62 protein-coding genes, 1 pseudogene, 1 CRISPR repeat array and 1 riboswitch (1 of these 65 only partly in view) are annotated in these 53,757 nt (G+C 52.4%); of the genes and pseudogenes, 34 read left to right on the top strand and 29 right to left on the bottom strand.

Annotated elements, in window-relative coordinates:
* The 5 genes in view from E3E23_RS00315 to eif1A are tightly spaced (at most 22 nt apart) and all read right to left on the bottom strand, a layout consistent with a single transcriptional unit that may run on beyond the window.
* Positions 1–123, bottom strand: partial view of a DNA topoisomerase IV subunit A gene (locus E3E23_RS00315; RefSeq protein WP_167905571.1) — the 5' portion only. The gene continues 1,038 nt to the left of window position 1, outside the view; 123 of the gene's 1,161 nt are visible here — the first part of the coding sequence; it begins with the start codon at positions 121–123; the stop codon falls past the left edge of the window.
* A complete protein-coding gene (top6B, locus tag E3E23_RS00310; RefSeq protein WP_167905570.1) occupies positions 116–1,822 on the bottom strand; it encodes a DNA topoisomerase VI subunit B in 1,707 nt (568 codons plus the stop codon). Before top6B ends, E3E23_RS00315 begins: the two co-directional genes overlap by 8 nt.
* 2 nt (positions 1,823–1,824) lie before the next feature.
* Entirely contained in the window at positions 1,825–2,517 is a 693-nt protein-coding gene (locus E3E23_RS00305) for a KH domain-containing protein (protein ID WP_167905569.1), read from the bottom strand.
* A gap of 5 nt (positions 2,518–2,522) precedes the next feature.
* Entirely contained in the window at positions 2,523–3,302 is a 780-nt protein-coding gene (locus E3E23_RS00300) for a serine protein kinase RIO (RefSeq protein WP_167905568.1), read from the bottom strand.
* A 22-nt stretch (positions 3,303–3,324) separates the two neighbouring features.
* Entirely contained in the window at positions 3,325–3,681 is a 357-nt protein-coding gene (gene eif1A, locus E3E23_RS00295; protein ID WP_167906473.1) for a translation initiation factor eIF-1A, read from the bottom strand.
* Positions 3,682–3,862: 181 nt separating this feature from the next.
* Between eif1A and E3E23_RS00290 the strand changes: the two genes are divergently transcribed.
* From E3E23_RS00290 to rnhB, 3 genes are read left to right on the top strand one after another with little or no spacing between them, the layout of a single operon-like run.
* Positions 3,863–4,651 (top strand): metal ABC transporter ATP-binding protein, encoded by a 789-nt coding sequence (locus E3E23_RS00290; protein WP_167906471.1) that lies wholly within the window; start codon positions 3,863–3,865, stop codon positions 4,649–4,651.
* Positions 4,648–5,469 carry a metal ABC transporter permease gene (locus E3E23_RS00285; RefSeq protein WP_167905567.1) on the top strand — a complete coding sequence of 274 codons (822 nt, stop codon included), beginning with the start codon at positions 4,648–4,650 and terminating at the stop codon, positions 5,467–5,469. The genes E3E23_RS00290 and E3E23_RS00285 overlap by 4 nt, the downstream gene beginning before the upstream one ends.
* A gap of 4 nt (positions 5,470–5,473) precedes the next feature.
* Positions 5,474–6,157: a ribonuclease HII gene (gene rnhB / locus E3E23_RS00280; protein WP_167905566.1), complete on the top strand. Its 684-nt coding sequence runs from the start codon at positions 5,474–5,476 to the stop codon at positions 6,155–6,157.
* A gap of 18 nt (positions 6,158–6,175) precedes the next feature.
* Here the strand turns inward: rnhB and E3E23_RS00275 are convergent, their stop codons facing one another.
* Positions 6,176–7,648 carry a dolichyl-phosphate-mannose--protein mannosyltransferase gene (locus E3E23_RS00275; RefSeq protein WP_240920726.1) on the bottom strand — a complete coding sequence of 491 codons (1,473 nt, stop codon included), beginning with the start codon at positions 7,646–7,648 and terminating at the stop codon, positions 6,176–6,178.
* 60 nt (positions 7,649–7,708) lie between these two features.
* On the opposite strand from E3E23_RS00275, the gene E3E23_RS00270 reads away from it, so the two are divergent.
* Positions 7,709–8,851, top strand: a complete 1,143-nt coding sequence (locus E3E23_RS00270; protein WP_167905564.1) for a methyltransferase domain-containing protein — start codon at positions 7,709–7,711, stop codon at positions 8,849–8,851.
* Here the strand turns inward: E3E23_RS00270 and E3E23_RS00265 are convergent.
* The gene (locus E3E23_RS00265; protein ID WP_167905563.1) at positions 8,846–9,040 is read right to left on the bottom strand and encodes a PCNA-inhibitor; all 195 of its coding nucleotides are present in this window, start codon (positions 9,038–9,040) and stop codon (positions 8,846–8,848) included. The genes E3E23_RS00270 and E3E23_RS00265 overlap by 6 nt on opposite strands.
* 171 nt (positions 9,041–9,211) lie before the next feature.
* Between E3E23_RS00265 and glmS the strand changes: the two genes are divergently transcribed.
* Positions 9,212–11,020 (top strand): glutamine--fructose-6-phosphate transaminase (isomerizing), encoded by a 1,809-nt coding sequence (gene glmS, locus E3E23_RS00260; RefSeq protein WP_167905561.1) that lies wholly within the window; start codon positions 9,212–9,214, stop codon positions 11,018–11,020.
* Positions 11,021–11,030: 10 nt separating this feature from the next.
* Positions 11,031–13,895, top strand: coding sequence for an STT3 domain-containing protein (locus E3E23_RS00255; protein ID WP_167905559.1), 2,865 nt, complete (start codon positions 11,031–11,033; stop codon positions 13,893–13,895).
* Here the strand turns inward: E3E23_RS00255 and E3E23_RS00250 are convergent.
* The 5 genes from E3E23_RS00250 to E3E23_RS00230 are packed head-to-tail and all read right to left on the bottom strand — an operon-like array spanning position 13,892 to position 16,249.
* The gene (locus tag E3E23_RS00250; RefSeq protein WP_240920701.1) at positions 13,892–14,296 is read right to left on the bottom strand and encodes a ParB/RepB/Spo0J family partition protein; all 405 of its coding nucleotides are present in this window, start codon (positions 14,294–14,296) and stop codon (positions 13,892–13,894) included. The genes E3E23_RS00255 and E3E23_RS00250 overlap by 4 nt on opposite strands.
* The gene (locus E3E23_RS00245; protein WP_167905551.1) at positions 14,293–14,964 is read right to left on the bottom strand and encodes a class I SAM-dependent methyltransferase; all 672 of its coding nucleotides are present in this window, start codon (positions 14,962–14,964) and stop codon (positions 14,293–14,295) included. Before E3E23_RS00245 ends, E3E23_RS00250 begins: the two co-directional genes overlap by 4 nt.
* A 1-nt stretch (position 14,965) precedes the next feature.
* Positions 14,966–15,247, bottom strand: a complete 282-nt coding sequence (locus tag E3E23_RS00240) for an MTH1187 family thiamine-binding protein (protein WP_167905549.1) — start codon at positions 15,245–15,247, stop codon at positions 14,966–14,968.
* Positions 15,247–15,531, bottom strand: coding sequence for a ubiquitin-like small modifier protein 1 (locus E3E23_RS00235; RefSeq protein WP_167905547.1), 285 nt, complete (start codon positions 15,529–15,531; stop codon positions 15,247–15,249). Before E3E23_RS00235 ends, E3E23_RS00240 begins: the two co-directional genes overlap by 1 nt.
* Before the next feature lie 43 nt (positions 15,532–15,574).
* Positions 15,575–16,249, bottom strand: a complete 675-nt coding sequence (locus tag E3E23_RS00230) for an adenylate kinase (RefSeq protein ID WP_167906469.1) — start codon at positions 16,247–16,249, stop codon at positions 15,575–15,577.
* Between the two features lie 56 nt (positions 16,250–16,305).
* Between E3E23_RS00230 and E3E23_RS00225 the strand changes: the two genes are divergently transcribed.
* Positions 16,306–16,752: a single- stranded DNA-binding family protein gene (locus tag E3E23_RS00225; protein ID WP_167906467.1), complete on the top strand. Its 447-nt coding sequence runs from the start codon at positions 16,306–16,308 to the stop codon at positions 16,750–16,752.
* Here E3E23_RS00225 and trmY read toward each other — a convergent pair.
* Together trmY and pyk are read right to left on the bottom strand one after the other, a co-directional pair.
* Positions 16,736–17,347 carry a tRNA (pseudouridine(54)-N(1))-methyltransferase TrmY gene (trmY, locus tag E3E23_RS00220; protein ID WP_167905545.1) on the bottom strand — a complete coding sequence of 204 codons (612 nt, stop codon included), beginning with the start codon at positions 17,345–17,347 and terminating at the stop codon, positions 16,736–16,738. The genes E3E23_RS00225 and trmY overlap by 17 nt on opposite strands.
* A gap of 517 nt (positions 17,348–17,864) precedes the next feature.
* Positions 17,865–19,735: a CRISPR direct-repeat array (repeat unit 30 nt; unit sequence GTTTCAATAAGACTCTAGGAGAATTGAAAG).
* Between the two features lie 32 nt (positions 19,736–19,767).
* Positions 19,768–21,207: a pyruvate kinase gene (gene pyk, locus E3E23_RS00215; RefSeq protein WP_167905543.1), complete on the bottom strand. Its 1,440-nt coding sequence runs from the start codon at positions 21,205–21,207 to the stop codon at positions 19,768–19,770.
* 95 nt (positions 21,208–21,302) lie between these two features.
* Here pyk and E3E23_RS00210 point away from each other — a divergent pair.
* Positions 21,303–21,752: pseudogene (locus tag E3E23_RS00210) on the top strand (peroxiredoxin); the annotation flags it as partial.
* Between the two features lie 172 nt (positions 21,753–21,924).
* On the opposite strand, the gene E3E23_RS00205 reads toward E3E23_RS00210, so the two are convergent.
* Complete coding sequence (locus tag E3E23_RS00205) at positions 21,925–22,374, bottom strand: hypothetical protein (RefSeq protein ID WP_167905541.1); 450 nt, start codon at positions 22,372–22,374, stop codon at positions 21,925–21,927.
* A 109-nt stretch (positions 22,375–22,483) separates the two neighbouring features.
* Between E3E23_RS00205 and E3E23_RS00200 the strand changes: the two genes are divergently transcribed.
* Entirely contained in the window at positions 22,484–22,684 is a 201-nt protein-coding gene (locus E3E23_RS00200) for a TIGR04140 family protein (RefSeq protein WP_167905539.1), read from the top strand.
* Here the strand turns inward: E3E23_RS00200 and E3E23_RS00195 are convergent.
* Complete coding sequence (locus E3E23_RS00195; protein ID WP_167905537.1) at positions 22,681–23,727, bottom strand: radical SAM protein; 1,047 nt, start codon at positions 23,725–23,727, stop codon at positions 22,681–22,683. The two genes, E3E23_RS00200 and E3E23_RS00195, sit on opposite strands and share 4 nt — an antisense overlap.
* Before the next feature lie 38 nt (positions 23,728–23,765).
* Entirely contained in the window at positions 23,766–24,410 is a 645-nt protein-coding gene (locus E3E23_RS00190) for a peptidase M54 (RefSeq protein ID WP_167905536.1), read from the bottom strand.
* 84 nt (positions 24,411–24,494) lie between these two features.
* Positions 24,495–24,569: riboswitch (Fluoride riboswitch) on the top strand.
* A gap of 24 nt (positions 24,570–24,593) precedes the next feature.
* Here E3E23_RS00190 and E3E23_RS00185 point away from each other — a divergent pair.
* From E3E23_RS00185 to E3E23_RS00120, 14 genes are all read left to right on the top strand, one after another.
* Positions 24,594–25,451: a prenyltransferase/squalene oxidase repeat-containing protein gene (locus E3E23_RS00185; protein ID WP_167905534.1), complete on the top strand. Its 858-nt coding sequence runs from the start codon at positions 24,594–24,596 to the stop codon at positions 25,449–25,451.
* Positions 25,451–26,143 (top strand): DUF6062 family protein, encoded by a 693-nt coding sequence (locus E3E23_RS00180; RefSeq protein ID WP_240920699.1) that lies wholly within the window; start codon positions 25,451–25,453, stop codon positions 26,141–26,143. The genes E3E23_RS00185 and E3E23_RS00180 overlap by 1 nt, the downstream gene beginning before the upstream one ends.
* The gene (locus tag E3E23_RS00175) at positions 26,134–26,448 is read left to right on the top strand and encodes a hypothetical protein (RefSeq protein WP_167905532.1); all 315 of its coding nucleotides are present in this window, start codon (positions 26,134–26,136) and stop codon (positions 26,446–26,448) included. Before E3E23_RS00180 ends, E3E23_RS00175 begins: the two co-directional genes overlap by 10 nt.
* Positions 26,432–26,857: a hypothetical protein gene (locus E3E23_RS00170; RefSeq protein WP_167905530.1), complete on the top strand. Its 426-nt coding sequence runs from the start codon at positions 26,432–26,434 to the stop codon at positions 26,855–26,857. Before E3E23_RS00175 ends, E3E23_RS00170 begins: the two co-directional genes overlap by 17 nt.
* A 33-nt stretch (positions 26,858–26,890) precedes the next feature.
* Positions 26,891–27,262, top strand: coding sequence for a fluoride efflux transporter CrcB (crcB, locus tag E3E23_RS00165; RefSeq protein WP_167905528.1), 372 nt, complete (start codon positions 26,891–26,893; stop codon positions 27,260–27,262).
* Positions 27,263–27,266: 4 nt separating this feature from the next.
* Positions 27,267–27,647: a DUF190 domain-containing protein gene (locus E3E23_RS00160; RefSeq protein WP_167905526.1), complete on the top strand. Its 381-nt coding sequence runs from the start codon at positions 27,267–27,269 to the stop codon at positions 27,645–27,647.
* A 38-nt stretch (positions 27,648–27,685) separates the two neighbouring features.
* Positions 27,686–28,069 (top strand): hypothetical protein, encoded by a 384-nt coding sequence (locus tag E3E23_RS00155; RefSeq protein ID WP_167905524.1) that lies wholly within the window; start codon positions 27,686–27,688, stop codon positions 28,067–28,069.
* Positions 28,070–28,101: 32 nt separating this feature from the next.
* Complete coding sequence (locus E3E23_RS00150; RefSeq protein WP_167905522.1) at positions 28,102–28,470, top strand: DUF835 domain-containing protein; 369 nt, start codon at positions 28,102–28,104, stop codon at positions 28,468–28,470.
* A gap of 79 nt (positions 28,471–28,549) precedes the next feature.
* Positions 28,550–29,761, top strand: coding sequence for a bifunctional phosphopantothenoylcysteine decarboxylase/phosphopantothenate--cysteine ligase CoaBC (gene coaBC / locus E3E23_RS00145; protein WP_167906461.1), 1,212 nt, complete (start codon positions 28,550–28,552; stop codon positions 29,759–29,761).
* 92 nt (positions 29,762–29,853) lie between these two features.
* The gene (locus E3E23_RS00140; RefSeq protein WP_167906459.1) at positions 29,854–30,534 is read left to right on the top strand and encodes an aspartate/glutamate racemase family protein; all 681 of its coding nucleotides are present in this window, start codon (positions 29,854–29,856) and stop codon (positions 30,532–30,534) included.
* A 40-nt stretch (positions 30,535–30,574) separates the two neighbouring features.
* Complete coding sequence (locus E3E23_RS00135; protein ID WP_167906457.1) at positions 30,575–30,865, top strand: MazG nucleotide pyrophosphohydrolase domain-containing protein; 291 nt, start codon at positions 30,575–30,577, stop codon at positions 30,863–30,865.
* Positions 30,866–30,998: 133 nt separating this feature from the next.
* Positions 30,999–32,420, top strand: a complete 1,422-nt coding sequence (locus E3E23_RS00130) for a TldD/PmbA family protein (RefSeq protein WP_167906455.1) — start codon at positions 30,999–31,001, stop codon at positions 32,418–32,420.
* A 10-nt stretch (positions 32,421–32,430) separates the two neighbouring features.
* Positions 32,431–33,753, top strand: coding sequence for a TldD/PmbA family protein (locus E3E23_RS00125; RefSeq protein ID WP_167905520.1), 1,323 nt, complete (start codon positions 32,431–32,433; stop codon positions 33,751–33,753).
* 349 nt (positions 33,754–34,102) lie between these two features.
* Positions 34,103–35,386 carry an MFS transporter gene (locus tag E3E23_RS00120; protein WP_167905518.1) on the top strand — a complete coding sequence of 428 codons (1,284 nt, stop codon included), beginning with the start codon at positions 34,103–34,105 and terminating at the stop codon, positions 35,384–35,386.
* A gap of 57 nt (positions 35,387–35,443) precedes the next feature.
* Here the strand turns inward: E3E23_RS00120 and E3E23_RS00115 are convergent, their stop codons facing one another.
* From E3E23_RS00115 to cobB, 6 genes are read right to left on the bottom strand one after another with little or no spacing between them, the layout of a single operon-like run.
* On the bottom strand, positions 35,444–35,950 hold the full coding sequence (locus E3E23_RS00115) for a COG2426 family protein (protein WP_371807506.1): 507 nt from the start codon (positions 35,948–35,950) through the stop codon (positions 35,444–35,446).
* Complete coding sequence (locus E3E23_RS00110) at positions 35,904–36,527, bottom strand: phosphatase PAP2 family protein (RefSeq protein ID WP_167905514.1); 624 nt, start codon at positions 36,525–36,527, stop codon at positions 35,904–35,906. The genes E3E23_RS00115 and E3E23_RS00110 overlap by 47 nt, the downstream gene beginning before the upstream one ends.
* Before the next feature lie 40 nt (positions 36,528–36,567).
* Complete coding sequence (locus tag E3E23_RS00105; RefSeq protein WP_082872007.1) at positions 36,568–37,149, bottom strand: ASCH domain-containing protein; 582 nt, start codon at positions 37,147–37,149, stop codon at positions 36,568–36,570.
* Positions 37,106–37,834, bottom strand: a complete 729-nt coding sequence (locus tag E3E23_RS00100; RefSeq protein WP_167905512.1) for a TIGR02253 family HAD-type hydrolase — start codon at positions 37,832–37,834, stop codon at positions 37,106–37,108. The genes E3E23_RS00105 and E3E23_RS00100 overlap by 44 nt, the downstream gene beginning before the upstream one ends.
* Positions 37,835–37,869: 35 nt before the next feature.
* Positions 37,870–38,286 carry a DUF3783 domain-containing protein gene (locus E3E23_RS00095; protein ID WP_371807505.1) on the bottom strand — a complete coding sequence of 139 codons (417 nt, stop codon included), beginning with the start codon at positions 38,284–38,286 and terminating at the stop codon, positions 37,870–37,872.
* On the bottom strand, positions 38,283–39,035 hold the full coding sequence (cobB, locus tag E3E23_RS00090; RefSeq protein ID WP_167905510.1) for an NAD-dependent protein deacetylase: 753 nt from the start codon (positions 39,033–39,035) through the stop codon (positions 38,283–38,285). The genes E3E23_RS00095 and cobB overlap by 4 nt, the downstream gene beginning before the upstream one ends.
* 217 nt (positions 39,036–39,252) lie before the next feature.
* On the opposite strand from cobB, the gene glyA reads away from it, so the two are divergent.
* The 10 genes from glyA to E3E23_RS00040 all read left to right on the top strand — a co-directional run bounded on the left by glyA (position 39,253) and on the right by E3E23_RS00040 (position 47,111).
* Positions 39,253–40,536: a serine hydroxymethyltransferase gene (glyA, locus tag E3E23_RS00085; RefSeq protein WP_167905508.1), complete on the top strand. Its 1,284-nt coding sequence runs from the start codon at positions 39,253–39,255 to the stop codon at positions 40,534–40,536.
* 141 nt (positions 40,537–40,677) lie between these two features.
* Positions 40,678–41,112 carry an immunoglobulin-like domain-containing protein gene (locus E3E23_RS00080; protein ID WP_167905506.1) on the top strand — a complete coding sequence of 145 codons (435 nt, stop codon included), beginning with the start codon at positions 40,678–40,680 and terminating at the stop codon, positions 41,110–41,112.
* 15 nt (positions 41,113–41,127) lie between these two features.
* The gene (locus E3E23_RS00075) at positions 41,128–41,547 is read left to right on the top strand and encodes an immunoglobulin-like domain-containing protein (RefSeq protein ID WP_167905504.1); all 420 of its coding nucleotides are present in this window, start codon (positions 41,128–41,130) and stop codon (positions 41,545–41,547) included.
* A 102-nt stretch (positions 41,548–41,649) separates the two neighbouring features.
* Complete coding sequence (locus E3E23_RS00070) at positions 41,650–41,979, top strand: transcription factor S (protein WP_167905502.1); 330 nt, start codon at positions 41,650–41,652, stop codon at positions 41,977–41,979.
* Positions 41,961–42,143 carry a hypothetical protein gene (locus tag E3E23_RS00065; RefSeq protein ID WP_068667227.1) on the top strand — a complete coding sequence of 61 codons (183 nt, stop codon included), beginning with the start codon at positions 41,961–41,963 and terminating at the stop codon, positions 42,141–42,143. Before E3E23_RS00070 ends, E3E23_RS00065 begins: the two co-directional genes overlap by 19 nt.
* A 2-nt stretch (positions 42,144–42,145) precedes the next feature.
* The gene (locus E3E23_RS00060) at positions 42,146–42,895 is read left to right on the top strand and encodes a DNA polymerase sliding clamp (protein ID WP_167905500.1); all 750 of its coding nucleotides are present in this window, start codon (positions 42,146–42,148) and stop codon (positions 42,893–42,895) included.
* A 35-nt stretch (positions 42,896–42,930) separates the two neighbouring features.
* Positions 42,931–43,500: a hypothetical protein gene (locus E3E23_RS00055; RefSeq protein WP_167905498.1), complete on the top strand. Its 570-nt coding sequence runs from the start codon at positions 42,931–42,933 to the stop codon at positions 43,498–43,500.
* Positions 43,501–43,506: 6 nt separating this feature from the next.
* The gene (locus E3E23_RS00050) at positions 43,507–45,417 is read left to right on the top strand and encodes a molybdopterin-dependent oxidoreductase (RefSeq protein WP_167905496.1); all 1,911 of its coding nucleotides are present in this window, start codon (positions 43,507–43,509) and stop codon (positions 45,415–45,417) included.
* A gap of 226 nt (positions 45,418–45,643) precedes the next feature.
* Complete coding sequence (locus E3E23_RS00045) at positions 45,644–46,294, top strand: peroxiredoxin (RefSeq protein ID WP_167905494.1); 651 nt, start codon at positions 45,644–45,646, stop codon at positions 46,292–46,294.
* Positions 46,295–46,493: 199 nt separating this feature from the next.
* Positions 46,494–47,111, top strand: a complete 618-nt coding sequence (locus E3E23_RS00040) for a ferritin family protein (RefSeq protein WP_240920697.1) — start codon at positions 46,494–46,496, stop codon at positions 47,109–47,111.
* Positions 47,112–47,275: 164 nt separating this feature from the next.
* On the opposite strand, the gene E3E23_RS00035 is transcribed toward E3E23_RS00040, so the two are convergent.
* The 6 genes from E3E23_RS00035 to E3E23_RS00010 form a co-directional block, all read right to left on the bottom strand.
* Positions 47,276–47,980 (bottom strand): ABC transporter permease, encoded by a 705-nt coding sequence (locus E3E23_RS00035; protein WP_167905492.1) that lies wholly within the window; start codon positions 47,978–47,980, stop codon positions 47,276–47,278.
* Entirely contained in the window at positions 47,977–48,681 is a 705-nt protein-coding gene (locus E3E23_RS00030; RefSeq protein WP_167905491.1) for an ABC transporter permease, read from the bottom strand. Before E3E23_RS00030 ends, E3E23_RS00035 begins: the two co-directional genes overlap by 4 nt.
* The gene (locus tag E3E23_RS00025) at positions 48,678–49,529 is read right to left on the bottom strand and encodes an ABC transporter ATP-binding protein (RefSeq protein ID WP_167905490.1); all 852 of its coding nucleotides are present in this window, start codon (positions 49,527–49,529) and stop codon (positions 48,678–48,680) included. Before E3E23_RS00025 ends, E3E23_RS00030 begins: the two co-directional genes overlap by 4 nt.
* 106 nt (positions 49,530–49,635) lie before the next feature.
* Entirely contained in the window at positions 49,636–50,379 is a 744-nt protein-coding gene (locus E3E23_RS00020) for a class I SAM-dependent methyltransferase (protein ID WP_167906452.1), read from the bottom strand.
* A gap of 266 nt (positions 50,380–50,645) precedes the next feature.
* Complete coding sequence (locus E3E23_RS00015; RefSeq protein WP_167905489.1) at positions 50,646–50,963, bottom strand: thioredoxin family protein; 318 nt, start codon at positions 50,961–50,963, stop codon at positions 50,646–50,648.
* A 10-nt stretch (positions 50,964–50,973) separates the two neighbouring features.
* Positions 50,974–53,376 (bottom strand): heavy metal translocating P-type ATPase, encoded by a 2,403-nt coding sequence (locus E3E23_RS00010; protein WP_167906451.1) that lies wholly within the window; start codon positions 53,374–53,376, stop codon positions 50,974–50,976.
* Positions 53,377–53,491: 115 nt separating this feature from the next.
* Here E3E23_RS00010 and E3E23_RS00005 point away from each other — a divergent pair.
* The coding region (locus tag E3E23_RS00005) for an Lrp/AsnC family transcriptional regulator (protein WP_167905488.1) at positions 53,492–53,757 on the top strand (266 nt) is incomplete at its 3' end.

Here is a 53,757-nt window from a genome sequence, read left to right as displayed (position 1 = left end):
GCCCGACTTTATGTCCTCGAGAACCCTCCTTCCGTACTCCTCGAGCTTGCTGAGGACCTTCTGGGGATCATAGGCAAAGTGCTCCCTCGGTTGGCTTCTCTTGACGGCTTTGGATTTAGGCATTCTCGGTCACCTCCTCAGGGACGGCTCTCTCTTCACTCTCGCTCTGGGCAAACTTCATCTCGATGAACCTCAGGAAGTAGTTTTTAATCTCCTCCTCGGGCTCGCCCGTCAGAATGCTTAGCGCCCTCGCTATCTCGGGCACGTACTTCTCAAAGGTCTTCTTCCTCTTCACCTGGTAGAGCCTGCGGTGCTTTCCGCTGAGGTATGTCTGAAGCCTCCTCGCGGCGTCCATTATTGCCAGCCTGATCTCGTTGTGTATCTCATCCACGTTGGCTATGCTCTGCTTTCCGGTTCCGGTATAGGGAACGTGGACGCTGATGACGTTTATCATGAGCACTATCGGGGCACGCTCGAGGTCGTCAACCTTGTAGCGCTTCCAGTCGATTGAGCGAGCCGCCAGGGTGGTTACACACGAGCCCGCATCGAAGAGGAGCGGGACGCGGTTGGCGTAGCGGAGAAGGTCAAAGCCGCTACTTATCTCCCCTCCATAGGCCAGGCCGACCTCAACCTGGAAGGGAATTCCACCGCTGTAGACCTTCGGCGGCCTCGTGACGGCCGTGACGAACTCGGGTTTGAGGATTCCTTTGAGACCCTTCTCGATGTTCTCCTCGCCTATCGGCCTGAGGCCGTGGGTCGGTGGAGCGAGGAACTTCATATACTTGAATGCCTCGACTATCTCCTCAGCCTCGTGCCAGCTGAGCTTCTCCGGCGGCTTCTCCATGAGCTTTGCCACCTGCTTGACGACCTTGGTGTAGCCCTTGAAGGAGCGCAGAACCTTGTCGACCTCGCCGTTCATCAGCCTCTCGTAGAGCTGGTCCTGAACCGCTTTGTCCTTCTCTGTCTTGATGAGCCTGAGGGCGGCGATGTACTTTATCAGCTCATCAACCTTCTTGTCGCTTATCCTCGAGAACTCGCCGATTAGGAAGCGCCTTACTGTGTTCCTCCTAGTCCTCTTCGCCATCCTGTAAACGTCGTCCGTTAGAACACCCCTCGGGTGAGGCTTCATCTCAACCGGCGGCTTTGGAACCTCCTCGCTCGAACGCGGGAAGACGATGAGCTTTCCATCGGGTTCAATCAGCTCGATGTGGGCGTGGGGGTTCGCTATAGCGGTGAGCTTGAGGTACCAGTAGACACCCTGCTTCGAGCGGACGTATTTAACGTTCTTGACCTCAAGCTCGATCCTCGTCCCGCGCCAGCCCTTGGGATTGGGGTGCTTCTCCTTCTTGACTATTTTACCCTCGTTCTTGTCTACGTCAATCTTAACCCACGCCTCGACTATCTTGTCGTCTCCGGTGGAGGTGATAACGCGAGTTGCCTTTCCGCTCGTTATCTGGGCAAACATCACTGCACCGCTTATACCAATACCCTGCTGACCGCGGCTCTGTATGTTCCTGTGGGCCTTCGTACCGGCCAGCATCTTACCGAAGACGTGGGTTATGAACTTCTCGGGAATGCCTGGGCCGTTGTCCTCAACTATGACCTTGTAGTGCTCCCTCCCAAGCTCCTCTATTTCAACACGGACGTAGGGGAGTATTCCAGCTTCCTCACATGCGTCGAGGGAGTTTGTAACAGCCTCGTGGACGACGGTGGTGAGGGAGCGTATCTTTCCGGTGTAGCCCAGCATTGCCGCGTTTCGCCTGAAAAACTCGCTGACGCTCTGAATCTTAAACTCCTTGAACAGCTCCTTAGCTTCGGCCATCTTCACTCCTCCTCGAAATTGTCAACGCCGCCAAGGGCCTCGTAGTAGGAGGAACTCTCCAGCTCAAGGTCTTTCTTCCTCCTCTCGAGGTACTTGTAAACGGTACCGTGCGGTGAGCCCTTGGCAAGCTTCTCGATGGCGGTCTTGGCTATCTCAACCTGGAGGGGATTTCCAATTATGGCAACGGTTTTGCCGTAGACGCTCACATCCGCACCGCTCATCTCCTCTATGATTTCCCTCGTCCTGCCCTTCCGACCGATTATCCTGCCCCTCACGCGGGGAAGGGCGTTCTTATCGTTTCCGATGATGATGTCGGTGAGGTTGATTACCTCCAGTATCTCACCCTCGTTGAAGAGCCTGAAGGCCCTCTCGGGCGAAAAGCCCCTACCTATAGCCGTGACGACATCGCGCGCCTTCCACACAGCCAGGGGGTCGTCGGTCTCCTTCGTGGAGGTTATGAAGACCTCACCCGTCTCGCTGTCGATTTCTATCTTTGTCTTCGTTCTCCTCTCTATCTCCCTCTTCGTTTGGCCCTTCTTCCCTATCAGAACGGCGACCCTGTCCTTGGGTATCTTGACGAACTCCTCCTGCTCCCCAAGGGCAGCGTAGGTTACCTCCTCTTCCTCGTCCCTGATCGGGTTGCCCTCCTTATCAACGCGCTCGTACTTCTTAAGCAGTCTCTCAAACTCGTCCATAACTCTCACCTGCTCTCAACGAGTTCCCTAAACTTCTCCTCGAAGTCGTCAACTGAGACACCTTTACGGGCGAAGTAGTTGATGACGTTCCTCAAATCTCTCCTGAGGAGCGAGATAGACATCTTGTTTCTCTTTACCGTTGCCTGAGACCAGTCTATTACAACGGGGGTATCGTGAATTAAGATGTTGTACTCGCTCAAATCCCCATGAACCATGTCTCCGCGCTTCCAGAGACGCTCAATAACGCCCATCGTGAAGGCGTAGAGCTCCTCGAAGTCGACCTTAGTCAACTCCCTCTCGACGTCTTTGAGCCTCGGGGCCGGCAGTTCGTCGCCTATGAACTCCATTACCAAAATGTTATTGCGGAAGATTATCGGCTCGGGAACGCGAACCGCGTATTTAATTGCCCTCTGGAGGTTTTTATATTCCCTCCTCGTCCAGACGAAGACGAGCTTGCGCATGTCCTTTGGCAGGTAGCCAACCCTCGGGTCGGCAGCTAAGTACTCCCATATTCTGCGGAACTCGGTGGTGTAGGTGCGGTAGATTTTGACTGCTATCCTGTTGCCCTCGCTGTCTATTCCAGCGAAGACGTTGGCCTCTTTGCCCGTGCTTATCACGCCGTAGAGGCTCTCTATCTTGCCCCTGCGGTGGAGATAGGCAAGGGTTTCCTTGGTCGTCCTGTCGAAGACCTCGTTGGCTATCTTGTAGAGCTCACTGTCCTTCTCGCGCCTCTCTGTTAAACCGAGCACCTCTTCGATTTCGCGTTCGATGAACTCCTCGCGCATCGTTATCACTGGTTAAAGTTGCTCAAAAGAGCAGCTCGCCGCCAGTGAGGAACTCCTGGCTTATCTTGCCCTTCCTGAGGAGCCAGTCCACCTGGGTCTTGGTGTAGCGGTAGACAATGTCGCCTCTCTGGTCGCTCTGCACCGGCCACGGCTGGACTATGACGACGTCGCCGACACGCATCCACATCCTCCTCTTGAGCTTGCCTGGAATCCTGCATCTTCTAACCTTTCCGTCGGAGCAGCGGACGTCCATCCATCCCGCTCCGAGGGCCTGCTCTATTACGCCGAAGAGCTGGCCCTCCTTTGGAAGGGGGACACGAATTACCTCGTCTCCCTCCACCTGCCTGTTGTTTTTCTTCTTACCCTTATGGTACACCATGAGCATCACCTCCCTCCCCTAGGCTTGAGCCCTTATAAGCTTAAGCCTTGCAAAAATTTTCCAACGGAAGTACAGCGCCCCACTTTTAAAATTTTTGCACTGAGATTACCCAAGACTGCCCAATGATGGCACATTAAAGTTTAAAAGCGCACCCTTCAAAGGCATCTTTTGGATGATGACTATGAAGGCAGTAAAGGCCGAGAACCTCACGATACTCTACGATGGGCAGAGGACTGTGGAAGACGTAACCTTCGAGCTGGATGAAGGGGAGACACTGCTCCTCCTTGGCCCCAACGGGGCAGGAAAGACCACACTTCTGAGAACCATAGCGGCGTTCCACAGGGAGTACACGGGAAAGCTCGAAGTATTCGGCAGAAAACCGGAAGAAGCCAAGGAACTTATCTCCTACGTCCCCCAGAGCCACGTCCTCAACGAGCGCGTCCCGCTTACTGCCATTGAGGTAGTTGCAATGGGCGGCATCTATAGGAAAGGCTTCGTCCATTTCAAGATCCCAAAGGAAATTCTCCAGAAAGCCGAGGAAGCTCTCGGTTTCGTTGGACTGGCTCACATTAAAGACAGGCTCTTTAGAGAGCTGAGCGGCGGCCAGAAGCAGAGGGTTCTCCTCGCGAGGGCCTTGATGTCTGACCCGAAGCTTCTCCTCCTTGATGAGCCCCTCTCAGCCCTCGACCCGAGCGCGAGGGTGGAGGTGGCAAACGTCCTCGGAAAGATAAAGCGCGAGAGCGGAATAACCATGATAATCACCACCCACGACGTCAATCCGCTCATAGACCTTGGGGACAAAGTCATGCTCCTCAACAGACGCCTCATAGCCTTTGGAACGCCAGATGAGGTCCTTCAGGACACCATTATAAAGTCCGTTTACGGCCCACTGGCAAAGGCGGTAAAGATCGAGGACAGGCTATACTGCATCATCGGCGACACCCACATCCACGGGGGTGGCGGGCGTTGATTCCGGAGTACCTCATCAGGGCAATCCTCGCGAGCGTTATGGTCAGTGTCCTCCTTGGGATGCTCAGCCCACTGATAAACACCAAGGGGCTGGCCTTCCTCACCCACGCGATATTCCACGCCCTCCTCTTTGGTGCGGTTCTGGGAATGATACTCGGACTGATCTTCGGAAATATGGGTCTGGTCATGCTTGTTGCGCTGATTGTAACCGTTGCAATAGTCCTCCTCATCGCCCAGCTTGAAAAGATCGGTTTTTCACCTGATTCTGCCGTCGGAATAGTGGCGAGCTTCGTGGCCGGCCTAACCGTCCTAGGCTTTGGAGTACTCTACAAGGTGATGGCCAGCAGACCCTACTTCCCCCTCAGCGAGAACATAGTTTCCTACTTGACGGGCGAGATTTTTCTCATAACGCTCAACGACTTGACGGTTCTCGTCCTCGGCGGCGCGGTTATGTTCTTCGTCATGCTGCTCCTTTACAGGGACTTCCTCTACCTAAGCTTCGACGCTGAAGGCCTGGAGAGCTACGGCGGCAAAGCTAGGGCCTACCTAATGATTCTCTACGTCCTGGTCGGGGCAATAGGCGCCCTCATAGTCCAGACGGTTGGGCTTATAACGCTCCAGGTGGTGGCGGTTCTGCCAGGCGCGATAGCGCTCATGGTGAGCGACAACATCAGGAAAATACTTGCCGTGAGCCTTTTCCTAACCCTTGGAATAGAGCTGTCCTCCGTTGTTTTAGCGTACTTCACGGACATCCCGCCGAGCGGCATAGCGACGATAATGCTCGGCGTCATTTACGGTGCGCTGCTCTTCAGGAGGTGAAACCTTGAAGCTCGCTGGAATAGACGAAGCCGGCAGGGGCCCGGTCCTCGGCCCGATGGTCATAGCTGCTGTGGTCGTTGATGAAAAGAACGTTCCAAAGCTGGAGGAGCTCGGCGTGAGGGACTCAAAGAAGCTCACTCCAAAAAGGCGCGAGAGGCTGTTCGACGAGATAATCAGGCTTCTCGACGACTACGTCATCGTCGAACTGTGGCCCGAGCAGATAGACTCCCGCGAGGGAACGCTCAACGAGTTCGAAGTGGATAACTTCGTGAAAGCCCTGAATTCCCTTAAAGTGAAGCCCGACGTGGTATACATAGACGCGGCTGACGTGAAGGAGGCCCGTTTTGGAGATGAAATCGGGAAGAGGCTCGATTTTAAAGCCGAAATCATAGCGGAGCATAAAGCCGACGACAAGTTCGTTCCCGTCTCCGCCGCCTCGATACTCGCTAAGGTAACACGCGACAGGGCAATTGAGAGGCTTAAAGAGGAGTACGGCGAGATAGGCTCTGGATATCCGAGCGATCCGAGGACGAGGAAGTTCCTTGAGGAATACTACAGGCAGCACGGCGACTTTCCGCCGATAGTCAGAAGGAGCTGGAAAACCCTTAGGAAGATCGAGGAGAAGCTCTCGGCGGAGAAAAAGAAGAGAGGACAGCTCACCCTCGGAGAGTTCCTCAGGAAGGGATAGGCTCCAAGTCGCGATTATTCATTTTCTTGAAGTTTCCAGTCCCGTGATCGGCTTCTCCTCAATGTTCTCCGAGGTGCCCTGGTCATCTCTACCGGTTGGTCTTTCGCCCCTTCCGAGGCGGCCTATAATCCTATTCTTTACCTTAATGCCCCACTCGATGTAGAATTCTCTCGACTCCCTGAAGGCATCCCAGTTGAGGAGCTCGTTGAGGGCGACGCCCATGGTTACCGCCGCTGGGGGAACGAGCACCGTCGCGTAAAAGCTGAACTGAGTGGTTCCGCCGAGGAGATACTGGAGGGCAAAGAAGCCTACCGTGCTCCAGAAGATGCCGAAGGGAACCAGGATTTTCGGCTTCCTCCGGTAAAGCCAGGGCATGGCAAAGATAAAGACCACCATGGCCAGGAGCAAGAAGGGGTCCGTCTGAACGAAGATGTTGGGGTCGTAGTGGAGCGCGAAGGCCTTCTTGTTTATGAACCACTGCCAGAACGGAGAAGCCGCTGGGTGGCCGCCCTTGGAGCTGAGGTGCCAGCGGAAGCTGCCGAGAAACTCCCTGAACCACTTCTCGATTCCGATGGCCATCATCGCAGGGACGTTGGGCAGGAGGAAGCCGATGGCAGGGAATGCCGCTATAGTGAAGAGGAAGCTCGGGAGATTGTTCTCCCGTTTGAATGCCCTGACCAAAAGCACCGGCCAGCCGAAGGCACCGCTGAGCTTTGCCGCCGCGGCTAAGCCCACTGCGAAGCCAGCCGAGTACCTCCTCTCAAAGACGAGCAGGGCCATGAAGAGCGCAACAAAGAACGCCACGTGGATGTCGAGCATGGCAGCTACGGCAGTCGCCTGAAGTGTCGGGTCTGCGGCGGAAAAGAGAAGCGCTATGAGAGCCGCGAGGTAGCTCCTGCTTATTTTATACGCGGTTAGGAGGACGAGGACGTTGAGGATGAAAAATGCTATCAGCCCGGGAAGGCGCCAGTTGATTGGTTTGTCCTCGATGAGCATGCCGAGCATTATGAGGTCTTTTCCGAGGAAGGGATGCTCTGTGTTCAGGTAGTTCTGGATGTTCTCCTTGTCGGGATACCAGTAGCCGGTAACAACGTAATAGGCATCGGAAGGAATCTCCCGCTCAAGCTCGTCCAGAAAAGCCCCGAGGTTCTCAACTGGAATCTCAAAGTAAACGCCCGGGAACTTGAGGTACTTCTTCTCGTAGGTGGCGTTGTAGCGGAGGGCTATCTTCTCGACGGAGTACTGGTACTTTATCCTCATGCTCGTGTTGGAGAATATCACATTGACCCCTTCGGCGTTCGTGGTTTCGTTGACGTAGTGCAGCTCGACGCCGAGCCTGTGGAGGATGTTCCTTGAGGCGGGGACGTACCAGACTTCATCCCCCACGTAGTCCCTAAGCTTTGGCTGGGAAGCTATACCGTAGAGATACCCAAAAGAACCGATTATTATGAGCTCAGAGATGATAATGAACGCAACCCTTTTCCAGTTCATTATTGCCACCACTCAAAGTAGTTCGGCAACGTTTTTAAGCTTCCCTCCGAGCTTGGGAACATGAGCGAGATAAAGGAGGAGCAAATCAACCTCGCCGTTGAGATGCTCAGAAGGGGCCTCGACGAGAAGAAGCTCCGCGCGAAGCTTGGTGAGAACTGGGAAGAGATAGTGGAAATAGCTCGGGCGAGAATCAGGGCCAGGGACAAGTTCTCCCGCGATGACCTCTGGATGGACTTGGAAGGGCTGCGCTACGCCACCCACGAGGTCGTCGCAAGATATAGGGCCGAGAGGGTAAAGCCAGAGAGCATAGCCGATGTCAGCTGTGGAATTGGAATTCAGCTCATCTTCTTCGCCAAGTACGCCAGAGAAGCATACGCCATAGACATAGACGAGAGGAAGCTCTTTTACGCGAGGAAAAACGCCGAGAAGTACGGCGTTGCGGACAGGATAAGGTTCATCCACGGTGACTCCCTGAGCAAAGAGGTGGTTGAGCAGGTAAACGCCGACGTAATCTTTTCGGATCCAGCGAGACCCCCTGAGATGCCCGAGAGAAGGCTTGAGGACTTGCTGCCGAGCCCGCTGGAGGTCTACGAAGCCTACAAAGCAAAAACCGATGCATTCATCTTTGACCTTCCCCCGCAGATAAGGCGCGAGAGGGTTCCGTGGAAAGGAGAATTCGAGTACATAGACCTTTTCGGCCACCTCAACAGACTGACCTTCTACTTTGAGCCGCTGGCAAAGGCAGAGAGGAGCGCGGTAATGCTCCCTAAGGGCGTCCGCCTGGAGAGCGACCCGAACCTCGAAAATATTGTAACATGGACGGAAGAGCCAAAGGCCTATCTCCACGAGATTCCGCAGGCGGTAGACTACGCCGACCTGATAAACGAGCTCTTCCACGCAGTCAATGGAAACCTCGAAATGCTGCTCCGCGAGAAGAGGCGCGTTCTGGCGACGAGCGATGAGAAAATAGAGAGCGACTACTTCAAGCGCTCCTACGTCATCGTTGGGGTCACCAAGTTCCACCCGCTGAGGATAAACGACTTCCTCAGGAAGGAAGGCTTCGGCAGGGCGACGCTCAGGATAAGCATCCCCGAGAACGAGTACTGGCGCTTCAGGAAGCGCATTGAGGCGAACCTGAAGGGAGAAAGAAGGGCCTTTGTCTTCCAGTTCAAGGACAAGGCGATAATAGCGGAGGCGCTATAGCTCTTCTATTTTAGCGTTTCTTATCTTCTTCGAGCCTATGCGGAGCTTTTTGAAGTAAACCACGTGTTCCTCAGGCAGAAAAGATTCCAGGCTCGTGGATTTGAGGCGTTTCTTCTTTTTGCGGGGCGTATCGCTCTCGGAAACCTTCGGCGCGGCGTTGGCTATGAACTCGTCGAGCTTCCTGTCCATTGACCCACCCAGATGAGATAGATAAGTGGGTATAAAGGCTTTTCTTCCCATCGAGGGTTGCACCAAAGAGCATATTAATGGTCAATACAGGGTTGAAGGTAGTCGGTTGAGAAACGCTTTTAACTTTGGGAATTTATTTAGGGAAAGAGTAACAGAACACGGTGAAGCAAAATGTGTGGCATAATCGGGTACATCGGCGAAAGACAGGCCTGTCAGGTTATCGTTAAGGGGCTCAAACGCCTCGAATACAGAGGTTACGATTCTGCTGGGATAGTCACCGAGGAAAATGGAGCGCTCCACATTAGGAAAGGTGCCGGGAAGATAGACGAGCTGACCGAGAAGCTTGGTCTGCTCGAGATGCCAGGAAAAAGGGGCATAGGCCACACCCGCTGGGCCACCCACGGCGTTCCGAACGACGTTAACGCTCATCCCCAGACTGACTGCTCAGGCAAAATCGCCCTTGTCCACAACGGCATAATCGAGAACTACGGCGAGATAAAAGAAGAGCTCCTCAAAAGGGGACACGTCTTCAAGAGCGACACTGATACTGAGGTCATAGCTCACCTCATAGAGGAGGAGCTTAAGACCGTGGGGAACTTTGAGGAGGCTCTTAGGAAGGCACTCTCAAGGCTTAAAGGTTCCTTTGCGCTGGGAATAATATATACTGAGGAACCTGACAGGCTCTACTTTGTGAGGAACGAGAGCCCGCTCGTTCTGGGCATAGGTGAGGGAGAAAACTTCGCGGCAAGCGACGTGCCTGCTTTTTTGGAATACACCAACAGGGCCGTTTTCCTTGACGATGGGGAATACGCGGTGATAACGAAGGACTCCTACGTCGTTAAAAAGCTCTCAACAGGCGAAGTCGTTGACAAGCCCGTCCAGGAGATAGGTTGGACGCTCGAGATGGCCGAGAAGGCTGGTTATGAGCACTTCATGCTGAAGGAGATCTACGAGCAGCCGAGGGCGATAAGGGACGCAATCCACGGCAACGCGGAAGTTATAGAGAATGTCGCCAAGGAGATAGCGAAGTATGATAAAATCTTCTTCGTTGCAATGGGAACCTCCTACCACGCCGCCCTGGTCGGGAAATACCTCCTCCAGCGCCTGGCGAAGAAGGTTCCAATCGTTGAAGAAGCCAGCGAATTCCGCTATGAGATGGAAGACCTGATAGACGAGGATACGCTCGTCATAGCCATAACCCAGAGCGGCGAGACGGCTGACACTTTAGCGGCCATGAAGCTCGCCAAGAGAAAAGGCGCAAAAGTTCTGGCGATAGTCAACGTCGTTGGCAGTATGGCGACCAGGATAGCCGACTTAACGCTCTACACCCACGCCGGGCCAGAGATAGGCGTCGCCGCAACTAAGACCTACACCACCCAGCTGACAGTTCTCACCATGCTCGCGATAGCCCTTGCGAGAACCCTTGGAACTGCCGATGAGGAGTACTTAAGGCAGCTTGAGGAGAACCTAAACAGAATCCCAGAGCTTGTTGAGAAAGTCCTCAAGCATGACGGCGCACTCAGGGAGCTCGCTGAGGGACTTAAGGAAAAGAGGGATTTCTTCTACATCGGAAGGAGCATAGGCGTCCCCACCGCCCTGGAAGGAGCGCTCAAGCTCAAGGAGATAAGCTACATCCACGCCGAGGGGCTGAGCGCGGGTGAGCTGAAGCACGGGCCGCTGGCACTGCTCGAGGAAGGCGTTCCAGTGGTTGCAATCGCTCCAAGCGGGAAGACCTTCGACAAGATGCTCTCCAACATAGAGGAGGCCAAGGCAAGGGGAGCATACATAATAGCCCTGGGCGATAATGAGAGCCTTAAGAGGGTCTCGGACGTTCTCATAGAGATGCCTCCAATGGACGAGCTGCTCACGCCCATAGTTTACGTCGTCCCGCTCCAGATCCTCGCATATCATCTCGCCGTCCTCAGGGGCAACGACCCCGACAAGCCGAGGAATTTGGCCAAGTCAGTTACCGTTGAATGAGGTGGTTCGAATGGTGAAAACCGACGTTAAAGAAAAACGAAAGAAAAAGGGGGAGAAATCCTCCCTTCCCGAGTACTATCGGAAGTTCAAGGCCTACGGGCTTCCGCTGATAGTTCTCCTGCTGGCATACATCGGCTTCAAGATAAGGGCCGTTACGTCCAACTACAAGACCTTCCTCGATCCGGATACCTTCTACCACTACGAGCTCTACAAGCTGGCCATCCAAGAGTGGCTCCCCAAGTACTTCCCACTGGCCAATCCTCCCACGGGGCTTAAAATAAGCGAGTCCCTTGGCCTCTACGCGGTGCAGGCGTTCTTCTACAAGCTGGTTAGTCCGCTCGGCTACGACGTGATGGATGCCTTCAAGCTCTGGCCGCCGTTCGTTGGAGCAATGACCATCATAGCCGTTTATCTCCTCGGAAGAAAGCTCCACTCCAACTGGGCGGGCGTATGGGCAGCGGCGTTCATGATGTTCTCCTACGCCAACTTCAGCAAGACCTACTCGGGCAACAACCGTGGTGAAGGTCCGTTCATGATGTTCTTCCTCTACGCGGTGTTCTTCCTCATCGTGTACCTCGACGAGAAGGAGTGGAACTGGAAGAAAATCCTCTCAGGGGTGCTCTTCCTGATAACCAGCGTCCTCTACATGGGCGTCTGGCTGGGAAGCCAGTTCGGTGTGGGAATCCTCCTGCTCTTCGCGGCAGCACACACGATAATCCTCTTCGTATTCGGAAAGATTGAAGAGCTCAAGCGCTTTGTTAAAGAATTTTACCCAATCTACGCGCTGTCGCTGCTCATCGGAATAGCGCTATATCCGACAGGCTTCGTCAGGATAAAGGGCTTCCTCATATTCTCCCTCGAGGCCTTCATCGGGCTTTCCGTGCTCGTTGCAATAATGCTCTACGGGGAGAGGTTCAAGCTCAACTACTCTGACAAGAAGCACAGGTTCGGGGTCGTTGTGGGCATAGGTATCCTCGGCTTCGTTCTGGCATACCTCTACCTCGGCCCCGACCTGCTGAAGTACATGGGTGCCGCGTACCAGTCCAACCCGCTCTACCAGACGGTCGCCGAGCTCGCCAAGACTGACTGGAAGACCATAGCCGGTTATTACAGCGTCAAGACCAAGGACGGAATTATCTTCCTGCTCTCACTCGCCGGTTTCATCATAGTGCTTGTCAGGTTCATCAGAAAGCTCCTCAGGGGCGACCTCACCGGTTACAAGGAGGTATTCCTCGTTACCTACTACCTCGGCTCGGTCTACCTGCTCCTCATGGCGGTCAGGTTCGTCTTCCAGGCCTCGGGCGCAATCCTCCTCCTGGCGGGAGTTGCGATAGGCGAGGTATTCCTGTTTGTTGAGAACATGAAAGATAGCATCAGCACCAAGGCCCTCTACGCGATGCTCCTCATCCTCCTGTTCCTGCCGCTTCCGATCATAGGCGCTCAGTATATGAACAGCATAGCCACGACAACAGCCAAGAGCCAAGGCTCAGTTCCGGCCGACTGGGTGAATACTCTCAAATGGCTCAGGGAGAACAGCGACCCGCTCGACAGCGCCACCAGCTGGTGGGACTACGGCTACTGGATCGAGTCAAGCCTCCTCAGCAACAGGCGCTCCGCAACTGACGGTGGTCACGCCTACGATAGGCGTTACATAGTTGCCGACTTCTTCGCCCACTACGGCAACGAGAGCGAGGTCGACTTCGAGAGCTGGGAGCTCAACTACATGATAGTCTGGCAGCAGGACATCTACAAGTTCAACGCCATAAGCTACCTCGGTGGAGCGATAACCTACGGGGAGTACAAGAACAACCCCATGTTCCAGGTGATATACCCGAACTACATCCGCTACGTCAACGAGAGCGGCAAAACGGTGGTCTACATCACCAACGGCCAGTACGCCTACCAGCCGATAATGACCATCGACCTCACTAAGGGCCAGGTCATCCAGGGAAGGGGAGACATACCCTACGTCCTCTACGTCTTCCAGGGCTACGGCCTGCTCGCGTACCAGAGCATAGCCTTCAGCAACTTCGTTAGACTGGCCTTCCACATACCGTACTCCTTCGAGCCGTGGGACGCCCAGATGCTCTTCGCGAACTTCAAGCCGGTCTACACCAACGGTGGAGTTTCGACCTACGAGTTCAGGCCCTTCGCAGTTTACAGGATTGACAAGTACGAGAACGGTACATGGAAGGCCTTCTACAGCACGACCGCCGGTGGAAAGCTCCCACTCGGCGAACAGAAGCTTAGACTCTGGATCTCAGCCTTCGGCAGGGACGTTAAGGACGCCACCTTGGTCTTTGAGGCTTACAACGGAACCGAGCTGGTCAAGAGGGAAGTCGTTGCGGAGAACCTCAACATCAACCACCTCAACGAGACCCCCGTCGAGGTCAGCCTGACGATACCGAACGCCACCAGCTACCGCTTCGTCCTCATCCAGGACGGCCCCGTCGGAGTGCTTAACGGCGCGCCGAAGGTTAACGGCGAAGTGGCCAACCCGATCTACATCCTCGGGGAGGGACAGAGCGGCCAGCTCGAGCTTACTGCAGCCTTCAGGAAGGACTACACCGCTGACCTCTATCTCAGGGCCAGCATAGTTTACTACGTCGCACCCAACGGCAAGGACATTAACCAGCCGAACTTCCGCCTGGAGCCCCACATGGACATCATAACCTACGTCCCCGTCAAGGATGGCATCAGCGTGAAGGCCGGCAACAACACCATAACCGTCCAGGCGAGCATGCCGGAGAACGTCTTTGAGCAGTACATCCAGGAGCTCTACAAGAAGTACGGCGAGGACAAGGTTGTCATCGTCAAGAAGAGGATAGAGCCGATATTCATCGCCAAGAAGGAGTACGTGATTTGGGAGGGTTAATCCCTCACTATTTTTACGTCTTCCAGCCTTCCTAACTCTTCTTTTCTCACTGTTCTCACAACGCCGGGAACAAAGCCGTTTTTAGACCTCAGAATGATGGCCTCGACCTCGGAGAAGCCGAGCTTTTTGAGGGCAAATGCCCTGTGGTGACCATCGAGCACGTAGTATTTCCCGCCATGGGGTATGACCACTATAGGCGCATTGTAGCCGTGCTTGATCTCCTGAAGGACGACCAGCAGCTTGGCCTCGCTCAGCTCCCTCTGGGTGGGAACGACCTGCTCCAGGGGGATGAACGCTCTTTCAAGCTCAAACTCGATGCCATAAATCGCCTCGTATTCCTCCTTTATGCGCTCGGCGCGCCTAAAGGCTTCCTCCCTTGTTATGAGCCTTGTCCTCCTCAAGACTTCACTCCCCTGACGGCTATGAAGGCGGCAAGGTTTCTGCACTTCCTGTGGCATTTTCTGTCGATCCTCTCGGCCAAACCTAAGAAGGGCCAGAAGGAGGGAAAAAAGATAACCCCCGCACTCTCAACCTCAGTAAAGCCCCCGCTCTTCAGGAGAAGTTCGAGCTCCCTGGGGGTGTAGAACCGGGCATAGCGGTAGGCAGTCTCGACGAAGAGGCTCTTTAGGCGCTTGAAGAGGAACCACGAGCTCCTCCCGTTCATGGTGCCGATGAGAACCTCACCGCCGGGCTTGAGGACGCGGTGGATCTCGGCGATTACCTTCTCCGGCTCGTGGATAAACTCAAACATGGTCACGCTCAGGACTAGGTCAAAGCTCTCGTCCGGAAAGGGCAGACTGTAGGCGTCGCCTTTGATGCAGTTGAGGCCCTTTGCCCTGGCTATCTCAAGCATTCCCTCGCTCGCGTCGAGGCCGATAACGTCAAAGCCGCGCTTTTTGAGCTCGATAGTGTAGTTTCCAGTACCGCAGCCGAGGTCAAGGGCTTTACCGGCCCTAGAGCGTAGCATCGAGAACACGAGCCACTTCTCTGTCCTATCAACGTAGCGACCGGTCTTTGTCCTGTACCAGTCGTCGTAGCGCTTCGCTATCCTGTCAAAGTATTCAACCACGTTAAACCCCCATCTTGCCCTCTATGGTGAGCGGTTTATCAACCCGGTCGTCTATCTTGAGGCTTATCACAACGCGCTTCGCGCCAGTCTTGAGGATTGCCTCGTGGCAGCGCTTGACCAGCTCGAGGATTTCGTCAACGGAACCTTCAACCACAGTTCCCATCGGGCAGACCTGGTACTTCAGGCCGCTCGCCTTTATGACTTCGATGACGGATTCGAGGTACCTGCCCACACTCGGGCTTTCTGTTCCAAGTGGAAAAAGGCAAAGCTCTGCTACCGCCATCAGCCACCCCCTGCGGGCGGGAAGATGTGCACCTCATCGTCCTCCTTCAGCTCGGTGTCGAGGCCCTTAAGGTGCAGGATGTTGTGGCCGTTCACGAGGATCATTCCATCTATGGCCTTTCCTGCCTCCTTGGCGCGGGGGCTCTCAAGGAGCTGCTTCTTTATCTCCGGATTGTAGTGCTCGGCCAGATAATCGATAAGCTCACCTACCGTTCTGGGACTGTTCAACTCTATCTCCTTCCTCCCTATCAGCTCCCGGAATGTGGCGTAAAACCGCACCTTCATTGGGCCCCACCTAAAAAAGGTTGGAAGAAGGGACTAAAAAACTTTACTCGTGTTCTTTCCGTTTCTTTTCGCGGTTGTATATGTAGTCGAGGAGCGGTCTCATCCTCTCCCAGACCTCGTTTATACTGCCGTGACCATCAACCCTAACGTAGATGCCCTGCTTCTTGTAGAACTTGATTATTGGCTCCATGTTCTTGACGTAGAGGTCGTAGCGTCTCCCGATTATGTCCGGCTTGTCGTCCTCCCTCTGGACGAGCTGGGAGCCACATAGGTCACATTTACCGGGGACCTTTGTGGGTCGGTACCGAAGGTGATAAACGGCACCGCACCTGGGACATATCCTCCTCCCGGAGATGCGCTCAACGCTCTCCTCCTTAGAGATGAAAATCTCCATCGCCACGTCTATCCTTATGCCGTGGTCATAGAGGTAGTTCTCGAGCGCGAGAACCTGCTCTGCCGTTCTGGGGTATCCGTCGATGATGAAGTTGTTCCTGTCGCGCCTTAAGCGAGAAATCACGAGGGTATTGACGACGATGTCCGGGATGAGCTCCCCCTTTGCGAGATACTTCTCCAGTTCCTTCCCGAGCTCGCTTCCCCTTTCAATCTCCGTCCGTATCATGTCCCCCGAGGAGATATACGTCAGCCCGTAGCGCTCCGTTATCGTCCTTGAGTGGGTTGATTTGCCGCTCCCAGGTGGTCCAAAGATGAGGATGTTCATTTTTCTCACCGTTAGTTATTTATTTCCCGGTTGATAAAACAATTACGGTGGTGGTCATGAAACTGAGCACAGGCTTTGTTCGGGCATCCGGCTACGCCCACAAGGTGAGGCGCGTCCTCTTTGCAATAACACGCGGAAGGGTGGAGCCGGAAGAAGTTGTAAGGGCCGCGGCGGAGCTCAACCAGTACGTCTTTGAAAAGCTCCAGGAGATGGGGGTGGACAAGGGGGACGTCGTGAGGATAAGCGTCCCCTTCAGCATCGAGGATGGAAAGATAAAGTGGCACTATGAGGGACTCAAGATAGAGGTCTACAAGAGAGAGGACGAAGCAAAGCTCGCCGAAGCTATGGAAGAAATCGAGGAGCGCGAGAGAGCCCTCGAAGAGCAGATAAAAGAGCTCGAGGAGCTCGCCCTTCAGCTCAGGGAGATGAGCGAGAAAATACTGGAGAAGCTGGAGGAGCTCAAGCAGGAGCACACCTCGCTCAGGCTCAAGGCGGAGGAGTGAGGGAATCAAGGAAGATGTTGACGTAGGCCACGACATGGGAGGCGAGGTAGCTTTTCCTTCCGATGCTCACTTTTTCGGCTATGCCCTCAAGAAAGGCCTCGTCCTCAGGGGTTAACCCCTCGTGGTCGCCGAGGATGAAGGCGACATTCTGCGAGAAGTTCACCCTCTCGATGGGTCTGCCCTCCTCGTGGAGGTAGTAGAGGGCCGAGCTTTTCAGGGTTCTCCTCACGATGTCTTCAAAGGTCAGGTTGCTGACGTATATTCCCGGGAGAACCTGGACTTCCTTGCTCGGCTCGCGGAGGGTCTCTCCTGCCTTCAGAGCTTTGATTATCAGCTTCGCCGTGCTCAGCTCGTCGGGGTTGAGCGTTTTGGGTTTCATTTCCTGGCCCTCGAAGCGAATCGCCTTCGGTGGGTTCGGCGGGCCGTAGAGGCTCAGCCAGACGCGGACGTTCTTCCTGAAGCCGTGGGAAAGCAGAAAAGCTGAGTTAAGGACCCTGCAGAGCAGGTCAATCCTACCGCTCGTTCCAGGTAAGTCCCTGAGCTTGAAATCGGCCTTGGTGTGAGCCTTGTTGGCCTTGACTATGAACGTCCTCATGGTGGAGAGTTTGGAGGGGGACTTATAACCCTTGCCCGAAGAGATTTCGGAGCAGATTCATACTGCGGCATCCCCGGCCTTCTCACTTCAACGTCCAGAACTCTGGAAAATGGGGGCGGTGAAGTGTTTGGAAGTCTTTAGTAACACCCGGTAATTATCGGACTTTTTGTTACGATCTTTGCCTTAGGATGTAACGAAATTTTTTCAGAGCGTTGAGAAGAGCACGGTACGGCCGTTTTCATCCCATTTTCCAGAGGAAACCGTTCTTTTTGGCTGTTAAATGATTTTGAAGTCCGAAAATTAATTTTTCTCTTTTCTCCGGGCTTTGGAAGTCTCACGAACATTCTTGTTCACAGGATTTTTTGAGCTGTACAGGCCCTGAAATTCCTGAGAGAGGTTCCTGAAAGGCCCCGAATAGAGGATCCTCGTAGCGTTGAAATCACCCCTCCGCAGAAAAACTTATAAGATTCAAGGCACTTTATAGCCCTATAGAGCAAAAGAAGGAAAAAGCCGCCCTGTTTCAATAAGACTCTAGGAGAATTGAAAGTTAGCGAGTTCTTCGGAGAGTTTGGATCAGGGAAGACTGTTTCAATAAGACTCTAGGAGAATTGAAAGCTAAGTAGGCTGCTTCCCTAAGAACTCTCAAACCCCAGTTTCAATAAGACTCTAGGAGAATTGAAAGTCATTTAGACCCCCCCCAATCTCATTAATGAGAGTGTTTCAATAAGACTCTAGGAGAATTGAAAGCTCTTTTTTGGGCTTCGAGAATCTTACGGTTCTTTTCGGTTTCAATAAGACTCTAGGAGAATTGAAAGTGATGAGATAGAAGAGGAGCTTAGAAGGGAAGCGATACGTTTCAATAAGACTCTAGGAGAATTGAAAGCATACCGGGCTTACTTGTGGCATTTGCTATTTATCAGGTTTCAATAAGACTCTAGGAGAATTGAAAGTTGGGAAAGGAAAGGAAAAAGACAGGCGGGGGAGTGGGTTTCAATAAGACTCTAGGAGAATTGAAAGCGTAGTCCTCCTGGTTGAAAAGCCTGCGGAACTTGGGGTTTCAATAAGACTCTAGGAGAATTGAAAGAATAGAGCTTGAAAGTTGCCAATAGTCCGTAATTTGTCGTTTCAATAAGACTCTAGGAGAATTGAAAGGACGTTAACGTAGAAGTCGGTGGTGCTTGCATCAACGTTTCAATAAGACTCTAGGAGAATTGAAAGGCTGTTATTGCCACTCGGCTTGTCCTCTTCTTTCGGGAGTTTCAATAAGACTCTAGGAGAATTGAAAGAACTAGTGGCCTCCCATCTGTTTACGGAGGGAAAGCTCGTTTCAATAAGACTCTAGGAGAATTGAAAGTCTTTCGTGGTCGTCGGTCTTCTCTTCGAGGGTCTTGTTTCAATAAGACTCTAGGAGAATTGAAAGCAGTACAGGTACAGGCTCTACGTTGACGGTCAAGAGGTTTCAATAAGACTCTAGGAGAATTGAAAGTGATGGGCAGGCCATTCTTCTTCTGAAGCCTGACGCGCGTTTCAATAAGACTCTAGGAGAATTGAAAGTCCTCCCTGGCCAGAAGGTCCCCATTGCTATCGTAGGTTTCAATAAGACTCTAGGAGAATTGAAAGATATACAAGAGGTATGAGCAGATGAAAGACCAGTTCAGTTTCAATAAGACTCTAGGAGAATTGAAAGTCAACCACGGCCATCACGCTCCTCAACCTCTCCCCAGGTTTCAATAAGACTCTAGGAGAATTGAAAGAGCGTTCTCGTATCGTTTAGCATCTTCTAAAGCTTCTGTTTCAATAAGACTCTAGGAGAATTGAAAGCTGTGTTTCCTCGACCCGGAGGCTCGGAAGCTTCCGTGTTTCAATAAGACTCTAGGAGAATTGAAAGAAGGAGATAGACCTTACTAAGATACGCCTGAGCGTCCAGGTTTCAATAAGACTCTAGGAGAATTGAAAGTCTGGGGCGGCCTTAAGGAGGGCTTCGCCGAGCTGGAGTTTCAATAAGACTCTAGGAGAATTGAAAGAATAATCAAAACTCCAGGCGTGATTAGATTCAGGTTTGAGTTTCAATAAGACTCTAGGAGAATTGAAAGACGACCTCAAAAACTACCCTGTGCCAGTGGACCTGGACGTTTCAATAAGACTCTAGGAGAATTGAAAGACGTCTTTAGAATGTTCTCCGCCACTTGCCTTGTGAGGTTTCAATAAGACTCTAGGAGAATTGAAAGTTATCGCTATCTGTTTAGCTATGGTGTGTTTGAGGAGGTTTCAATGCGGCGCCTCGTTTTGTTTCAATAAGACTCTAGGAGAATTGAAAGAGGACGAAGACAGCGCCTATGACGATAGCGCCTACCTGTAGTTTCAATAAGACTCCAGGAGACCCCGCGCCCTTAAAATATACCGAGGGGAGGCAGAGGGCCTCACCCAACGGTGAATATCCGTATCGTGTTCGTTCCAGCGGTCTTCCCTATCGGCGTTCCCTTCGTCAGCAGAACCGTGTCGTTTTCGTTCACGAGGCCAAGGCCCTTGATGAGGTTCAGTATCTCGCGCTCGCTGGTCTCCTCGACGAGGAACGGGTAGACTCCATAGGAGAACATGAGGCTGTTGGCAACCTTCTCGTCGGTGGCGAAAGCCAGAATCCACTGCCTCGGCTTGAAACGGGATATCAGCCTGGCCGTCTCACCGGTCCTCGTGGGGGTAAGGATGTACTTGATGTCTATCGAGTTGAGGGCCTCTATGATGCTCCTCGCTATGGCGTCTTTTATTGTGCCCTTCTTGGGCATCTGGCCCTTCCACTCGCTCATCTTCCACTCTACCACGCGCGTTGACCAGAGAGAATCGCGGTAGGCTTCGGTGGTTCTTGCTATCTTAGCCATCATCTTGACTGCGTCGACGGGATACTTGCCTACAGCAGTCTCCTCCGAGAGCATAACCGCGTCCGTTCCGTCGAGGATGGCGTTGGCCACGTCTGTGACCTCTGCCCTCGTGGGGAGCTTTTCCTGGGTCATTGATTCGAGCATCTGGGTGGCTGTTATGACGGGCTTGCCCGCCATGTTGGCCTTTTTTATGAGCTTTTTCTGGAGCACCGGGAGCTTCTCAATCGGCATCTCGACTCCCAAATCGCCCCTGGCTATCATTATGCCGTCAGCGGCGCTGAGTATCTGGTCGAAGTTCTTTACTGCATCGGGTCTCTCAATCTTGGCGATTATGAAGATCTTCGCGTTTCTTTCCTCCACGAAGCGCCTGACCTTCAGAACGTCGTAGGCCGAGCCGACGAAGCTTATTCCTACAGCGTCCATGCCGTGCTCGATTGCGAACTCAAGAAACTGCAGATCCTTCTCCGTCACCGCGTCTATCGCTATCCTCGCATTTGGGACGTTTATGCCCTTGTGGGAGAAGAGTGTGCCCCCAACGAGGACTTTACAGACCACGTCGGTATCGTGAACCTCCTCGACACGGAGCGCTATGAAGCCATCGCTCAGATAGATGACGTCCCCCTTGGATACCATCCTGGGAAAGTCCTTGAACTGCACGGGTATCTCTGCCTCATTGCCAACCACATCCCGCGTGGTGAGGGTTATCGTCTGCCAGCGTCTCAGCGTTACTGAACCGTTTTGGATCTCCCCAACGCGTATCTTCACTCCTGGAAGATCGCCGAGAATGGCGATGGGTCTGTTGAGCCTATCGGAGACTTTCCTTACCAGTTCCACTGTCTTCGCGTGCTGTTCGAAGTCTCCGTGGGCGAAGTTTATGCGTGCAACGCTCATTCCTGCCTTTACCATGGCCTCTACCGTCTTCCTCTTCAGGGAGGCTGGCCCTATTGTGGCTATGATTTTCGTTTTGTGGGATGGCAACCTCATGTCCTTCACCTAAAATGGCACTTCACCCTACCCCTAATAATCTTATCCCACGAAACCTTAATAAGTTAGGAAAGCCTAATTGTCCTGGTGATTGGATGAACCACCTCGATGTCGAGGTTTTTAATGAGAACGAGAACGAAGCTCCGCTTCGGGACGTCGTTCTCGGAAAGTGGACCGTTCTTTACGTCTATCCGAAGGATAACACCCCCGGCTGCACGACCGAGGCCAAGGAATTCACGGAGCTGCTGCCTGAGTTCGAGAAGCTCGGTTTTCAGGTGATTGGGGTAAGCAAGGATTCAGTTAACTCTCACCGGAAGTTCAAAGAGAAACATGGGCTAAAAATAAAGCTCCTGAGCGATCCCAACGCAGAGCTTATCAAAGCTCTTGGGGCATGGGGCAAGAAGAAAAGCTACGGGAAGGAATACGAGGGCGTCATAAGGAGCACCTTCATCCTGAATCCAGAGGGGGAGATAGTCTGGAAGAAGATTAAGGTTAGGGCAAAGGGGCACGCATCAAAAGTCTTAGAAGAAGCGAAGAAACTCGTGGTAAGAAAATTAAGGCATCTATTTATCCCTCTCTTCCGCCAACACCGGCTCGGGTTGAGGAACAGGCTTCCCGTTATTTTTAGGCTCAAACCTCAAAAGGAATCCGCCGATAATTTCAACGATTCTCACGTTCTCACCTCCCAAAGCTTAAAAATGAAGGAGGCAGGGGTGCTCACTTCATGAGCACGAAGCCGACTATGTTGCCCTCGTAGGCGAGGAAGACCCTAACGCCGTTGAGGGTCTCGTAGGCAGCGTAAACGTCCAGCTCGCTGAGGTCGTAGTCACCAACGACCTTGCCAACATAGTCGCCGTCGTAGACGAGCTTCTGGACGGTTACTCCGCGCGGGTTGGTGAACTCCTCAACTGAGAGCTGACTCAGGTAGTCCTGAACTTCGGCAGGGTCGATGCTGACTTCCGTCAGGTCAGTCGCTCTAACTCCAAGGCCCATATACATGCCCCTCTCCTCAGCCATGGCACCGTGGCCATGACCGACCATTTGAGGCTCCATGGCCCTCTCAACGTCCGGGTTCGGTCCCGGCACACCCTGGTATGCCGCGACTGCTCCAAACACGAGGCCGAAGAGGCCCAACACCATCAAACCAATTCCCAACCACTTCTTCATGTCATATCACCTCTCCATGTGTAACTGCAATATTACATATGTTGGGTTTCTTTATAAAGTTTTCGGTGTCGAAAAGCTATAAAACCCCAAACCGTAGAGGACTGATGCCATGAGGAAGGAGTTAATAACAGCAATCCCGCCAGACGAAATAGAGCTCATCCTGAAAAAATCTGGAGCAGAGGTTGAGCTGGTCATTTCGGAGGCAGAACCATTCCACGGCATGCCGAGGTACAGAGTGCTTCTGGAAGGGGCAGACGAAGAGATAGAGAAGTTCATGGATGTCCTCAGACTGGCAAGGGCCGGCGGTTAGCCCACCAAGGCGTTTTTGAATCCAAATTCTCTCACGAGCCGTGCGGCTTTAATCATCTCTTCGTCCTTAAGGGTTCTGCTGATCTCTGGATGTTTCCCTGCTTCGTATTCTGGCCGGTACTGGAACATCACGTTTATTCTAACATCCTCCCCGAGGTTCTCGGCTATCCACTTTAGTATCTGCCTCGTGCAGCAGTCGAGGTGACCAGGAATAACGAGATGCCTTATCAGGAACTCGGCTTTGTAATGCCTCTTGGCGAGGAGGAAGTTTCTGGTAACGACCTCCCAGTAGCGGGGTGCCCGCGAATACTTCAGGGCGCATTTATCGTTTCCCCACTTGAAGTCGGCTAAGTAAACATCGACAACCCCATCGAGAAGCTTCATCGCCTCTTCGCTCATGTACATGTTGGAGTTCCAGACTACTGGAATCGGGACTTTGACGTGCCTGAGGGTCTCGATGATGAAGGGAAGGTTTGGAGTCGGCTCACCGCCGACGAAGTTCACGTTCTTGGCTCCCCGTGCGAAGGCCACGGTTATCTTTTCCGCCATCTCATTCGGTGAATATTCAACTCCAGCCCGAAACTGACTGATGTCCCAGTTCTGACAGAAGACGCACCGGAAGTTGCAGCCACTGAAGAAGATCGTGTAAGAGGGAACCAGCTCCGGCTCCTCGCCGTAGTGGAGGAAATCACTCGCAACGAGGCTCTCCTTCACCCTGCAGTAGCCAATTTCCTTTTTTCTGTTCGCTCGGCACTTGAACTCGCAGAGCTCGCAGCTCTCGAGGATCTTATCAGCTATAACCGCTTTGAGGTCGAGGAGGCTCTTCTCCGGGCTTTCGCTGAGGTCGTTCTCCCTCAATCTATCCATAGCCTCTTCGTGAATTTCCCACAGCTCTTCTAATGGCGCATCTTCGTCAAATTCCACTTCCACCCGCTTTGATAGAAAGAAGTTCGGCACTTCATCTCCCCTGAGAACCGCAAAGTAGTGGGGCATTGCTTTTATGGCCCCTTCAATTTCCCTAATCTCTATCCGCCTGAACCACATGCCTTCTAATAGGTTCTCATGGTTAAAACACTTGTCGGTTACTTTTCTAAGGCTGCCCTCAGATTGAGGAGGCACTCATCGCAGTAGCCCGGGATCCGCGAGTCCCACTCCTCTATGTTGGCAGGGGGATGCATGACGCACTGGTTGCTGCAGTGCTCAAGGCCAAAGCTGTGCCCGACTTCGTGGAGGATACCCTTGAGGAGCCTGTTTTTAAACGTCTCAAGCTTCATCCTGCGCTCATGGGCGGAATCGTCGGGGGCTATGGGAACCTCGAAGGGCTTCATCGACAGTATCATAATCCTGAGGCCGGTGATGACCTCGTGAATGCCCAGAAACTTCTCGTAGAAGTCGAAGTAGGGATTCCTAGAAACGAGCGGGAAGGTGGTGAGGGCAAATATCTTGTTCATCTTGATGTCCCCTTTCTCGTTGATTTCCTGAAGCAGTCTGGAGTAGAGAACCTCAACGAGGGCCTCAAGCGGGTAAACCCTTATCCTGCCCTCAGGGGTGTTGAGGTTTATCAGGTAACCCGGCTCCAGCTCAAGTTTTCCTATGTAGAGGAACCTCACGGGAATCTCATTCTGCTGGAAGAAGCGGTTCGCATCGTCGAAAACGTTGAATAGAACGTCGGTTATTATTTCTTTGTCCACGAAGTTCCCGACATAGGTGAACGCTATAAACTCCATGATTTCACCACAAATTAAAGGCCGCTCTAAAGTTATTAAATTTTTAGGTGATTGAACCACAAACGTTTTTAACCGCCATTCGAAGGGTTTTCGGGCGATGGCGTCCGCCCGGGCTTCGAGCCGAACCGCCCGCTTTGGGCTGATGACGCCTGTTCTCTGCCAGAGATAATGGGAGGCGGTAGAATGGGCTCGAAGCTGAGTGAGATTGGCAGGTTTATTAACGCTGATGCGCTCATCCGCTACGTTGAGGAGAGGCGCCACGAGGACGGCGGCTACTGCTTCGTGAGCGTTTTGGACGAGACCAACATTAACGACACGTACTACGCGGTAAAGATTTACGACCTACTCGGGCTCGAAATTCCCGAGAGGGAGAAGACAGTGGAGTTCCTTTACACTTCCGCCCAGATGCAGACGGCAGTGGTGGCCGTTGCAATGGCCATCGAGGCACTGTCATTACTGGGAGCGAGAGACCTGGCAAGAGAAAAGCTGGACCTGCTCTTCTCCAAATACAACCCGCTAGAAGGGAAGTTCGCCGTTGGCCTCGGCGGAAGTGAGGAGTTCGGAACTGCCACACCCCTGGAGGCAACCTACTGGGCCATGAGGGCGCTGGCGGCCGTGGGTTACCGTATGGACGGCGAGACCAAGGAAAGGATACGCGAGTTCGTGATGGGGTTCCGCAAGGGAGACGGCTTCGGGGTGAAGGGGGCCACCACGACCATGACCTACCAGGCCCTCTTCACCCTCAAGGGCCTTGGCTATGCCGTCCCAGACACCACCCACTTCTACAGATGCGAGGTCTACGGCGGCTTTACCGAGGTGCCCTACTCGCTGCCCCCCTACCTGGAGCCGACGTTCTATGCCACAAGAGGTCTCAGTCTTCTCGGCAAGAGGGCGCGCTATGTAGGGGGCCACATCAGGTTCATCCGGGCACTGCAGAATCCCAACGGAGGCTTCAGGCGCTCGCTGGAGATGGGCATATCTAACTTCCAGAACACGTACAGAGCCGTGAAAGCCCTCGACGAACTACTGAAGTGGTACTGATGGATATCGTGGGGATATACCTCAGGGAGGCTATGAAGGAGGGCTGCCCAGTCTGCAGGATACTCATAGAATACGAGGAGTCTGAAATCGATACAATCCTCTACGAGCACGTGAACGACCCCGCTGTTAGGGCCAAGTTCAAGGAGAGCCTTGGCCTCTGCACCTACCACGCCTGGAAGACCCTCAAAAAGGCCTACTCGAACCCGTTGCTCGGCCCGCTGGGAGTGGCGATAATCTACGAGCACATGCTTTCAACTTACATCAAAACCCTCGAAAGCCGGGAAAAGGTCAAGGAAGGCGAGTGCTTCCTGTGCCTTCTCGTGGAGGAGAAGGAAAAGGACACGGTGGAGGCTATCACGGAGAGGATTGAGGAGCTCCTTCCCGTTTATGAGTCATCGGAGGCAATCCTCTGCAAAAGGCACCACGAGATGATAGACTCAATCCTCAGGGAGAAAAATCCCCAGAGCGCGGAGAGGCTCAGAAAAGTCCAGCTGGAGAAGCTGAAGAAGCTCAGGGAAAGGATGAACTCTCTCATAGACAAGTTCGACTATAGGGCAACCGAAAGGCCCACGAAAGAAGAGGTCTCATCCCTTCCACTGGCTATAGAGGCGCTTAAAGGGCTCGAAAACGGGGCAACCCTAAGGAAGAAGGAGCGAAAAAAGAGGACAAGGGGAGTTTTGCTATGGAGATAGAAGTAAGCCCCGAGGAGCTGGCTGAGATACGGAGGAACCGGCGGGAGATAGAGAGACGCTTCAAAGACCTGGAAGGGCTTGAAAGAACCCTAAAAGCCCTCAAGTTGCGGTTCCTCCTGGAGCAGAGGGCCAGGCTGGAGAAGAGGCTCAGCGAGATGAGGCGGAACTATCGCGAGCTGCTCGAGTTCGAGGATAAGGCAAAGAGGGATAAGGAGTTTTTGATGGCCTTTAGGAAGGAACTCAGCGAGGAGAACAAGAGACTTAGAAAAGAGCTGGAGGAAAAGAGGGATGAAAATAACCGTTAAGCCGCGGAGGGGCTGGCGGAGGATTACTTTCAGGGTTCAAGATGAGACCCTCGAAAGGATAGAGGAACTGTGCGAGCGCTACGGCTTCAGGCTGGAGGAGGCCATAAGGATAATACTCCTCCATGGCTACGTGGATGATGAAGTCGACGCCGACGAGGAGGCCTTTGAAAAGCTTGAGAAGGAGATAGATGCTCTCGAAAAGGAGCTATACGAGCTCGAGGGAAAGTGGTCGCCCCTGAAGTTCCGCTCCTATTATATAGCGCTCGACAACCAGAACCTCGGAATCCAGCTCTCCGGAATGATAGCGGAGAACAAGAGGCTGAGAGAGATGCTCGGGAAGGAGGAGAGGGACTTCTCGGAAGTTGAGAAGCTGATTCACTACTACATGGCCTTCGGGGGCAAGGATTAAAAGAGGCCTTGCACATGGTTCGGCGGTGATGGAATGAACGGCAGGATAGCGGTTGCGATAGCACTCGGCGGTGCCCTTGGAGCGCTGGCGCGCTTTTACATCTCGGGAATAATGCCCGTTTACAGGGACTTCCCCGTTGGAACACTGCTCGTCAACAGCATAGCCAGTTTCATCCTCGGCTACCTGTATGGCCTCCTCTTCTGGGGAATCGACGTTCCGGCAGACTGGAGGGCCTTCTTCGGAACGGGCTTCTGCGGTGGCCTGAGCACTTTTTCAACCTTCTCCTACGAGACATTCTCGCTCCTGAGGGAGAAGGAATACCTTTTAGCTTTCCTGAACGTCTCGGCAAACGTTATAATCACGATTGCATTAGTCTTTGCAGGCTTTATCCTTTCCAGGAGGTGATAGAATGGTCGAGGTTGAGCACTGGAACACGCTCCGCCTCAGAATTTACATAGGGGAAAACGACCGCTGGGACGGGAAGCCCCTCTATAAAGCGATAGTTGGGAAGCTCCGTGAGATGGGCATCGCTGGTGCCACTGTTTATCGTGGACTCTACGGCTTCGGGAAGAAGAGCAAAATTCACTCCACCGATGTAATGAGGCTCTCCACGGATTTACCCATCATTGTCGAGGCCGTGGACAGGGGCTACAAGATAGAGAAGGCGATATGCGAGATAAAGCCGATGATAAAGGACGGCATGATAACGGTCGAGCCAACTATCGTGGTCTGGGTCGGGACCGCGGAGGAAGTCAAGAAGTTCGAGGAAGATGCAGTTAGGGAGGGATAGCTTTGATTCTCAAAACAAAAAATTATTAAAACTCATTTTTGCACTATCCGCGGGCGCCTGGTACGATGTGGGACATCTATAATACAATTGAACTCTTGGCAGAGGCAGCGTGCTTTTTGGTGCTGACGGGGGTACTCTACCTTCTCCGCCATTCCTATTCACTGCTCAGGGAATATTTTGGAAGCGAGACCCTCAACGGGGTTACCTTGGGTGCGGCGGTGTTCTGGACTGGCTATTTTGTGAACATGATAAACGACATTCTCCAGCACAGGTTCATGAAGATACTCAATAGCGTGCTGCTCGTCTTGGGAAGTGGAGTAGTCTTCACCTATGTGTGGAAAATGCAGCACACCATAGAGGTAAAGATAGCCCCCAAGAAAATCATGAACGGTGAGGTTCCCTTCCTGCAGATGCCTATTTAACCAGCAGGAACATTAGGGATATCCTGCCATACTTGGGGGGCAAAGAGGCTCTTGCCATCACCAGAAGACCGGAGGTATTTGAAAAGCGTGGAATCCCCTACTTATGGATAACCAAGGTAGAGGGGAAAAACACCATACATCCAACTTCCCTCGCGCCCCTCCTCCAGAAGCTCGTTGATAGTGCAGACCAAAACACGGTCATTATCTTTGACGGCTTGGAGTACCTCATCCTTGAAAATGGATTCGAGAGCGTTTTCAAGTTCCTAACCACTCTTAAGGACAAGCTAATACTGATTGGAGCCACCCTCATAGTCATGCTGGATCCAGCCGCTATCGAGGAGAAGCACCTCAAACTGCTTGAAAGAGAGTTCAAATGGCTCGATACAAAGAATAAAGGATGACTCCAAAACGTGACCCCCTTCTGTCCCCACCGCCACAAAACATTTAGATGTTCGGGTCGTATAGGGAGTGGTGATTGAGATGCTCCATCACGTTAAGCTTATCTACGCCACGAAGAGTCGGAAGCTGGTTGGCAAAAAAATTGTCCTAGCTATCCCCGGAAGTATAGCGGCCGTTGAGTGTGTAAAGCTGGCCAGAGAGCTTATTAGGCATGGCGCGGAAGTTCACGCGGTCATGAGCGAAAGCGCGACGAAGATAGTCCACCCCTACGCTATGGAGTTCGCAACAGGAAACCCCGTCGTTACTGAAATCACTGGTTTCATAGAGCACGTGGAACTGGCGGGAGACCACGAGAACAAGGCCGACCTGATTTTAGTCTGCCCAGCGACGGCAAACACAATCTCGAAGATAGCCTGCGGGATCGACGATACACCCGTTACGACGGTTGTAACGACGGCCTTCGCCCACACGCCCATAATGATTGCCCCTGCGATGCATTCGAGCATGTACGACCACCCGATAGTCGCAGAGAACATAGAGAAGCTCAAAAAGCTGGGCGTCGAGTTCATAGGGCCGAGGTTCGAGGAAGGAAAGGCCAAGGTAGCGAGCATCGACGAGATAGTATACCGCGTCATCAAAAAGCTCCATAAAAAAGATTTGGCCGGAAAGCGCGTTCTCGTAACCGCTGGGGCGACGAGGGAGTACATAGACCCGATACGCTACATAACCAACGCGAGCAGCGGAAAAATGGGGGTTGCCATAGCTGAGGAGGCAGACCTCAGAGGGGCAGAGGTGACACTGATAAGGACCAAGGGAAGCGTGCCGAGCTTCGTCGAGAACCAAATCGAAGTAGAGACCGTCGAGGAGATGCTAGAGGCGATAGAGAACGAGCTGAAGGCCAAGAAATATGACTTCGTGGTTTTGGCAGCGGCGGTGAGCGACTTCCGCATTAAGAACAAGGCAGATGTCAAGATAAAGAGCGGGAAGCCGGTAACCCTCGAACTCGAACCGACTCCCAAGTTAATCGACCGCGTTAAAGAGCTCCAGCCCGATGTTTTCCTCGTTGGTTTCAAGGCAGAGACCGGCTTGAGTGAAGAAGAACTCGTAAGCGCCGCCAGAAAGCAGATAGAGAGGGCCAAAAGCGACGTGGTAGTTGCCAACACACTCAAGGCCTTCGGCAGCGAAGAGAACGAGGTCATCCTCGTAACGGCTGATGCCGTCAAGAAACTGCCGAGGATGGACAAGCGCGCCTTGGCAGAGAGGCTGTGGGACGAGATTCTTTTGATGGTTTAGTTCTTTTGCTTCTACCCATTTCTTGAGAAAAAAATTCATCCAAGCCCCAAAAACCTCATAAAGACTCACTCCAACCTCTCTTGGTGGTTCTCATGAAAAGGATAGGCATAATAGGCGGAATGACGCCGAAATCGACCTGCTACTACTACCGCAAATACATCGAGATAAGCCGCGAGAAGTTCGAAAAGCACGTCTACCCTGAGCTGATTATATATTCCATAAACTTCCGGAGGTTCTTCGAGAACCCCGAAGGCTGGGAGGGGAGGAAGAAGATCCTAATCAACGCCGCCAAAGCCCTTGAGAGGGCAGGAGCGGAGATAATAGCGATGTCCGCAAACACTCCCCACAAAGTCTTCCCCGATGTTCAGAAAGAAGTAAACGTACCGATGGTGAGCATAATAGAGGCAGTTGCTGAAGAAATCAAAAGGAGAGGGATAAAGCGCGTTCTCCTCCTAGGAACTAAAACAACCATGAGCTCCGACTTCTACGTCAACGCGCTCCGCGAGGAGGGCTTTGAAGTCGTGGTTCCAAGCGAGGAGGAGCAGGAGAGGCTCAACTCGATAATTTTCAACGAGCTGGCCTTCGAGAACTTCAGGAACAAGCCCTGGATAGTCGAACTAATCGAGAGGTATGCGAGGGAAGAGAAAGTCGAAGGAGTAATCCTTGGCTGCACGGAGCTTCCTCTGGCCATAAAGGCTGGAGACGTTAGCATTGAGGTCTTCGATACGGCGGAAATCCACATGAGAAAGCTCATAGAGCTGGCGAGCGAGTGATTTTTATACCCCTTTCCTCTTCTTCCCCTCGGTGAAGAAGATGGAGCTTCGCGAGTTCCAGGAAATGATAAGGGAGATTTACTTTCATAAGGACTCGAAGCGCGGAGTGGATAAAACGTTCCTCTGGTTCGTGGAAGAGATTGGCGAGTTAGCAGAGGCGATAAGGAAGAATGACATGGAGGCAATGGAGGAGGAGTTCGCCGACGTCTTGGCGTGGCTCTCCAGCCTGGCCAACCTTGTCGGAATAGACCTCGAGGAGGCAGCCAAAAAGAAATACCCCGGCGTCTGCCCCTACTGCGGCAACAGTCCCTGCACCTGCGAGGAGAAGTGAAGGATATATTCCTCTCTTCGTTTCTGCCTTCCAGACGTGGAAGATTGTAGCCTCTTTTTCGACCACCATCTGAGCGAAAAGATTTTTATACTCCTGAACGCACCATTCTATGCAGTAAGCTGAGGTGATGTGCATGCATGAACTCGTTGAGTTCGCCGTTGAAAAGGCTTTAGAGCTCGGGGCGAGCTATGCCGAGGCTCGCTTTGAGGAGAAGGACGGCACTTCTCTGACCATGAAGAACGGCAATCCAGAAGGCCTCGAGGTCATCTCCGACAGGGGAATTGGCGTGAGGGTTCTGGTCGATGGAGGCATGGGTTTTGCCTCGACAAACGTCCTCACCAGGGAAAGCGTTGCTGAAGCGGTTAAAAAGGCTGTCAAGCTCGCTAAAGCAGCTGCGAAGGTAAGGAATGAGCCTATTCGCTTTAGCGATGAGGACTTCCACAAGGTTTACTACGAGGTCAAGATGAGGAAGGACTTCCGGGACGTCTCAGCGGAGGAAAAGCTTGAGCTCCTCAAGAAGGTTGAGGAGGACGTTCTCGACACGGGCATCAACGTGCCCATGAGGTACCTGGGCTACTCGGACTACGTCTGGCACAAGATATTCGCCAACAGTGAGGGGGCGCTGGTTGAGAGCGTTATCCCAAAGGTCTCGATAATGTATAACCTCGTCGTCCTCGAGAACGGCCAGATGGAGCAGGCTCCATTCGTCCAGAGGGCCTTCTCTGGCGGCTTAGAGCTCATAGAGAAAGATGAGCCCTGGAAGTGGGCAGTGAAGGACGTTCAGGCCCTGAAGAAGCTCATAGGTGAGGGACAGAAGCCGCCTGAGGGGAAAGTGGATGTGGTCATAAGCCCCGAGGTCGCTGGAATAGCTGTTCACGAGAGCGTTGGACACCCGTATGAGGCGGATAGAATATTCGGCAGGGAGGCGGCGCAGGCCGGTGAAAGCTTCGTAAAGCCGGAGATGCTTGGCGAGAGGATCGGAAGCGAAGTTGTCACAGTCATAGAAGATCCAACGATACCCAACAGCTGGGGCTTCTATCTCTACGACGACGAGGGCGTTAAGGCAAGGCCGCGCTACCTCATCAAGGACGGAATAATCACCGAGTTCCTCACCAACAGGGAGTATGCCGCAAAGCTCGGGCGGAGGTCGAACGCAGCGGCGAGGGCCATAAACTACAACCGCGAGCCGATAGTGAGGATGGCGAACACATACCTCGCGCCGGGCGACTACAGCTTCGAGGAGCTGATTGAGGACATAAAGCTCGGCGTCTACATGGTCTCCTTCAACGAGTGGAATATAGACGACAGGCGTTACCAGCAGCGCTACATCGGCAGAGAGGCTTATCTCATCGAGAACGGCGAGATTAAGCACCCCGTGAGGAGACCGATTCTGGAGATAACCACCAAGGCACTGTGGAGCAGCGTCGATGCCGTTGGCAAAGAGGTTGAGTACTTCCCAGGAACCTGCGGCAAGGGCGAGCCTGGCCAGGGCGTTCCGGTCTGGATGGGAGGTGCCCACGCGAGGCTCAGAAGAATACCGCTGAGGAGGCCGTGAGGTGGTGGAGATGTTTGACGTTAACGAATTCATCCTTAAGAAGGCCAAAGAGCTTGGCTTCGGCGATGTTGTCGTCCTCGGCTACGAAATGGACAGGCGCCAGGTGCGCTTCGCCAACAACGAGATAACCGTCGCCAAGAACTGGCACGAGAGGAAGGTGGAGCTCTTCGTCGAGCTTGAGAAGAGGATCGCGGGAACGAGCATCACCGAGCTGAGCGAGGAGAACATCGAGAGGACGCTCAAGGCCCTGCTCTCGACTTTAAAGAACATGTCTCCAAAGGAGGACTACTACGGCATCGCCGAGGGACCCTTCAAATACAGGGATATACCAGAGACCTTTGATAAGGCCATAGTCGAGCTCGATGAGCCGAACGAGTACGTTGAGACCGCCATAAACGCGGCCCTAGAGGAGGGGGCTAAGCGCGTCGCCGGTGTTCTCTACACTGACCACAACAGGCTTTATCTAACCACGAGCAACGGCGTCGAGGCCTTTGACGAGGGAACGGGAATAGAGATAAGCGTTAGAGCCTTCATCGGCGACCTTGAGAGCGGCCACGGGACAAACTCGGTTAGAGTTCTCAAAAAGTTCGATCCAGAGAGCGCTGGAAGAAAGGCTGGAGAGATAGCCAGCTTAGCTAGAAACCCGGAACAGGGGCCTGAGGGTAAGTTCGATGTTATCTTTGATCCGTTAGCCTTCGCCAACCTTCTCAGCTATATGAGCTTCATGACCTCAGCCTTCGCTGCCGAGGCGGGCTTCTCCTTCCTCGTCGGCAAGCTCGGCCAAACGGTTGCGGCCGAGGGAGTAACGATAAAGGACGTCGGCAACATACCCAACGCCTACGGCACCAGAAAGTTCGATGACGAGGGCGTTCCGACGAGGGAAACCACCATAATTGAAAGCGGCACCTTCAAGACCTTCCTCCTCAACACGAGCCTAGCTAAGAAGTACGGAACCGAGACCACAGCCAACGCGGGTTTGACGATGCCCCACGCCTGGAACATACTCCTTGAGCCTGGCGACTACTCAAAGGACGAGCTCTTCGAGGACGTCAGAAGGGGCATCTACATCACCAACGTCTGGTACACGCGCTTCCAGAACTACGTCAAGGGCGACTTCTCAACCATCCCAAGGGACGGCATCTTCCTTGTCGAAAACGGCGAGCTGAAGCCCATAAGGAACATCCGCGTGAGCGACAACTTCCAGAGAATTCTGGAGAACATCACCGCCCTTGGAAAGGAGCTCCACCACATCCACTGGTGGGAGGTCAGGACGCCGGTCTTCACCCCATACGTGCTCGTGAAGGACGTGGGAATAACGAGGGCGACGATGTAAGGTCTTTTCTCTTTCCCCTTTCTGCAATTTAATCCACCATCTTAACCGGATGACAATCATTAGGATCGCGAACAGCGTCATCAAAAGCGGCCCTTCCACGGTCTTGTTCATGTAGCTCCCGATGTGAACTCCAGGAACGCTCGTGGTGGCCATCAACACTCCAATTTTAGAAGCCACAATCCCTTTCTCAGGCATCACGAACCCCATGACCGCGTTATCCCTATGGCAACCAGCCAAAGATGGAGTATGAACGACTTTGAGGGTTTCAGTCGGCAAACACTTAAAAGTACTGTTTCTCTTTCCTTAATAATCTGAAAGGGCCCCGAATACACCGTAGTGGTGGTGAAAAATGGAAGTAATAGAAAATTCGGAGCTTAAAACCTTCCATTACAAGCTTCTGGCCGTCCTTGGAGCGATATGGGCATTCGTTGCAGTGAACACCATAGCCGCGAGCCTGATCATACCCCTGCTGAAGGAGGAACCCGCTTTCCAGGGTAGCCTCCCCAAACTCGGTTCGCTCGGCTCGGCGGCCCTCTTTGGAATGCTCTTCGGAGCGTGGCTTTTCGGAATCCTCGCGGATCACATAGGGAGGAAAAAGACCCTGACCCTAGCCGTCGTCACATTCTCGCTCGGATCCATAGCAAGCTCCTTCGCCGGGAGCCTTAACCAGCTGATACTCCTCAGGTTCATCGTCGGCCTGGGACTTGGAGGTTCCCTGCCCGTTGCCAGCTCGTACTTCGCCGAGTTCATGCCCAAATCCGTGAGGGGAGCAATGATTTCCATCCTGGAGAGCTTCTGGGCTATAGGAACCATAATCATCGGAGTGGTGGCCCTCCTTGTGATGGCAGACTGGAGGAATATCCTGCTATTCGGCGGATCAATCCTGATTATCCTGCCGCTCTTTCTGACACTCCCAGAGTCTCCGAGGTTCTTACTCGTGAAAGGCAGGATCTCCGAGGCGGAGGGGACACTGAAGAGAATCTTCGGCGTTGATGTAAAGCTTCAGAAACCCTCGGAGGAACACAGGAAAGCATCCATAGCAGACCTCTGGAAGAAGTACTCAAGGAGGACACTAATGCTGAGCATAGCATGGTTCAGCATAGCGTTTGCCTACTACGGCTTCTTCATCTGGCTTCCGAAGTTCTTCTCCTCAACGCTTGGAATAACCGTCTTCAAGAGCTTCCAGTACTTCATCATAACTGCAGTTGCCCAGTTGCCTGGATACTGGAGTGCCGCCTATCTGATTGAGCACGTTGGAAGGAAGAAAACGCTCTCTTCGTACCTGTTCCTCTCAGGGATTGCGGGTTTGATGTTCTACTTCGCGGCGAGCTCAGCCAACACATCCATGATACTTGCGAGCGCCATAATGTTCAGTTTCTTCAATCTGGGTGCCTGGGGCGCCATCTACGCCTATACGCCCGAACTTTATCCGACCAGTGTAAGGGGGACTGGAACAGGGTGGGCAGGAGCAATGGCTAGGATAGGCGGTGGGATAGCCCCAATAGTTGCAGGGAGAATCATGGAACTCAGCGACACTGCGCTGGCGGTTCTGACCATAGCAGTGATCTCTCTAATAGGCGCCCTCGACGTTCTGGCCCTTGGTGAGGAGACAAAAGGAAAGGAGCTAGCTTAGCTTCGAATTTCATTTTCTCTGTTTTCCGGATTCACATCGCTATAAATTATGTGAGCATTACGACAGCACGAAAACCCCAAGGCTTGGTATGAGCGTTATCGCCATGCTGAGCAGGCCGCCAAGGATTAGGGCGGGAACGGCCATTCTTTTCTCGATTCCAAGGAGGTAGGCAGCTAAGGCGCCAGTCCAGATCCCCGTCCCTGGGAGGGGTATGGCGACGAAGATAGTCAGCCCGAGGAAGCCCCATCTCTCGACGTATGGATGGGCCTTTTTCCTCACGCGCTCCACGTAGTAGAGGTAGAGCCTCGCGATTTTCTCAAGGGGTGTCTTTTCCAGCCAGAGCATCAGCTTGTCCAGGTAGGGGAGCGTAATCGGAAGAACCAGCGATAGTATCAGGACACCGAGGGAAGCCACTATCAGGGTCTCGTAGAGGGGATAGCCTTTTCCTATACCGTAGACTATGGCATACCTACCTTCAAAGGTCGGGAGGAGTGAGAGGAGAAAAACCCTCAGGAGCTCATTCAACCCGGAGCACCCCCAGTTTAAGCCTTTCAACGACGGCATTGTAGACTGGAAGCCAGCGGCTCTCGGTGACCCTGACCAGAGTATAAAGCCAGGGAGCGAGGATTAAGCTGAAGAGAACATCGCTGAGCCAGTGGTAGTGGAGGAGGAGCCTCGTAAAGGTTATGGCTAAGGCGTAGACCCAAAAGAGTGGCTTGAGCCTCTCCCAGCGGTCGCTTCCATAGGCCGCTATCAATGCAGCCCTGAAGGTGTGGCCGGACGGAAAAGAGCCGGAGCTAAAGGCTCCCGCTACCGGCAAGGGTCTCGGCCTCGGAACCCCCAGAGTGAACTTCAACAAACCGACCACAGCCAGTCCGGCAAAGGCAGCAATGACGAAGGCGAACGTCTCCCTGGAGAGCCTCTCCCTCTCGCGCCAGTCGAGGAAAATTGCAAGAACTATGAATGCAAAAAAGGGCATATCATCGCCGAGAAACGTGAACGCGCGAACCAAAGGGATATCGACGAGAGGGATGGCAGAGTTTACAGCCCGGTTTATCCCATCGAACAGGCCCGCCAGCTGGGCAATGAAAACGATTGCAAGGGCAACCGGGAGGATTGTAAGCTTTCTTCTCTCGTCCATGGCACTCTGAAAAGGAAAACGACACTAAAAAAGCTTTCCGTTAGATAACGCCGGCTGCATAGAGCGCATGATATGCCTTGAGCAGTGCCTGCTGGACTTTTTTCGGCCCAAATGTTCTGACTGCCCTTCCAAGGCCCTCGTTGTATATCCTGCGCAGTATGAAGTCCGTCTCCCGGTTCAGGTTCAGCTTTTCCTGGTTCTCAAGGTAAAGGCGGGCTATTTCATCGGGCTCGCGGTAGTTGAGCCCCTTGAGCCACTTGAGCGGGATACCGTCGTCGAAGCGCTTTATCATTTCAAAGCCTATAATCGTAACCTCGTCGTCGCCGTAGAGCTCGCCGTATATCTTGGAGAGCTCCCTGACCAACTGGCCCACGTCGGAAAAGCCGTCAAGCTTTGCGTCTTCGTTGGTGAGCTCCTTGACCTTCTTCCGCTCAACGCGGGTTATCCTGACCTTGGCTATGGCAGTGTCGCTCGGCGTTATGACGAGGTAGACCTCGCTCCCCGGCTTGGCCTCGTAGTTTCCGTAGCGTATCGTCGTAACTTTGTCCCCACGCAGGATTCTGGACTTGTATGCGCTGTCAATCAGCATGAACTTCCTTATCTGAACGCTTTTCCCCCTCACTCGTCAACCTCCTGACTATGTTGAGAACCTCTTCAAGGGAGTTAATGGTAAAGTCAGCGTACTCGAGGTAGTCCAGCTCGCGGTTGGCGTACTTCCCGTATTTAAACCACACGGTCTTCATGCCCACGTTCTTGGCACCGTATATGTCGGAGTACAACCTGTCGCCGACCATGAGGGCCTCGTGGGGCTCGGCGTTGAACCTCCTGAGGGCCTTCTTGAATATCTTTGGATGGGGCTTTTTGACGCCGACGAAGTCCGAGATAAAAACCGCATCGAAGTAGTCATCGAGCTCAAGGCGGAGTATCTTTTCCCACTGCTTTATCGGATCCCCGTCAGTGATAATACCGAGACTGAGCCCCTCTCTCTTGAGCTCAAGCAGGACTTTTCTCGCACCCTTAACGCTTCTCAGGTGGGCAAACTTGGTGTTGTGATACGCTATAACTCCAGCCGCCACCCATTTGGGGTCGTAAGGAAGATCAAGACGGCGCAGAAGGTAATCAAAATGCCTGCCGAAGTTGCTCCCGTACTCGTTTATCAGTTCAAGGAGCTCGTGATAGGCAGTGTCGAAATCAACTGGAAGACCGTGTCTCACCATGTTCTCTATCGCGTTCCTCCGTGCCATCTCGGCCAGTTTGGACGTGTCCACGATGGTATCGTCGAGGTCAAAAAACACGACCTTTATCATCTCCCCACCCGCCATTAGTTGTGCTTTGGGGTAATTTAACCTTTCTCCAAATCCAGAAACGGGCCCTTCTTCCTGGCGCCCTGCTCCCGGGCCCATCTCAAAGCCTGAAAGTACTCGTCCTCGGCCATCAGTTCGTCCAGGAGATCCTCCAGCTTCCACGTTAGGGAAGTCTCGGTGGTGGTGGCGAATATGATCCTTCCGAGGTCGAGGGATCGGACGGTTTTTATCACCTCTTTGAGGGTCTCGTTATCAACGCCGTGCATTATTACGAACTTCCTCAGATGCCAGTAGCAGGAACCGCTCAGCGTCTCGGCCTTTTCCACTACATCCCCCACGATCCAGTCCCTGCAGTACTCGGGAATCTCGAAGACGCTGAGTCCCTTGAGGGCCTCCTTTACGGCATTTGCCTCCTCCTCGTTAAAACCAATGAGAAAAACCTTCCCCTTCATCATACCAGCCCCTTAATCCTCCCCATCAGTTTTTCCATCGCCTCGCCAGCGGGACAGCGGAGGAATACGTCGGCTATGGGCGTAATCCCGCTCTCCTCAGGGTTTACCTCAATGACTTTGCCCCCGGTTTCCTTGACTATCTGGGGGATGTACGCGGCCGGATACACCACGCCGCTCGTCCCTATGACGAGCACCAGGTCAGCCCTCTCCGCGAGCCTGAAGGCCTCTTCCAGTGCTTTTCTCGGCAGGGGCTCCCCGAACCAGACCACATCGGGCCGCAGGAGGGAGCCACACTCCGGACACTTTGGAAGGTCTTTCTCTTTCAGAAACTCTTCCAGGCGACCGCTCTCCTTCAGGTTCTCCTTATAGTCGCAGGAGGTGCACCTAACGCGAAATATGTTGCCGTGGAGCTCGATTAGATTCTTAGTCCCAGCCTCGCGGTGCAGATCATCAACGTTCTGAGTTATAACCGTCTTGAGGATTCCCATCCTTTCGAGCTCAGCTAAGGCGTAGTGAGCGGGGTTTGGCCTGGCCTTCCTTATTAGCTCCATCCTCCATTTGTAGAAGCTCCAGACGAGATGGGGGTCCCTCCTGAAGGCCTCTGGGGTGGCGAGCTCCTCTGGTCTGTGCGTCTTCCACAGGCCGTTGGAGCCCCTGAAGGTCGGAACCCCGCTCTCGGCGCTTATCCCGGCCCCGGTAAAAGCAATCGCAAACCTCGAGCGGGCGAGCAGTTTGGCCGCTTCTTCTATCATGAGTATACCTACGTCGGCAGTCCTTAAAAATCCTGCCCGGCTTTGAAACCCTTTCAGCACATGCAGCATACCTTGTAAAAAGTTTACTTTTTTTCACCATCTTCCGAAACAGCTCCTGCTTAGCTGCCAACAAAAGGAAAGGAGCACGTGAATAAACCTCCAATTCTGCGGTAAGGTTTATATTTTCCCCGCTCAAACCTCTATCGAGGTGTTTCCCATGGAGAACGGATACAAGATGTACAGGGACAAGGTTATTGAATATCTGGACGCCCACGAGAATTGGAGGAGCTCGACCATAAACCTCATCGCAAGTGAGAACATCACTTCTCCGAGCGTTAACCGTGCCGTTTCGAGCGGTTTTATGCACAAGTACGCCGAAGGATGGCCGAGACAGAGGTATTATCAGGGCTGTAAGTACGTTGATGAGGTCGAGCTCATCGGTGTTGACCTCTTCTGCAAGCTCTTCGGTAGCGACTTCGCTGACCTGAGGCCCATTTCTGGAACCAACGCCAACCAGGCGGTCTTCTTCGGTCTCACCCAGCCCGGAGACAAGGCGATAGTCCTTCACACCAGCCACGGTGGCCATATAAGCCACATGCCCTTCGGCGCCGCTGGAATGCGCGGCCTTGAAGTCTACACCTGGCCCTTCGACAACGAGGAGTTCAATATAGACGTTGACAAGGCTGAAAAGCTCATCCGCGAGCTCGAGCCAAGGATAGTCGTCTTCGGAGGCTCGCTCTTCCCGTTCCCGCACCCGGTTAAGGAGCTTGCGCCTGTTGCGAAGGAGGTCGGCGCTTACGTCATGTACGACGCAGCCCACGTGCTCGGTCTCATCGCCGGAAAGCAGTTCCAGGACCCACTTAGAGAGGGCGTCGACGTCATGACCGCCTCGACCCACAAGACATTCCCAGGACCGCAGGGCGGTATTATACTCTACAGGAACTTCGGCGATGACGTCGCCAAGCTCCAGTGGGCCATATTCCCAGGCGTGCTTAGCAACCACCACCTCCACCACATGGCCGGAAAGGTCATCACCGCCGCCGAGATGCTCGAGTACGGTGAGAAATACGCGGCCCAGATAGTCAAGAACGCCAAGGCTCTCGCCGAGGCCCTCGCTGAGGAGGGCTTCAAGGTCATCGGCGAGGACAAGGGCTACACCGAGAGCCACCAGGTCATAGTTGACGTCAGCGACCTGCACGAGGCCGCTGGCGGCTGGGCTGCGCCGCTCCTCGAGGAGGCAGGCATAATCCTCAACAAGAACCTCCTGCCGTGGGACCCGCTCGAGAAGGTCAACACCCCGAGCGGCCTCAGGATAGGCGTCCAGGAGATGACCAGGGTTGGAATGCTCGAGGACAACATGAAGGACATAGCGGTCTTCATGAGGCGCGTCCTCATCGACAAGGAGGACCCGAAGAAGGTCGAGAAGGAGGTCGCCGAGTACAGGAAGGAGTACCAGAAGGTCTACTACTCCTTCGACTACGGCCTCCCGATGAAGGAGTGATTCCCTCTCCTTTTCTTAATATCTCTGCGGAGTTAGGGACCAATAAGTGCTCCCTCTGTGCCCAGGCAGTTCACTTCAATCTCCCTTGAAGTTTTGACAACCGTTAAGAACTTGGAAGTTAATACTTCTCTGGTGGCTCGCATGAGAAAAGCAGTCTCTGTACTGTTGGCACTCCTGATAATTCCCGTGGCGTATTTCCTGGCTTCCTCCCTCGGAGGAGATAATGGGGGAACTGACGAAGTCCCCGCCGTTCCAGACGTCGTTCTGAAACTTGACAAGACGGGCTATGCCCCGGATGAGACTATGGTTTTAACAGTGGTCAACAACGCTGACTCGGAGGCAACAACCGGCTATGCATTCCAGCTTTACAGACTTGAGAACGGCAACTGGAAGGAGGTAAACCTTGACATGGCCTTCATAGAGATAGCTATCATCATTGAACCCGGCAAGAGCTGGGAGCAGATGATAGACCTCTCAAAGCTCAATCTTGAGCCAGGGCACTACAAGATCGTCAAGAGCATCTTCGTGGGCAATGTAACTGTAAAGCCCGAAGCCGAGTTTGACATCAAAGGATGAAGGGAGGAAGGCCCCTTGAAGAAGGCTCTACTGGTCTCGGCCATTATTCTTCTCTGGGGCTTAACCGGGCCTCACGTCATCGTCAGCCTCGACAAAACAACCTATGCCCACTGGGAGAGGCCTGAGCTCACGGTGAGGAACATCGGCTTGATGCCGATCACTTTTGGCCAGGGGTACCTCATCTACCGCTGGGAGAACGGGAGCTGGGTAAAGGTCAGACAGGGGCTCGTCTTCACGCTCCCAATTTATACTGTGCTCCCCTTCAGCTCGTGGAAGCAGAAGATTCGCCTCGTTTACCTCCCCACAAATCAGTCCATAGGAGACCCCCGTTATTACCCACCACTGCCCCCGGGGAGATACAGGGTCGTTAAAGAAGTGTGCGGCTGGCCGAGGGGTTGCCAGAACTTCTCCGTCGAGTTTGAGGTAACTGGATAGATCCAGAAAGACTGGCATTACGATTGGACTGGAATGCCCCATTTGCTTGGCAAAACTTTTTATTCCATCCCCCACTATTCTACCCTCAGCGGGGGTGAGGAGATGAAGTTCTGTCCGAAGTGCGGCAGCATCATGCTTCCGGACAAGAAGAAGAGGGTTTTCGTCTGCCGTAAGTGCGGCTACGAGGAGCCCATTAACCCGGAGGACGCCAAGAAATACAGGATTACCCAGAAGGTCGAGCACAAGCCTGACGAAGGCATAATCATCGTAGAACAGGACGTGGCGACTCTGCCGAAGGTCAAAATAACCTGTCCAAAGTGCGGCAACGACGAGGCCTACTGGTGGGAGCTCCAGACGAGGGCTGGCGATGAGCCGAGCACGATATTCTACAAGTGTACCAAGTGCGGCCACGTATGGAGGTCCTACGAGTGAACGAGGAGGAAAAGTTCGAAGTGCTCAGGCGGCTTGCTGAGAAGGCCCTTAAGGAGCTTGAGGAGGCTTATAAAAGACTGCCCGAAACCGACAACGGAAAAGCTTATTTATTTCGTGGAAAAGAAAGGGTTAGGCTGATGCTCAATATATTGAAGGAGGGGTAAAGATGCCGTTCGAGATAGTTTTTGATGGTGCCAAGGATTTCGCCGATCTTATTGCCACCGCGAGCAACCTCATAGACGAGGCTGCCTTTAAGGTAACCGAGGAAGGAATTTCGATGCGCGCCATGGACCCGAGCAGAGTAGTTCTCATTGACCTCAACCTCCCCGAGAGCATATTCAGCAAGTACGAGGTCGAGGAGGAGGAAACCATAGGCATCAACATGGATCACTTCAAGAAGATACTCAAGCGCGGAAAGAACAAGGACACCCTTATCCTCAGGAAGGGCGAGGAGAACTTCCTCGAGGTTACCTTTGAGGGAACCGCCAAGAGAACCTTCCGCCTTCCGCTCATAGAGGTTGAGGAGCTCGAGCTCGACCTTCCAGATCTGCCGTTTACCGCCAAAGTCGTCGTCCTCGGAGAGGTTCTCAAGGAGGCCGTGAAGGACGCTTCCCTCGTCAGTGACTCCCTAAAGTTCATCGCCAGGGAGAACGAGTTCATCATGAAGGCCGAGGGCGAGACCAATGAGGTCGAGATAAAGCTTACCCTCGAGGACGAAGGTTTACTTGACCTTGAGGTCGAGGAGGAGACCAAGAGCGCCTATGGAATAAGCTACCTCGCCGACATGATCAAAGGCATCGGAAAGGCCGACGAAGTTATAATCCAGTTCGGCAATGAGATGCCCCTCCAGATGGACTACCCGATAAGGGACGAGGGCAAGCTCACCTTCCTGCTTGCCCCGAGGGTTGAGGACTGATTTCCTTCCCCTTCTTCATTTAGGCTGGTGGGAGCATGGACATCATCAAGCTCAGGGAACTGCTCGAGAGGGAGCTTTCCTCCAGCGAACTGGCCGAGCTGGACGAGGACTTCTACCGCGAATTCGACAGCCTTATAAAGGCCCTCAAGCTCAGCGCCGAGAGCTCCCACGAGAGAGGCGAGGACATAGAGGAACGGCTTTATCTGGCCCAGCTCAACATAGCCGAAAGGCTCATGCGCGAGATAATCAAAATCAGACTCCACAAAATAGTTGACCTCGCGGTCGAAGGCTTACCCTACGGAATGACCGCCGAGGAGAAGAGGATTTTCACCATCCTGCGGGCGTTCATCGAGCGCGAGGAGATACCCGTCGAGGTGCCGACCGAAGGCGTTGAAAAGGTGGAAGAGGTCCCCGAGGAGGAACCCCTGCCAAGGCGGGAGATCAGAGAAGCATATCTCGTCAAGATTGATATTCCCAAGGTTCTGGATCCGGAGCTTAGAGAGTATGGACCGTTTAAAGCCGGGGACCTGGTGACACTGCCAAAGGCCATAGCCAAAGTACTCCTCGAACGCGACGCGGCTGAGAAAATCAAGATAGCTCCGTGATGGGACATGACGTTCTCGGTGTGCATGCGGGATTGCTACGATACTTGCTCAATAGTGAGCGAGTTCAAAAGCGGCCGCCTAGTTGTTAAAGGAAACCCCGAGCATCCCGTAACGGCCGGCTTCCTCTGCCCCAAGGGTGCACTTCTGCCGAGGTGGTTCCATTCTAAGGAGAGACTTAGAGAGCCTCTCGTCCGGACTGGAGAAAGGGGAAGCGGAAACTTCAGGAGAACCAGCTGGGAGGAAGCGATAAACCTCGTTGCCGAGAAGCTCAGGGAAACTATCGAGAAGCACGGAAGCGAGAGCGTTCTGGTTTATCAGTACGCCGGTGATAGAGGGGTCGTGAACTACGCCTTCCCGCTCAGGCTCTTCCACTATCTCAACACTGCGATGCTCGACTATGGAATCTGCGACAGGGCCGGCCAGGAAGCTTTGAGGGACGTCTATGGTACTGCAGTTGGAATGGATCCCGAGGAGCTTAAAAACCAGAGGCTGCTCGTCTACTGGGGCATCAACGCCTTCTGGACGAACCTCCACGGATTCCTGCTGGCGAAGCGTTACGACCTTGAAATCTGGACTGTCGATGTAATAAGGACAGAAACTGCCAAGAGGAGCGAGAAGTTCTTCCAGATACGGCCAGACACGGACGTTCTCTTTGCCCTGGCCGTGGCGAGGCTCATAATCGAGAACGAGCTCCACGATGAAGACTTCGTGAGGGAGAACGTCTACGGTTTTGAAGAATTCAAGAATTATGTAACTAAATTGAACCTTGACCTCGTCGAGCGCGAGACGGGTTTGAGCCGCGAAGAAATCGAGGAGTTCGCCTTCGGCTTCGCCGAGAAGAGGGGTGTTATACACATCGGCTACGGCTTCCAGCGCTCCTTAAGCGGAGGCGAAGCGGTAAGGGCGATAGCGATTCTCCCTGCCTTAGTTGGCCACCGCCTTGGCTTCATCTACGACATGAAGACAATAGACAAGAGCTACGCCGAAGGAGCGTTTCTTAGGACCAAACCCATTAAGAGGATTCCCCAGATGAAGCTGGCCGAGTACATAGAGCGCGGTGAAATAAAGTTCCTCTACGTCTACAACTCCAACCCCCTGGCGAGTTTGCCCAATCAGAACAGACTTAGAAAGGCTCTGATTGAGAACGACGTCTTCATGGTTACCCACGACATATTCCTGACCGACACGGCACTCTTTTCCGATGTCGTTTTGCCGGCGAACACGTTCTTCGAGCGCCTTGACATAGCCGATTCATACTACCATCGCCACGTAGCTTTGAACGAGCCAGTAGCAAAGCTTTACGGAAAGAGCAACAGCGAGGTAACGAGGCTTTTGGCCAAGGCCCTTGGCATAGAAAATCCATACCTCTACGAGAGCGACGAGGAAGTAATAAGGAAGGTCCTCGAAGCCAACGGCCTAAGCTGGGAGGAGCTGAAGGCTAAGGGTTTCGTAAAGGTTCCAGAAAAGCCGAGGAAGTGGGAAACACCAAGCGGAAAGATAGAGTTCTACTCCCAGAGGGCCGTTGGGCGCGGTCTATCACCGTTTCCGGAATACAAGCCCCCACAGGGCAACTACCCGCTCCGCCTGCTCAGTCCAACGCACAGGATGACGATAACGAGCCAGTACCACAACACCTACGGGATAATAGATCCGAACCTTTATATGAACCCGGAGGATGCCGAGGAGAGAGGAATCTGCGACGGAGACACCGTGGAGGTTTTCAACGACAATGGGGGGATTAAAACGACTGTGAAACTTAGCGATGACGTTCCTAAAGGCGTCGTCCTGCTCTACAAGGCCTTCTGGCCATCGTTGCTCGGCTGGAACGTGAATTTCCTGACGAGTGATAAAACCGTCGAAAAATACGGTAACGGTTCTGCATATCATTCAACTTGGGTTGATGTGAGAAAAGTTTGAGGCGAAATCTCGGCCAAGATTTTCTCTTTCTGACAACCCCTGCCGATATTTTAATCACAAAATGACGGTAAATGAAGAACATTCTTTGCACGAACAACTCAGGGCTTATTAAGCAGATTGGATATTCGCCAAACTTTATGCCGTTAGCCGAACCGAAAGATTTATATAATCGAACCAAGCAGGTTTATAGTGAAAAAAACACACAAAAAGTAAGAGGTGATGAAAGATGGTCGTCATAGGAGAAAAGTTCCCAGAGGTCGAAGTTAAGACCACCCACGGAGTAATAAAGCTCCCGGACTACTTCGCCGAGAAGGGCAAGTGGTTCGTACTCTTCAGCCACCCTGCCGACTTCACCCCAGTCTGTACCACCGAGTTCTACGCCATGCAGAAGAGGGCCGAGGAGTTCAGGAAGCTCGGCGTCGAGCCAATTGGACTGAGCGTTGATCAGGTCTTCAGCCACATCAAGTGGATGGAGTGGATTAAGGACAACCTCGGCGTTGAGATCGACTTCCCCGTCATAGCCGACGACCGCGGTGAGCTCGCCGACAAGCTCGGCATGATCCCAAGCGGCTCCACCATAACCGCGAGGGCCGTCTTCGTCGTTGACGACAAGGGCGTCATCAGGGCGATAGTTTACTACCCGGCCGAGGTCGGCAGGGACTGGGATGAGATACTCAGGCTCGTCAAGGCCCTCAAGACCAGCGACGAGCACGGCGTTGCTCTGCCGCACAAGTGGCCGAACAACGAGCTTATCGGTGACAATGTCATCATCCCGCCGGCTGCCACCATCGAAGAGAAGAAGGCCCGCGAGGAGGCCAAGGCCAAGGGCGAGATCGAGTGCTACGACTGGTGGTTCTGCCACAAGAAGCTTGAGTGAGGCTTTTAGCTTCACCTCTTTTCTATCCTTCCATGGGAGATCGAGTAACTTCCTGGTTTCCCATTGCTCACGCCAATACTCCCTATGGCTGCAAAAAGGCTAAAGGTAATGGTGGGATGTCAAAGTGTTTCATTTGTTTAATTTTTTGGAAGTTTCCTAAAAATCCAAAAATAAAAGCAGCAAAAAAAGTTTAAAAAACATGAAGAAAATTACAAAGAGGGGAGCAATTATGGAAAGTCCATTAGAGGTTTTCATGAAAAAAGCAGAAATCGAAGAAAAGGTGAGGGAGATTCTGAAGCAGATTACCAAAATGCCCCTAAGGGATGTTCTGAGTTATGTTGTTAAAGGCGAAGGGGACTCAACAAGCCTTTACACTTTTCTCTATGAAAATATTCCCAGCGATTATTACAAAGAGAGATTTAAGGAGTTTATTGAGACAGAAAAATCCCATGAGCAAAAAGTAACAGAGATTTTTAAAACGTTATATCCCGGCGAAGAGCCAAAAGATGTCCCCTTTGAGAGTTGGACTGAAATATTCAAAGAAAGGGAGTTCAAGCTAAAAACAGCGAGGGAGTATCTTGATATTCTCGAAATCGCCATGGAATATGAGAAATTGGCAGAAGAAGTATATCTGTATTTGGAAAAGAACATAGGAATTCCAGAATATAAACAGATATTCCTAGAGCTCGCAAATGATGAACGCGATCACTATAATTTTGTGTTAAAGGAGTACGAGTTCTATAGGAAGATAAAGGCTGAACAAGAATTTCAAGAGCTCATCAAAGAGCTTATGAGGGATAAAAAAGAAAAGGGGTAGCCATTTTGCTGAGGAATGACAACAGTGCCTTGGTGGGATTATTCCCCTCCTTTCTTTAGCTGTCCAGATAAGCTTCTCCAGTATGTACCCGAAGGATAAGACCGTGAAGTACGTTCATTTTACATCGCATCTGACTGGGTGGAGCAGATTAATGAGAAACAAAGTCAAAGAACCCTTCTCCTGAACAGCCAGACCAGAGGCACCAGCCACATCAGATGGACCACCAGCCCCGGCCAGAAATCGCCGTAGTCGTTGAAAGGAATCCCCTCGAAGAGCCTGTAAACCCAGTAGGTCGGAAGAAAGGCCGTGAACTTGCTCCAATCAGTTGACATGTTCCTAGCGATCACGATGAACTTTATGGCCGGTGGAAGAATGAGCAGCCAGCCGGCGACTTTTGAAACTGTCAAAGCCTGCATCCTAGTCTTCGAGAAGTCAGTTATCAACAGCGCGTAGGTCCACACTTCAATGATGAAAAGTGCCATGAGCGCCAGGAGGCCTTTCCATGGAACCATTATGTCAAGAATTTTCGGCGCTAGGCCCGTGAGGATTACCGTTACAGCAGATGCCCAGAGGAGTCTGTACGTTAAGAAGGCCTCACTCGATATCGGAATCACCTGAAGGGCCGCTATAGTTTTCTCTTCCTTTTCGTTGGCCATCATGAAGCCGGGAATCATGCCGAAGATGAGGGGAATGAAGATGATGCAAAAGATTGCTGCGGGCGGATAGAGAACCCCCAGCCGGTCCTTGAAGTAGCGGACGACGAAAAGGAGGATTAGGGTAATGACGATGCTGTAAACGAGCATCGGGTCCCTTTTCAGCATCTTCCAGTCAATCCTGTAAATGGCGAGGAACTTCTTCACAAAACTCATCTCAATCCCTCCACGGCGTATTTGTAAAAGCGGATTTTAGCGAGGTTGTATGCTACGATGCCCCAGATTACAAGGGCAATGCCCGACCACATCAGTGTTTCCCTCGCTATCTCCTCGAAGCCCGCGTGGAAGAAGTAGAGTCCCGGATAGCTCGGTATAATGTAGAGCACCTTCCCCCATGGGCCGCTTATGAGCCCGTGGTATGCCGCAAAGGGCAGGAAAGAAAGCACCATGACGGCCAGCAGGGGCACGAAGTAGTCGTCCAGATCCCTGTATTTTGCAGCTATCGCTATGCCGAGGAGGGTGTAGACCACCGAGACCAGCAGAGTTCCGATGAGCACGTAGGCGATTTGGACGTTGAAGCCAGCACCGACGACCACTATCACTAGCGCCCCGATAAGAGCTAGTAAAGCCATGATGATCGTTTTGGAGAGGTAATAGTCGCGCCACTCCATCGGCGTCACGGAGAGCGCTCCAATAGTGCCGTCCTTCTTGTCGGAGAATATCGAGGTTCCAATGAACATAAAGCCGAGCATACCTGGCTCGATAAATATGAAAAGCGGTGCCATCGTCGGGACGTACTCCGCCGGGAAGGCCCTCAGCACAACGCCGTAAGCAAGGGCCACGAGGAAGTAGATGTGGTAGGTGTAGTTCCTTATGCCCACCTTGAACTCGACCTTCATAAGCTGGGCAAAGCTCATACGAGCCTCCTCCCCGTCACCTTTAGGAATATCTCCTCGAGCGTAGGCTCCTCCGTGTTTATCCTTCTTACCTCGTGGTTCCGGAGGATTTCGAGGAACTCCTCGTTCTGACCCAAGCCTTCTAGCGGGAATTCCCTAACCTCAACGTTGCCACTGGCGGCATATTCAACCTTCACAACCCTCTTACCCATCTTGACCTTGAGCTCCTTCGGGCTGTCCACGAGCCTCACAGCACCGTCCACTATGAAGGCCACCCTGTCGCAGAGCTCGTCCGCCACGTACATGTTGTGTGTCGTTAGAAAAATCGTCTTTCCGTTCTCCCTCATCTCAAGGAGCATGTCCTTAATCTTCCTTGCGCTTCCAGGGTCGAGACCCTCTAAAGGCTCATCGAGGAAGAGTATCTCCGGATCAGGGAGGAAGGCCCTCGCGAGGTCGAGCTTCTTCTTCATACCCTTGGAAAGGTTCCCAACCAACTGGTCTGCTTCCTTGTCAAGGCCCACCATTTTGAGCACATCCATGGGGTCAAGGTGCTTCTTGTAGAAGGAGGCAAAGAACTCAAGGTTTTCAAGGGCCGTGAGCTTCGAGTAAATTGCGGGAAACTCAAAGGAGACGCCTATTTTCTGGTAGTAGTCCTTGCCCCACTCTCTCAAGTCTTTTCCAAAGACTCTAACCTCGCCTTCGTAGTCCTTGATTATCTTGACCAAGATTTTAACTGTTGTCGTCTTTCCTGCCCCGTTGGGGCCCAAAAAGCCGTAGATTTCCCCTTCCTCAACGGAGAAGCTCAAGTTTTCAACGCCCCTCACTTCACCGTAGTATTTCCTAACGTTTTCAACCTCGATAACAGGCATGCTCCCACCGGAGTGATTACGGTGGAAAACTACTTAACCTTGACCCCCGCCCTATACGCGGGCGTGATGCGCTCTTTCATTAAAAAGAAAATGTGAGCTCCGAATTTTACCCCTCCCTTCTGGGCTTTTCACCTATAACCATTATCTCAATGTCGTCGAAATCCACCTTCCTCTTTCCCCACCTTCCAGCAGTGCCTCCCCAGATGGCTTTTACTTCAAACCCAACCATTTTGAACATTAAGTAAAGCTCTGTGGGGACGTAGACACGCTCTCTAATCGGGACTTTTGTGCCATCGGGTGCCTCAATTTCTTCAAAGAACGTCATGGTGTTTGGGTCGAAAGTTCCTTTGGCTATGTCCTCGTTTGATGCTCCTTTGACTCTTGAAAGGGCACTTAGGGCAGTCAAAATAAATTTCCCGCCGGGCTTTAGGGATTCATAAATGTTCTTGAGTATCGCCAAGTCGTGCTCTATTGGGTCGTCACTTGAACCGATTAACGAAAAAGCACCTTCGCAGAGGCATATGGCAGCGTCAAATTCCTCCTCACGCTTAAACTTCGTGGCGTCTGCTTTTATGAACTCCACTTCAACACCTTCTTTTTGAGCTCGTTTTCTTGCTTCTTCAAGCATTCCCTGGGATATGTCAATTCCTGTAACTTTGTAGCCTCTTTTTGCAAGCTCTATTGAGTGCCTTCCGACACCGCAGCCAACGTCCAGTATCTTGGCTCCTTCTGGCAGCTGAAACTCATTCAATAAAAACTCCACTTCCTCTTTTGTGTGTTTAGTAAACGGCTCTTCCAGGTAATGACTTGCCTCCCTATCAAAAAACTCTTCCCATTCGTTCTTTTTCATTGCCACCACATCCGAATTGTTCTCCGGTAGTTAAAAAGGCCTGAAGAAACTTAAACCTGACGTCTGCTAACCTGTTCCGGTGGCTCTGACATTTCAATCCACCAGACCTGCTAACTCCAGAATGAAACCCCCGAAACGTTCGTTCATCGGGTTTCTAAAATAGAGCCTATCCAAATCTAAGTCGGTGGTGGTCGTGAAGAATCTCGACCTTTATTAGTTTCATACGCAATCAAAGGGAACAAGATAAAAAGCAAAGCCCAGAAACTTCAGGAGTCAGAACCCAGAAGCATCATTAGCTTCTCCTCGACCTCTTCCTTCTTCCTCACCAGGTTCTGCCTCGTGATTTCATTTCCTTCTTTGAGATAAATCAGCGTAGGTACGTTCATGACGTCGAACTTCTCCGCAAGTGGAAGATGCTTCTCCACGTCAACCTCCCAGAACTCCACTTCCCTATACTCCTCGCTCAGCTCGTGCATAAACGGTTCAATCATCCTGCATGGTGGACAGCCAGGAGAAGAAAACCAAAGGAGGGCATATTTGGCCCTTTTAACTTTTCCAAAGTCACCATCAAACTCCCTGATCATCTTAACCACCTCAAATCTTAGCTTTTTTCAAAAGCAAGGAGTTTGTAACGACACTTACGCTGCTCAATGACATAGCTCCAGCAGCCCATTCTGGTCTGAAGGTGATTCCAAAGAGCACATAGGCCAGTCCAGCGGCGAAGGGTATTAGGATGGTGTTGTAGAACATCGCCCAGAAGATGTTCTGCTTAATCTTTGAGAGCGTCTTTTGGCTGAGCTTTATTGCCCTAACCACATCTCTTAAGTCGTTTTTAATCAAGACGATGTCTCCGCTCTCCATTGCTATGTCGGTTCCAGAGCTTACCGCTATGCCTATGTCAGCTTGAGCCAAAGCGGGAGCGTCGTTTATTCCATCTCCGACAAAAATGACTACTTCTCCCTTCTCCTGAAGCTTCTTCACTTCATTTGCTTTATCCTGGGGCAAAACTTCTGCTAAAACGTAATCTATGTTGAGCTGTCTAGCTATCGCTTCTGCGGTTCTTCTATTGTCGCCGGTAATCATTCCAACTTTCTTGCCCATTTTGTGAAGCTCTTCTATCGCTTCTCTCGCACCTTCTTTGATTGTGTCCGCTATTCCAATAACTCCCACTATTTTTCCGTCAATTGCCACTATTATGGCCGTTTTAGCCTCATCTTCAAGCCGGAGGAGGGCTTTTTCGACCTCTCCTTCTATTGAATAGCCATTCTCTTTGAACAGCTTTCTATTTCCGGCCAAGATTTCCTTTCCATCCACTACTGCCTTTACTCCCTTGCCGGTTATTGCCTCAAAGCTTTGAGACTCTTTAACCTCTAATCCGAGCTCTTGAGCTTTCCTAACTATGGCTTCTCCTAGTGGATGCTCTGAGCGCTTTTCAGCTGAAGCTACTAAGCTCAAAAGCTCTTTCTCATCAATGCCAAAAGTCACTACATCCGTAACTTCAGGCGTCCCTTTTGTTAGCGTCCCCGTCTTATCGAAGAGAACTATCGTGGCTTTCCTCGCTATTTCCAGTACTTCACCGTTCTTAATTAAAATGCCCATTTCAGCACCTTTGCCCATTCCAACTGTTAAAGCCGTTGGAGTTGCCAAGCCAAAGGCACATGGGCAGGCAATCACCAAAACGCTGAGCAGTGTTGTGAAGGCGAAGAGCAGGGGCTGGCCAGCTATGAAGTACCAGTATCCAAAGGAGATTAGTGCTATTGTCAAAACGGTTGGAATGAAGTATGTAACGACTTTGTCCGCTAATCTCTGAATCGGTGGTCTTGTATTTTGTGCCTCCTCAACGAGCCTAATTATTTGTGCCAGAACGGTGTCTCTTCCGACCCTCTTTGCCTCGATTTTAAGCACGGAGTTCTTGTTAATCGTTCCGCCGATAACCTCGTCGCCCTTCTTCTTTAAATTTGGAATTGGTTCTCCGGTAATCATCGATTCGTCAACGTAGCTTTCTCCCTCAATTACAATTCCATCGACTGGGATCCTCTCTCCAGGCTTGACTATGACAATATCGCCGACTTTAACTTCGCTTATTGGAACTTCAATCTCTTTTCCATCCCTAATTACGGTTGCCTTTTTAGCTTGAAGCCCCATGAGCTTTTTAATTGCCTCACTCGTTCTTCCTTTGGCCAAGGTCTCCAAGTAGCGTCCAAGCAGGAGGAAGGCCATCAGCAAAACGCTTGCCTCATAAAAGTTGAACTCCCTCGGAATAATTCCTATTGTAGCTAAAACGCTTGCAAAATAAGCAGAACCAATTCCCATGGAGTACATGACTTCCATGTTTAAGCTTTTGTGCTTCAATGAATTGAGAGCCTTTCCAAAGATATCCCTTCCAGCGTAGATTATTGCCAGAGTTGCCAGCAGGAATTGAATGTAAATTAGGTTGGGAATTTCAATTCCAAACCTGTGAAGCTGCGCTGAGGCGAAGAGAGGTATTCCTATTCCCCAAGCAACTGCAAGTTTTTTCTTCATTTCCCTTATGTGCTTCTCTCGAACCTCTTTTTCTACGTCATAGCTTTCCTCACCTTCAACTCCCAAGAATTGGTAGCCAACCTCTTCAATTGCCCTCTTAATGTCTTCCATGCTTACTAAACTTGGATCATAGCTTACCTTAGCCTTTTCAGTTGCCAAATTGACCTGGGCATCTAAAACCCCTGGGAGCTCTTTAAGAGCTACTTCAATGGTTTTAACACACATTGCACAGGTCATTCCACCGATTTTTATTATTGCGTCTCTCTTTTCCCTGACCACCTGGTAACCGAGCTCTTCAATCGTCTTTATAATCTGATTCAGGCTGACCCTTGACTCGTCGAAGTCCACGTAAACACTCTCAGAGCCTAAATTGGCTCTGGCGTCTTTAACGCCATCAAGCTCTTTTAGGGCCGTTTCTATGGTTTTTACGCACATGGCACAGGTCATGCCGTTGACTTTAAGCGTGAGCTTCATAACCACCACCGATATTTACTCAACAGCACACCTTAAGGGCATTATTTCTACCAAAGTGTAAACACTAACCGAAGAATTTTTATATTTTGAAACAAATAACCCACAGGTGTTTACCATGACAAAGCTGGATGAACTGGATTTGAAGCTGATATACCTCCTCATGGACAACTCGAGATTGAGCATTTCCGAACTCGCGGAGAGACTCAGCGTCAGCAGGCCAACTGTTAAAACGAGGCTGGAAAAACTTGAGAAAGAAGGAATTATTCAGCGTTACACGATTAAACTCAATCCGGAACTCCAGAGGGCCCACAACGTCGTTGCTCTGATAATCAAAACTGACGAGCCAGAGAAGCTTCAAGAGTTCGAGGAAATCATCGAGAT

It is taken from the genome of Thermococcus sp. CX2 (assembly GCF_012027555.1).
Classification (GTDB): Archaea; Methanobacteriota_B; Thermococci; order Thermococcales; family Thermococcaceae; genus Thermococcus.
Note: the sequence above shows the minus strand (reverse complement) of the source record. Positions and strands in the feature narration are given on the sequence as shown.

What these genes read in the sequence shown, in the direction of transcription:
- top6B (WP_167905570.1), bottom strand. Translation starts at nt 1,822, where the DNA reads ATGGCCGAAGCTAAGGAGCTGTTCAAGGAGTTTAAGATTCAGAGCGTC.
- E3E23_RS00305 (WP_167905569.1), bottom strand. Translation starts at nt 2,517, where the DNA reads ATGGACGAGTTTGAGAGACTGCTTAAGAAGTACGAGCGCGTTGATAAG.
- E3E23_RS00300 (WP_167905568.1), bottom strand. Translation starts at nt 3,302, where the DNA reads ATGCGCGAGGAGTTCATCGAACGCGAAATCGAAGAGGTGCTCGGTTTA.
- eif1A (WP_167906473.1), bottom strand. Translation starts at nt 3,681, where the DNA reads ATGGTGTACCATAAGGGTAAGAAGAAAAACAACAGGCAGGTGGAGGGA.
- E3E23_RS00290 (WP_167906471.1), top strand. Translation starts at nt 3,863, where the DNA reads ATGAAGGCAGTAAAGGCCGAGAACCTCACGATACTCTACGATGGGCAG.
- E3E23_RS00275 (WP_240920726.1), bottom strand. Translation starts at nt 7,648, where the DNA reads ATGAACTGGAAAAGGGTTGCGTTCATTATCATCTCTGAGCTCATAATA.
- E3E23_RS00270 (WP_167905564.1), top strand. Translation starts at nt 7,709, where the DNA reads ATGAGCGAGATAAAGGAGGAGCAAATCAACCTCGCCGTTGAGATGCTC.
- E3E23_RS00265 (WP_167905563.1), bottom strand. Translation starts at nt 9,040, where the DNA reads ATGGACAGGAAGCTCGACGAGTTCATAGCCAACGCCGCGCCGAAGGTT.
- glmS (WP_167905561.1), top strand. Translation starts at nt 9,212, where the DNA reads ATGTGTGGCATAATCGGGTACATCGGCGAAAGACAGGCCTGTCAGGTT.
- E3E23_RS00255 (WP_167905559.1), top strand. Translation starts at nt 11,031, where the DNA reads ATGGTGAAAACCGACGTTAAAGAAAAACGAAAGAAAAAGGGGGAGAAA.
- E3E23_RS00240 (WP_167905549.1), bottom strand. Translation starts at nt 15,247, where the DNA reads ATGGCGGTAGCAGAGCTTTGCCTTTTTCCACTTGGAACAGAAAGCCCG.
- E3E23_RS00235 (WP_167905547.1), bottom strand. Translation starts at nt 15,531, where the DNA reads ATGAAGGTGCGGTTTTACGCCACATTCCGGGAGCTGATAGGGAGGAAG.
- E3E23_RS00230 (WP_167906469.1), bottom strand. Translation starts at nt 16,249, where the DNA reads ATGAACATCCTCATCTTTGGACCACCTGGGAGCGGCAAATCAACCCAC.
- E3E23_RS00225 (WP_167906467.1), top strand. Translation starts at nt 16,306, where the DNA reads ATGAAACTGAGCACAGGCTTTGTTCGGGCATCCGGCTACGCCCACAAG.
- trmY (WP_167905545.1), bottom strand. Translation starts at nt 17,347, where the DNA reads ATGAGGACGTTCATAGTCAAGGCCAACAAGGCTCACACCAAGGCCGAT.
- pyk (WP_167905543.1), bottom strand. Translation starts at nt 21,207, where the DNA reads ATGAGGTTGCCATCCCACAAAACGAAAATCATAGCCACAATAGGGCCA.
- E3E23_RS00205 (WP_167905541.1), bottom strand. Translation starts at nt 22,374, where the DNA reads ATGAAGAAGTGGTTGGGAATTGGTTTGATGGTGTTGGGCCTCTTCGGC.
- E3E23_RS00200 (WP_167905539.1), top strand. Translation starts at nt 22,484, where the DNA reads ATGAGGAAGGAGTTAATAACAGCAATCCCGCCAGACGAAATAGAGCTC.
- E3E23_RS00195 (WP_167905537.1), bottom strand. Translation starts at nt 23,727, where the DNA reads ATGTGGTTCAGGCGGATAGAGATTAGGGAAATTGAAGGGGCCATAAAA.
- E3E23_RS00190 (WP_167905536.1), bottom strand. Translation starts at nt 24,410, where the DNA reads ATGGAGTTTATAGCGTTCACCTATGTCGGGAACTTCGTGGACAAAGAA.
- E3E23_RS00185 (WP_167905534.1), top strand. Translation starts at nt 24,594, where the DNA reads ATGGGCTCGAAGCTGAGTGAGATTGGCAGGTTTATTAACGCTGATGCG.
- E3E23_RS00180 (WP_240920699.1), top strand. Translation starts at nt 25,451, where the DNA reads ATGGATATCGTGGGGATATACCTCAGGGAGGCTATGAAGGAGGGCTGC.
- E3E23_RS00175 (WP_167905532.1), top strand. Translation starts at nt 26,134, where the DNA reads ATGGAGATAGAAGTAAGCCCCGAGGAGCTGGCTGAGATACGGAGGAAC.
- E3E23_RS00170 (WP_167905530.1), top strand. Translation starts at nt 26,432, where the DNA reads ATGAAAATAACCGTTAAGCCGCGGAGGGGCTGGCGGAGGATTACTTTC.
- crcB (WP_167905528.1), top strand. Translation starts at nt 26,891, where the DNA reads ATGAACGGCAGGATAGCGGTTGCGATAGCACTCGGCGGTGCCCTTGGA.
- E3E23_RS00160 (WP_167905526.1), top strand. Translation starts at nt 27,267, where the DNA reads ATGGTCGAGGTTGAGCACTGGAACACGCTCCGCCTCAGAATTTACATA.
- coaBC (WP_167906461.1), top strand. Translation starts at nt 28,550, where the DNA reads ATGCTCCATCACGTTAAGCTTATCTACGCCACGAAGAGTCGGAAGCTG.
- E3E23_RS00140 (WP_167906459.1), top strand. Translation starts at nt 29,854, where the DNA reads ATGAAAAGGATAGGCATAATAGGCGGAATGACGCCGAAATCGACCTGC.
- E3E23_RS00135 (WP_167906457.1), top strand. Translation starts at nt 30,575, where the DNA reads ATGGAGCTTCGCGAGTTCCAGGAAATGATAAGGGAGATTTACTTTCAT.
- E3E23_RS00130 (WP_167906455.1), top strand. Translation starts at nt 30,999, where the DNA reads ATGCATGAACTCGTTGAGTTCGCCGTTGAAAAGGCTTTAGAGCTCGGG.
- E3E23_RS00125 (WP_167905520.1), top strand. Translation starts at nt 32,431, where the DNA reads ATGTTTGACGTTAACGAATTCATCCTTAAGAAGGCCAAAGAGCTTGGC.
- E3E23_RS00120 (WP_167905518.1), top strand. Translation starts at nt 34,103, where the DNA reads ATGGAAGTAATAGAAAATTCGGAGCTTAAAACCTTCCATTACAAGCTT.
- E3E23_RS00115 (WP_371807506.1), bottom strand. Translation starts at nt 35,950, where the DNA reads ATGCCGTCGTTGAAAGGCTTAAACTGGGGGTGCTCCGGGTTGAATGAG.
- E3E23_RS00110 (WP_167905514.1), bottom strand. Translation starts at nt 36,527, where the DNA reads ATGGACGAGAGAAGAAAGCTTACAATCCTCCCGGTTGCCCTTGCAATC.
- E3E23_RS00100 (WP_167905512.1), bottom strand. Translation starts at nt 37,834, where the DNA reads ATGATAAAGGTCGTGTTTTTTGACCTCGACGATACCATCGTGGACACG.
- E3E23_RS00095 (WP_371807505.1), bottom strand. Translation starts at nt 38,286, where the DNA reads ATGATGAAGGGGAAGGTTTTTCTCATTGGTTTTAACGAGGAGGAGGCA.
- cobB (WP_167905510.1), bottom strand. Translation starts at nt 39,035, where the DNA reads ATGATAGAAGAAGCGGCCAAACTGCTCGCCCGCTCGAGGTTTGCGATT.
- glyA (WP_167905508.1), top strand. Translation starts at nt 39,253, where the DNA reads ATGGAGAACGGATACAAGATGTACAGGGACAAGGTTATTGAATATCTG.
- E3E23_RS00080 (WP_167905506.1), top strand. Translation starts at nt 40,678, where the DNA reads ATGAGAAAAGCAGTCTCTGTACTGTTGGCACTCCTGATAATTCCCGTG.
- E3E23_RS00070 (WP_167905502.1), top strand. Translation starts at nt 41,650, where the DNA reads ATGAAGTTCTGTCCGAAGTGCGGCAGCATCATGCTTCCGGACAAGAAG.
- E3E23_RS00065 (WP_068667227.1), top strand. Translation starts at nt 41,961, where the DNA reads ATGGAGGTCCTACGAGTGAACGAGGAGGAAAAGTTCGAAGTGCTCAGG.
- E3E23_RS00060 (WP_167905500.1), top strand. Translation starts at nt 42,146, where the DNA reads ATGCCGTTCGAGATAGTTTTTGATGGTGCCAAGGATTTCGCCGATCTT.
- E3E23_RS00055 (WP_167905498.1), top strand. Translation starts at nt 42,931, where the DNA reads ATGGACATCATCAAGCTCAGGGAACTGCTCGAGAGGGAGCTTTCCTCC.
- E3E23_RS00050 (WP_167905496.1), top strand. Translation starts at nt 43,507, where the DNA reads ATGACGTTCTCGGTGTGCATGCGGGATTGCTACGATACTTGCTCAATA.
- E3E23_RS00045 (WP_167905494.1), top strand. Translation starts at nt 45,644, where the DNA reads ATGGTCGTCATAGGAGAAAAGTTCCCAGAGGTCGAAGTTAAGACCACC.
- E3E23_RS00040 (WP_240920697.1), top strand. Translation starts at nt 46,494, where the DNA reads ATGAAGAAAATTACAAAGAGGGGAGCAATTATGGAAAGTCCATTAGAG.
- E3E23_RS00035 (WP_167905492.1), bottom strand. Translation starts at nt 47,980, where the DNA reads ATGAGTTTTGTGAAGAAGTTCCTCGCCATTTACAGGATTGACTGGAAG.
- E3E23_RS00030 (WP_167905491.1), bottom strand. Translation starts at nt 48,681, where the DNA reads ATGAGCTTTGCCCAGCTTATGAAGGTCGAGTTCAAGGTGGGCATAAGG.
- E3E23_RS00025 (WP_167905490.1), bottom strand. Translation starts at nt 49,529, where the DNA reads ATGCCTGTTATCGAGGTTGAAAACGTTAGGAAATACTACGGTGAAGTG.
- E3E23_RS00020 (WP_167906452.1), bottom strand. Translation starts at nt 50,379, where the DNA reads ATGAAAAAGAACGAATGGGAAGAGTTTTTTGATAGGGAGGCAAGTCAT.
- E3E23_RS00015 (WP_167905489.1), bottom strand. Translation starts at nt 50,963, where the DNA reads ATGATCAGGGAGTTTGATGGTGACTTTGGAAAAGTTAAAAGGGCCAAA.
- E3E23_RS00010 (WP_167906451.1), bottom strand. Translation starts at nt 53,376, where the DNA reads ATGAAGCTCACGCTTAAAGTCAACGGCATGACCTGTGCCATGTGCGTA.